This is a genomic window from Bradyrhizobium liaoningense, assembly GCF_018130955.1.
GTDB classification, from domain to species: domain Bacteria; phylum Pseudomonadota; class Alphaproteobacteria; order Rhizobiales; family Xanthobacteraceae; genus Bradyrhizobium; species Bradyrhizobium liaoningense_C.
In genome coordinates, this window is record NZ_JAFCJM010000014.1 from 110,943 (window position 1) to 166,800 (window position 55,858).

Genomic DNA, 55,858 nt, shown 5'->3' on the forward strand with positions numbered 1-55,858 from the left:
CCAGAAGCTTGTTTTCGCGAAACAGCGTCCCCTCTTCGGAGTCGGACTGATCGCTGTCGCGCACGACCGCTGGCGCGATCGGTGCTGCGACGGGTTGAAACGATACTCTTGAGGGAGGCGCCACGGCGCCGCGTCGGCCAAAGGTCGTCGCCATGAAAGCATGTCTCGCGTTTTTACAGCCCTGAGTTGACGCGAGAGGTATTTTCGACTGGTTAGCGCCCGCGCTGCGGGCGGCTGAAATCATTCGACCGGTAACTGCCCGGTTTCGCGGATCGGATGCATTCTAACGATCGGTGCTGGCGGGCCAACCACGGTCGTTCCGGGGCGCGCCACTTGACGCGAGCCCGGAATCCATTGGGCCTCAGCACGTATGGTGAAATGGATTCCGGGCTCGCCGCTTCGCGGCGCCCCGGAATGACAGAGGAAAAAATGTCCGGCGCCGCCGAATGACGACGCGACAGCCTACGCCTTGATCTCGACCGTCTTGAACTCCGCCGGCAAAATCACTTCCAGCAGTTCGACATCGTCGGAATAGTCCAAAATCATGTGCTTGATTTTCGGCGGCTGGGTCCAGGCGCTGCCTTCTTGCATCAGCGTCTCGCCCTGCCCGTCCATGTAGGTCTTCACCCAGCCCTTGAGGACGTAGACCATCTGGAATTCGACGTCGTGATAGTGAAGCTTCGACACCTCGGCCGGGTTGCAGGGGCCTTGCAGCCGGATCACGTGCGCTTGCGCGAGGCCGTGGGTTGCATCGGAAATGCCGAGGTCGCGATACTTTGCGTAGGCGCGCAGGCCGTCCGCCTTGAAATCCTCTTCGCGATGATGGCTGACCGCGATGCGCTGCTTGGGACGCGCGGGTTTCTTGGCGGAGGATTTGGCAGCGGTCGTGCGCGCCTTCGACGTCACCGCCTTGCGTGCCGATGGCCGGGCCGCGGCCTTGCTGCCGCTCCACTTCTTCTTCACCGCGGATTGCGCTGCGCTGCGCGACGTCGCTTTCTTGGTCTTCTTGGCCATGCTTTGCCTCCCGTTCTTGTTCTGGCGGAAGGCTAGCACAGATTTGAGGAATCGTAGGGTGAGCAAAGCCAACGGCGCGCGATGCGCGACCGTTGGCGTGCCCACCACTTACAATCGCAATCGTGGAGACGATGGTGGGCACGGCGCGCGAAGAGCGCGCCTTTGCCCACCCTACAGCACCGCGTGCGAGGTCAATGCAGCCTGAACACGCCGTCGACTGCGCGCAGCTCGGCCGGCTTGATCAGCTTGGAATGTGCCACCGTCACCGAGAACAGCGGACCGTCGAGCTTCTGCTGCCAGAAGGCGAGGAAATCGGTCAGCGCCGGGAATTTCGGGAAGAGATCGTAGTTCTGCCAGACATATGTCTGGAGCAGCGCCGGATGATCCGGCATCCGGTACAGGATCTGCGCCGTCGTCAGTCCGTAGCCCAGCATCTGTTTCCGGAAGTCCTCGGAAACGCCCCCAGCCCGCAAGCCCATGCCAACCTCCTTTGCAGGAGCGCATTCAGGGGGTGGCTTGATCGGTGCCCCGGGAGCCACCCGGAAAAGATGCGCTCACATGAGAGAAATGTGACGCAAACTGACAATCCATCTCAAGCCCAAAAGTTTAACAAGCTGTTGAAATTCAATGCGTTAGCAGCAGATGCGGCTCCGTGCTAATACGGTCCCCGGCGTCACGTTCCCGCCCATTAACGATGGTAAACAATTCTGGCAGGCAGCGCTTCAGAGTGCTGATTTTTCTGCTAGAAGCCCTTGCTCCCGCAAATTTCCTGTCCTATCTCAGCTCCGCCCGTGCTAGCACTCGCGGGCATCGATTGCTAACACCCCAAAAACTCCATCTCGTGCAAATGCTTAGGAGGACTGCATGAAATTCCGTCCGCTTCACGACCGCGTCGTGGTCAAGCGCATCGACGCAGAAGAGAAGACCGCTGGCGGCATCATCATTCCCGACACTGCCAAGGAAAAGCCCTCCCAGGGCGAAGTCGTCGCCGTCGGCCCCGGTGGCCGCGACGAGGCCGGCAAGCTGATCCCGATCGATCTGAAGGTCGGCGACCGCGTGCTGTTCGGCAAGTGGTCCGGCACCGAAGTCAAGATCGACGGCGTGGACCTGCTGATCATGAAGGAAAGCGACATCATGGGCGTGCTCGACGTCCCCGCTTCCAAGAAGAAAGCCGCCTAATCAACCGCTCGCACCGCTCACCCCTGAGGAGCGCCTGCCGGGCGCCCCGCCAAGGGTGAGACAGAACCAAACACTCAGGGAAACCCAGTATGTCAGCCAAAGAAGTCAAATTCGGCGTCGACGCGCGCGACCGTATGCTGCGCGGTGTCGAGATCCTCGCCAACGCCGTGAAGGTCACGCTCGGTCCGAAGGGCCGCAACGTCGTCCTCGACAAGTCGTTCGGCGCTCCCCGTATCACCAAGGACGGCGTCACCGTCGCCAAGGAGATCGAGCTCGACGACAAGTTCGAGAACATGGGCGCGCAGATGGTGCGCGAAGTCGCCTCCAAGTCCGCTGACGCGGCCGGCGACGGCACCACCACCGCCACCGTGCTGGCCGCCGCGATCGTTCGCGAAGGCGCCAAGGCGGTTGCCGCCGGCATGAACCCGATGGACCTCAAGCGCGGTATCGACCTCGCCGTCGACGCCGTCGTGGCCGACCTCGAGAAGAACACCAAGAAGGTCACGTCGAACGACGAAATCGCCCAGGTCGGCACCATCTCGGCCAATGGCGATGCGGAGATCGGCAAGTTCCTCGCCGACGCCATGAAGAAGGTCGGCAACGAGGGTGTCATCACCGTCGAGGAAGCCAAGTCGCTGGAGACCGAGCTCGACGTCGTCGAGGGCATGCAGTTCGACCGCGGCTACATCTCGCCCTACTTCGTCACCAACGCCGACAAGATGCGCGTTGAGATGGACGACGCCTACATCCTCATCAACGAGAAGAAGCTCTCCTCGCTGAACGAGCTGCTGCCGCTGCTCGAGGCCGTGGTGCAGACCGGCAAGCCGCTGGTGATCATCGCCGAGGACGTCGAAGGTGAAGCGCTCGCGACCCTGGTCGTGAACCGTCTCCGTGGCGGCCTCAAGGTCGCGGCCGTCAAGGCTCCGGGCTTCGGCGATCGCCGCAAGGCCATGCTGCAGGACATCGCGATCCTGACCGGCGGTCAGTGCATCTCGGAAGACCTCGGCATCAAGCTCGAGAACGTCACGCTCAACATGCTCGGTCGCTCCAAGAAGGTGATGATCGACAAGGAGAACACCACGATCGTCAACGGCGCCGGCAAGAAGGCCGACATCGAGGCGCGCGTGACCCAGATCAAGGCGCAGATCGAGGAGACCACCTCGGACTACGACCGCGAGAAGCTCCAGGAGCGTCTTGCCAAGCTCGCGGGCGGCGTCGCGGTGATCCGCGTCGGCGGCGCGACCGAGGTCGAGGTGAAGGAGCGCAAGGATCGCGTTGATGACGCGATGCACGCGACCCGCGCGGCTGTCGAGGAAGGCATTCTGCCGGGCGGCGGCGTCGCCCTGCTCCGCGCCTCCGAGAAGCTGAAGAGCGTCCGCACCGCCAACGACGACCAGAAGACCGGCGTCGAGATCGTGCGCAAGGCGCTGTCCGCGCCGGCCCGCCAGATCGCGATCAACGCGGGTGAAGACGGCTCGGTCATCGTCGGCAAGATCCTCGAGAAGGATCAGTACGCCTACGGCTTCGACTCCCAGAGCGGCGAGTACGTCAACCTCGTCTCCAAGGGCATCATCGATCCGACCAAGGTCGTGCGCACCGCGATCCAGAACGCCTCCTCCGTGGCGGCGCTGCTGATCACCACCGAAGCCATGGTCGCCGAGCTGCCGAAGAAGGCCGCTGCCGGTCCCGCCATGCCTCCGGGCGGCGGCATGGGCGGCATGGACTTCTAAGGTCCGACCGCTTAACGCGATCTACGAAATGCAGAACCCCGGCAGCGATGCCGGGGTTTTTGTTTGGCCGTTCGCCATTTCGGGCTCGGTGCTTCGCACCGCCCCGGAATGACGGAGAGAGGAACCGCCGCCGCACTCGTCATTCCGGGGCGCGCCTCTTGGCGCGAGCCCGGAATCCATAACCACGAACGCTAGTTGGATATCCCGCTGTAGAGATCGTCCCAATTCGGGTTCTGCTCCTCGATCAGCCGCGTCTTCCAATCCCGCCGCCACTTCTTCAGCTCTTTCTCGCGGGCAATGGCCGTCGCGGCGTCCTCGTAAATCTCGAACAGAACCAGCTTGTCGACGCCATACTTCGTCGTGAATCCGAGCACCGCCTTCGTCTTATGTTCGTAAACACGGCGCACCAGATCACTGGTTCACGCCGATGTAGAGCGTGCCGTGCTTTTTGCTGGCGAGGATGTAGACGTAGTAGGCCATTCCTGCCGCCTGTGGTTATGGATTCCGGGAGCGCCGCTTCGCGACGCCCCGGAATGACGGCGGAGAGGGACTCATTCACTTCACCTTCATCCAGATCCGCTCGGGCCGGACGTCGTCAGTGCCGATGGAGAGGTAGATCCGCGTCACCTTGCCGACGATGTTCTCCATCGGCACGTAGCCCACGGTCGACAGCACCCGGCTGTCGGTGGAGTTGTCCCTGTTGTCGCCGAGCACGAAGACATGGCCCGGCGGCACGGTGTAGACGTTGGTGTTGTCGTAATAGGCGTTGTCGATGCAATCGAGAATCTCGTAGCTCGCGCCGTTCGGCAGCGTCTCCCACCAGCGCTTTGCCTTGGTGCCCGGCTCGATGCCGCAGGCATAGTCCTCCACGCCATCTTTCAGGCGCCGCCGCGTCACGGGCTTGTCGTTGATGAAGAGCTGGCCCTCTTTCATCTGGATCCGATCGTTCGGCAACCCCACCACGCGCTTGACGTAATCGACCTTGGTGTCGCTGGGCAGGCGAAACACGATCACGTCGCCGCGCAGGGGCTCCGATCCGAAGATGCGCCCCGAAAACGGCGGCAGCCATCCCGGAAACGAGTAGCGGCTGTAGCCATAGGCATACTTTGCGGCGAACACGTCGTCGCCGATCAGCAGCGTCGGCACCATCGAGCTCGAGGGGATGCTGAAGGGCTGGTACAGAAAGAAGCGAACCAGGAACGGCGGCGACCACAGCACGGGGATCAGCAGGATCAGGATGACGACCGCCTTCCATTCCCCGGATTTGCGCGAGGGTTTTGCTGTGTCCTGAAGAGCGGTCATGCAGATGCCCTGCCCAAAGCTTGTCTCGGCGGCGAGACTACCGTTCAGCGGGTCGCGCGCAACCCCGGCCGCCTCACTATCTTGGTCGCGAGCCGCTCGGACTGCGTTCAAAGGGCGTTGCCGCGACATTCGTTGGGGGCCGCGCCGAACCGGCGGCGAAAGCTTCGGTTGAAGTAAGAAATGTCGTTGAAACCGCAGGCGAGCGCGATCTCGCCGATCCTGAGGCTGTCGTTGCTGCGATTGACCAGCATGCGGCGGGCCTTGCCAAGCCGCAGCGCGAGCACCCGCTCGGTGAAGCTTTGGCCCGTCTCGTGCAATATCTTCTGGATGTAGCTCGGCGACAGGCCCGTCGCGATCGCAACACGCTGCACCGAGAAGGCCGGGTTGCAAAATCCCTTGCCGATCACGCGGACGATCTCGGCATGCCGGGCGGCGCGCAAGCCACGCATGCTTGCAAGTTCCGCGACATCGCGTTGCGCCCCAAGCGCGAGCGCGGCGAGATCCAGAATCGTGGTTTCGACGTGATCGATGAGAGGCTGATCGTCGCTGATGCTGCCCGGCTCGTTCATCATGCAGAGATAGCGCCGCAGATGCCGCATCGCCGGCAAGCTGCCGTCGAGCGGCACCGACAACAGCGACTCGGGATCGGGGACCAGCGCCTGGAGCGCACGTCGCGGCATCGCCACGCTGAGGACGTCGGTTGCGCCGGCGGAGCGATAGGTCTCGGTCAAACTATAAAGGAACGGCTGCCCGCTCGCCCGGATCAGATCCCCCCGCTGGGAGAACCAGCTCGCCGAAGCGCCAAGGTTGAAGCCCAGGGCGAGCATATCAGGGCGGCATGACGGCGGTTGAGCGAGACGCGCCGCAGACCCGGCCGAACCTCACCTCGTTCAATTCGTTGAACGTCCATTCCATGGCAAAGGGTTCGTCGGACAGCCGCTTCATGTCACAGCGGACGACCCACTCGCAAAAGCTGTCGTGCCAAACTCTGAAGCGCGCCTTATCATCGAGCTGCGCGGGAAGCTCCGCCGTCGAAATCGTCAGTTTCCGCATCGTTGCAGCTCTCGCGGGGCGTCGCTCATTGGCTCATCCACAGCGGCATTCGTTCGGAGCTGCGCCAAAACGGCGACGGAAGCAGCGGTTGAAGTAGGAGATATCGCTGAAGCCGCAGGCGAGCGCAATCTCGCTCACCTTGAGGGCGTCATTGCGCGGATCCGCGAGCATGTCGCGTGCCTTTTTCAACCTGAGCTCCAGCACGCGCTCGGTAAAACTATGGCCGCCTTCCGAGAGCAGTTTCTGGATGTAGCTCGGCGATAGCCCGGCGGTCACGGCGACGCGCTGCACGGAAAAGCCCGGATCGGCAAAGCCTCGCGCGATCAGACCTCCGATCTCGGCGTAACGGGCAGCGCGCAATCCGCGCATCCGCGCCATGTCGGCCGCATCGCCCGAAGCGCCAAGCGACAGCACGATGAGATCCTCGACCGTATCGAGCATGTGATCGGCAAGCGCCTGGTCGGCGGTGGCCAGATCGGGTTCGTCCAGCAGGCACAGATAGCGGCGGAGATGCCGCAGCGCCGGCAGGTCGCCGTCAAGCGGCTGGCCGAGAAGCGCCTCGGCCCTGGAGCCGAACGCACCCAGCATGCGTTTTGGAAACGCCATCACGACATAGTCGCTGGCGCCGACATATTGGTACGCCTCGTCCGCGCGGTAGAAGAGCGGCCGGGTGTCCGGCACGGTATGCTCACGGCCGAGCTGGGAGAACCGATGCGCGGTTCGCGCCAGGTTGAATCCGATGCTGAGCTTCTCGTCGCCAGCAGCCGGAATCTGGTGAGCCTCGCGCTGGCCCGCGTGCGGCGTGCCGCGAAACCGGCACATGCCAAAATCGTTGATGCGGGCAAAACTCCATCGCCCGACAAAGGGGTCGTTCGTCAGCCGCTTGATGTCCTCGATCCGCCCGCAATAGGTCTCCTGCCAGAGCCGAAAGCGCGCTTCGTCATACAGGTGAGCCGAGGGCTTACCGGTCGAGATCGTGAATTTCTGTATCGCCAAGCCCCGCGCCCCAACCTCTCTCAGTCCCCAGCATTGGTCCGTCCAAGGTCAAGAGGGTTCAATCGCGGCGTGTGCGCCCGGCGTGGCAAAAAGGCGACAAGCCGGCCAAATCGGCGCGAGGAGCGTTTAGTCCAAATCCAGTCCGGCCCAGAACAAGACAGTTTCGGCTGTCCCATGCAGATTGGCCAAGTGATTTGATTCATTTGACAATTTTGGGTACGACGTGAAACTGCTGTCTGCGTATCGATCCCCGCGCAAGAGCGCGCTGCTGGCGTCCTCGGCCCTACTGACCGTCCCGTTCCTCGGCATGCCGCAGGCAATGGCGGCGTGCATCGCCAACGGCACGACCACGGTCACCATCGATTGTGCCGCCAACACCGTCACGACGAACACCACCAACACCACGAGCACCAACACCTCGACCAGCGACCGCATTCAGTCGTTCGATGCCGCGTTGGTTGGCACCGTTCACTCCGGAATCAGCATCAGTGGCGCGGGGCTCGAGCTGAAGGCGACGGGCGCGACGCCGCACAACATCGATGTGACCAACAGCGGCGCGGTCAGCATCAGCACCGCCGGCGTCACCACGGCGCCGTGCAACTGGACGGCAATGGCGGCGCGATCACCTATGGCGGCGCGGGGACGGTGTCCGGCGGCAGTAGCAATGCCGGCGCGTACATCACCAATGTCGGCGGCAACATCACCTTCAACGGCACCGGTGCGATCTCGTCCGGCTTCACGTCAGGTATCACGACGCAAACCACGCTCGGCGGCGTCACGACGCTGAACATCGCCAATGACGTGACGGCCGCCGGCGTCTTCTTCGGCGCCGTCACGGCGTTCGGCGTCAATGGCGCCACGACCGTCAACATGACCGCCGGGAGCGTGACCGGTAACGCCATCGGGATCGAAGCCGCCTCCTCCGGCACCGGCGGCGTGCGCGTCAACATGACCGGCGGCTCGATCGGCTCGGTGGCGGCTACCCCCAACGCCGCGATCTACGCCCAGAGTTCGGGGACCGCCGGCGACGTCACCGTCACCGCCGGAGCGCTCTATGCGAAGTACACCGGCGTCTATGCCCAGATCACCAACGCCGCGAGCACCGGCAACATCCGGGTCGATTCCAACGGCATGATCGTCGTGACCACGGCGCCCGTCTCGTTCGACCAGGGGCCGATCTACGCCAGCACCGCCGGCAGCGGCTCCGTCACCGTGAACGTCAACGCGTCCATCACGGCGCTGGCGACCAACATCATCGGCGTCGACGCAAGAAGCATGGGAAGCGGTGCGGTCACCATCAATGTCGCTGCCGACGTCAACGCCGGCACCGACACCAACAGCAGGGCCGTGACCGCAGGCGGGACCAACGGCACCACCACCATCAACATGACGGCGGGTACGATCCAGACCGGCGGCGACGGCCTGCGCGCGGCGTCCCTGGGCACGGGCAATGTCGTCGTCAACATGACCGGTGGTCAGATCGGCGGCCCGGGCGGGCCCGGAGGAGTTGGTGCCCCCGTCGGCGGAATCGGCATTGTGGCGTCGAATCCGACGGGCGCGTCCGGCGCCATCAACGTCACCGCCGGCAAAATCTACGCCGACACGATGGGCGTCATGACCACGATCGGCAACGCCGCAAACAATTCCAACACCGTCATCACGGCGAATGGCGCGATCCAGGCGGGCTCGGTCGGCATCTATGCCAGCACGGCTGGTGCTGGCAACATCACCGTCACCAACAACGCCAAGATCGTCGGCGCCCACGGCGTCGACTTCATCGGCGGCTCCAGCAACAGCCTGACCAACTCGGCGACCGGCAACATCACCACGACCACCGGCTTCAACGGCTACGCCGTGCTGGGCACCACCGGCAACGAGACCGTCAGCAATTTCGGAACGATGACGGGTTTGGTCGATCTCGGCGCCGGTACCAACAGCTTCACCAACCAGAGTTCGGGACTCTACGATTCCGGCCAGGTGATTTCGGTCGGCGCCGGCAACAGCTTTACCAACAAGGGTAGCTATGCCCCCGGCGGCGCCGGAGCGATCATGTTTTCGAACGTTACCGGAAATTTCGTGCAGACGAGCACGGGCAAGTATCTCGTCGACATCACGCCAACCCTATCGGACACGACGACCGTGAGCGGCACGGCAAGCCTCGCAGGCACCGTTCAAGCCACCTTTGGATCTGGCAGCTACATCGCAAAGTCCTACACCATCCTCTCGTCAAGCAGCCGCACCGGCACGTTCGCGAGCCTGAGCACCGTCGGCCTGCCCTCCGGCTTCAAAGCAAGCCTGTCCTACACCACGACCGATGCGAAGCTCGACCTCACCGCCGACCTTGGGGGCACCGGCGGAGGTGGTGGCGGCGGAGGCGGTGGTGGTGGCGGCGGAGGCAGCAGCACCGCCCTCGCCCCCAACCAGTCCTCCGTCGCGACGGCGCTCAACACTTATTTCAATGCCGGCAACGCGCTGCCCGCGCAATTCGTCACCCTGTTCGGCCTCAGCGGCGCGGCGCTGACGAACGGTCTCGACCAGATCTCCGGCGAAGTCGCAACCGGTGCCGCGGCAGCAGGCTTCAGGGCGACGGATTCGTTCCTCAATATGATGCTCGACCCGTTCCTGGACACCCAGCTCGGCAACGGACCGTCGCAGCCGCGCGCGATCGGCTATGCGTCGGAGCAGGCGCTTCCGCCCGCGGTCGCCGCAGCCAACAACGCCGCAGGCGCTGCGCCGGCATCAAGCCGCGACACGGTCGAACGGCGCTGGGGCACCTGGGCTGCAGCCTATGGCGCGCAGGCCAAGCGCAACGCCGACACGCTGGTCGGCAGCCACGCGCTCGATGCGCGCAATGGAGGCGGCGCAGCCGGCGTCGACTATCGCGTCTCCGCCAACACCGTCATCGGCGCGGCGATCGCGGGCGGTTTCACCAATTGGGGTGTGGATACGCTCGGCTCCGGCCGCGGCGAGACGTTCCAGGCCGGCCTTTATTCCTCGACCAGGCTCGGTAACGGTTATCTCTCGGCGGCCGTTGCCTATGGCTGGCACGACCTCAGCACAAATCGCACCGTGATGCTGCCGGGCGCGCTCGACCGGCTCGACGCCAGCTTCAAGGCGCAAAACTATGGCGGACGCATCGAGGCCGGCTATCGCATCGCGCTGATGAATTTTGGCATCACGCCCTATGCCGCCGGACAGGCCCAAAGCTTCCGCACGCCGGCCTACACCGAGACCGGCCTCGCCGGCGCCGGCGGTTTTGCGCTCGCCTACGCGGCACACACCTCGACACAGATCCGCAGCGAGCTCGGGTCGCGCTTCGACAATCGTTTCATGATGGACGGCGGGACGGAGCTGATCCTGCGCGGGCGCGCCGCATGGCTGCACGATTTCTCCGATCGCATCACTGCTGCGGCGTCGTTCCAGGTGCTGCCGGGAACGGAGCTCACCGTGATCGGCGCCCCCGCGGTTCGCGACGCGGCACTCCTATCGCTCGGCAGCGAATTGCGTTTCGCCCACGGCTTCTCACTCGCCTCCAAGGTCGATGCCGAGCTGTTCGGCCGCGGCAACGCCTATTCCGGAACGGCGACGCTGCGTTACGGCTGGTAGGATTGAAGGGCCGCCCGTGGGCGGCCCTTCTTAGGTCTCACGCGCTGTCGTTCACGCGCTCTCGGGCGCCTTCAGGCGCACGAGCCGGTTCAGCAGGGCGTCGAGGCCCTGGCCGTCGCCGGCATGGAGGTCGATGCGGCCGACCTTCTCGACCAGCCGCTCCAGCGACTCCAGCTCCTTGAGCCGCAGCAGCAGGGGGTTCTCCTCCATCAGGCGGGCAGTGTTCAGAAGCGAACGCGTTGCCGCGGTCTCTTCCTGCCGGCGGATCAGGTTCGCCTTGGCGACCCGCTCCGCCTCCACCACCTTGTTGACGAGCTCACGGATCTCGCCGGGCAGGATCACGTCCTTGACGCCGAGCTCCGTCACCTCGACGCCGGACTCCGCGACGCGTGCGCGCACATAGTCGCGCAGCTCCGCATCCAGCGCCGCCTTGGCGGACAGCACCTCGTCCAGCGTGCGGCCGGCCACCGCCTCGCGGATCGCGAACTGCACCAGGCGGTACAGCCACGCATCCACATCGGGCACGGTCGCAACCGTCCGCTCGGGATCAACCACTCGGCGGAACGCCGTCAGCGTCACCCGCAGCGCGATGCGATCCTTGGTCAGCATCTCCTGCGCGGTGATCTCGACCGCCTGGGGCCGCAGGTCGAGGCGCTTCACCTCGATCTTGCGGCCGACGGTCCAGAAGGCGTGCCGGCCGGGCGCCAGCCGCTCCACCAGCCGGCCCTCGACATAGAGCAGGCCCGCTTCGTGGCTCTCGACCACCGCTTCCATCACGACGGTCGCGCGGTTGCGCTCGATCATCGTCAGGTGTCGCGCGCCGACCCTGACATCGCTGGACACATCGATGCGCTCGACATCGATGCGGGTCGCGACCTTCCAGTAGACGCGGATCTGCCAGGGCGTGAGCAGGTGCACGGGCCGGCCGTCGAGGCTGACGATGGCAATCTCGTCGGCCCTGGTCTCCACCGCCTCGAACAGCTCGGCGGCGAGATCGGGCCGCGCAGCCTTCAGCACCGCGTAGCGATCCGCGGGGAATTCCGCGCGCACGACGTCAAACAGCTCGGCCTTGAGCTCGTGCAAGGGATCGAACAGGCGATGCCGACCAGGCGCGAGCACGCGCATGAGCTGCCCGTTGCGCGTCAGCAATGCACGCTCGCCATCCTTCACCGTCACGTTCAGCATCAGCAAATGCCAGCTCATGGCACGCCTCCATCGTTTGCGCCCGGCCGGATGCCGGACAACAGGTTTCGTTTACAAAGGACGTGAGGACGCGGACGACGCTTCCCATGAAATCGGCGGGCCGCGGCTTGAGCTTGCGCGATGACGGGCGCACGCGCGCGATCGCGCGACAAAAGTACGCGCGATCGTGCGGAGCCACCCGGCATCAACGCAAGCGGTATCCACCGCGGCGCGAAGCCGGTCTCACAGTGTCTAGGTTCGGACGGAAAGCCTTGCGGCAAAACGGCCGGACTGCGACTGAAGCGCGCGTCCGGTCCCCTCTTAGGGTATCAGCTTTTCAGGCTGAAACGGAGCGCTGGAGCGGGATTCGAACCCGCGTCACGATGATTCACGGTCACCTGCTCTACCACTGAGCTATCCTTTGGTTGGTACATGAGATCGGAATCGAACCGATGCCTTCGGATTTTACCCCGACGCTCTCCATGAGCTACATCCTGCAACTTCGTTCGGCGGAACACGACACCGGAAACCGGCACGCGCCAGTCGGGATCTCAGAGAGCCCGAACACATGGCCGAGGCGAAGGAGCGCGCTAATAGACGAAGCACGTTCGGGTTGCAAGAGGGTGGCGCAAGATTTTTCGTCGCGCATCTTGCGCTGTGACGCGATCGTCACACCGGGAGGTCGCCTCAACTGCGCGACATGTCCTGGAAACACGCCCTCACCCAGTCGATCGTCACGCGGGTCGCAGGATCGCGCTTGAGGTGATTTTGCACGAGCAGCCAGGCGTCGCGCCGCTTCGGTAGCAGCGTGGCGCGCAGGCGGCGATCGCCGAGCAAATCCGCGCAACTATACTCCGGCAGCACGCCGGCGGCCTGATGCGAGCGGATCAGGTTACGGATGACGCGCACGTTGTCGGTAACGCAGCGCGCGCGGGCTTGCTTCGTGCGCAGGTACTGCATCTCGGGAATGGCACCGAGTTCGTCCGGATAGGCACACAGCATCGGCTCGCCCTCGGTCGCGATGGGCTCGAAGTAGTAAATGCGGATGTCGCCGAGCTTGGAGATCGCGAAGTCGCCCTTGTCGGGCTTGCGCAGGCGGACGGCGAGATCGGCCTCCCAGCGCGAAAATTTGACGTTCTCGCTCGAGGTCAGGAATTGCAGCGTCAGGCCGGGATTGGCGCGCAGGAAGTCGCTCGCACGCGGCGACAGCACCTCCTCGGCGACCGTGTTGGTGGAGGCGATGCGCAGGCGTCCCACCGGACCTGCCAGGCTCTCGCCGACGCGACCGATCTCGGCGGCATGCGCGGCCATCGCCTCGACATGCGCCAGCACCGCCTCGCAACTCCGCGTCGGCCTGCGGACGCCGTCGGCGGCCTCGAACAGACGCAAACCGAGCGCACGCTCGATGCGCGACAGCCTGCGCCCGACCGTCGTCTCATCGATGCGCAGCCGCGCGCTGGCCCCGGCATAGGTGCCCTCGTCCCTGACGGCAGCGATGATGCGCAGATCGTCCCAGTTCATTGCTCGAGCTTATACCGGCCGGGAGCTGCCTGCAATATTGCAGCCATCCGCTGCAATATCCCTGCATATCGGCAGGCATTCCCGGGGCTATGTTTGTCGAGCCTTTTGTCCCGGAGATTTCCAGACCATGACGACCGCAAAGACCCTGCTGCAGCTCGCCGGTGCCGATCTCAACCCGCCGCGTCTTGGCGACGCCGCGCTGCTGCTGATCGATATCCAGAACGAATATCTCGCAGGTCCCCTCGCCTTGCCCGACGCCAGGCCCGCGATCGCACGGGCGGCTGCACTCCTGGCACGGGCACGCGAGAGCGGAGCCGCGATCATCCATATTGCCCATCGCGGCAAGGCCGGCAGCCTGTTCGATCGCGGCGCCGACCGCGGCGCCATCGTCGCCGAGCTAAGCCCCCGTGCCGGCGAGCTGGTGATCGAAAAGGAGTTGCCGAATGCGTTTGCCGGCACTGATTTGCAGGCGCGCCTTGCCGCAACCGACAGGAAGAACATCGTGCTGGCCGGCTTCATGACGCATATGTGCGTCAGCTCCACGGCGCGCGCCGCGCTCGACCTCGGCTTTCGCACGACTGTTGACGCCGACGCCTGCGCCACGCGCGACCTACCCGACGGCCGCGGCGGCACGCTGGACGCCCGGACCATCCACGAGGTTGCACTCGCCGAGCTATCCGACCGCTTCGCGATCATCGCGCGCGGTGATGCCCTGAAATAACGGAGCAACGCGATGCTGCAACTCTATTTCTCGCCGATGGCCTGCTCGCTTGCGAGCCGCATCGCATTGATGGAAGCCGGCGTGGACGCGCGCTATCATCAGGTGCATCTCTCGACCAAGACGGTCGTGGACGCCGACAGCGATTTTCGCGGCATTTCGTCGAAGGGCGCGGTGCCGGTCCTGGTGCTGGAAAACGGCGAGCGGCTGACGGAATGCGCGGCGGTGCTGCAATACATCGCCGACCTGAACCCTGAGCGCGGCCTTGCGCCGCGGCCGGGCGATGCGGATCGCTACCGGCTCCAGGAATGGCTGAGCTTCATCGGCGCCGAGATCCACAAGGCCTTCCTGTTTCCGACCTTCTGGTACAAGGACGACGGCTCGCTCGCCAAGCCGCGCGCGAGGATCGCTCAGACCTTGTCGGTGCCATCAGCGCATCTCGCGGACCGCGAATTCCTCATCGGTCACAGCTTCACCGTTGCGGATGCATATCTCACCTGGGCTTTGCTGCTGCTCCGTACCGCGGGCGTCGACATCGCACAATGGCCGTCATTGTCGGCCTTTTCCGAACGCATGCAGAAGCGGCCAGCTGTGCGGGAGGCGATTGCGACCGAAATGGCGTTACGAAAAATGGTTGCAACGGCCTGAGGCGCGGATTACTCGATCCGCGCCAGCACGGCGAGCTTGCGGATGCCCTTGTTGCGATAGGCATCGAGGAAGGCGTAGTAGTCCTTGAACGACACGCAGCCGTTGGAATCGCCGTTCGGCCCGAGCATGAAGGTGTGCGCGAGCAGGCCGTCGCGGCCGAAGATCGCGCTCTCGCCGCCGATCGGCGTCAGCCGCAGCGCCGGCACGCCGTGGAACAGCGCTTCGCGCGGCTTCAGTGTGTAGATGTGCGGCGGCGTCACGCCGCGCATGCGCTGATTGGACGAGCGCGGGTTGTCGAGATTGGAGCCCAGGCCGGAATGCGCCTCGAGCCTGGTGCCGTCAGGCAGATAAACAGTCTTCGCCGTGATGTCGTAGACCGCGGTCTCGCGATCATAGGGCGGTGCGCCGCCGAGCATCGGGTTCTGCTCCTTCGGCGCAATGCTCGCGGTGATGCTGGCATCCGCCGAGGCATAGGCGAGCAACCCGCCCGACGGCTCGCGCTTGCCCCAGAGTTTTTCGACCATCGACTGGCGCGGACCGGTGATGGACATCACCGCGGCCTTGGCGCGATCGGCAAAGGATTTCGATTTCGCCTCAGGCGCAGGCACGATCTCGGCCGGATCGGCCGAGGCGAGCCGCACCGACGCGTCAGCGCCGCGCTTGCCCTTCGCAACATCCGCGACCTTGTCAGCAACCTTCTCAGCCACCTTGGCCGGGTTGAGCGGTTTCAGCGCTTCCGCGACCTTCGCGATGACGGTCGGTTTCGGCGCAGCTTCGGCGATGTTCGTTGCCGGCGCGGCGCTGGCTGCGTTGGATTCGACGCCCTGCGCCGCGGCGGCCGCAAAGCGCTCGTTGAACATTTCGCGGCTGATGGGTGCGGCGACCTGCAGGCGGTCGGGCAGAAGTGCGAACGCCTCCTTCACGGCCGCGCCCGCCTCGCGCATCGCAATTTTGGGCGCGAGCTTGATCACGGGCCCGTCGTAAACAGCGGCTCCGAGCGTCGGATAGGGGCTCGATGCGATGATGTTGCTGTACACGGTCCAGCCGCAGCCCAACACGAGGGCGCCGATCGCGGCGGCGCCTACGATGTTTTGGGAGCTAGCTTTCCGGGAAGACTTCCGAGAATTCTTCTTGGACTTCCGTGCCGCGTTACTTTGCGCAGCGATACTCGTACTCATTCGCCTTGCGTCCAGGACGGTGTCACTCAGTCCCCTTTCAAGTGCCGCTGGTCACGTTCCAGTCTGCATCTCGCAGGAGGTCGGAGCGTCATTAAGGCGACTTTTAGTTAAATGCGGATTAAGTTCGGGCAGATCTTGGGCAACTCGTTAACGTTGTCCCAATTTGGGAAAAAGCCCGTAAAATCACGAGCTTAATCCTTGTTCCGCGGCACGATTTCAGTAGCCGAGCTTGGGGTACCAGTCCTTGCCGCGCCCTTCCGGTGTGGTGTCCAAAATTGTCCAAAGTGGGTCCATATCGGGCGCGCCGCGCGGGTCCTGGCCGGGATCGGCCGTGCCCATTCCCATCTCGCCGGACCAGAAGTGACGAATCCTGCCGTCGCGTTTTGTGAAGACGCTGTAGCCCGGCATGTCGGCGTCGACAGCGCTGACATAATCCCGCGTGTAATCGCCGCCCGTATCCGAATAGATCCTGTGGCGCGTCCAGCCGCGCGCCTTTTTCGCTGCAATCAGCCGCGCGATCGGCGAGCGCGCCACGAAGGCGAACGCAACGCGCTGCTCGATGTCGGGAAGCTTGGCCTCCCACGTGCTCATGAACGACGTGCACATCGGACAAGGCTGCTCGCGCTGCGGTCCGAACATGTAGCTGTAGACGACGAGCGTCTGCCTGTCGCCGAACAGCTCCGCAAACTTGACCTGTCCGTGCTCGCCTTCGAACACATAGGCCTTCGTCACCTCACCACCTGCAGGCAGCGCCCGTCGTAGTTCAGCAACGCGCTCGATCTGGCGCCGCAGCTCGATCTCCTCCACGAGCAGCGCCTGTCGCGCGCGACGATAGTCGGCGCTTTCGTTGGGATGCCGCGTGCGGTTGGTGTTGGCGAGCTCTGCAGCGGGCTTCAGATCCGGACGGCTCATGGGTCACCTCGTCTGTTTCACTGGATTCTCTACAAGACGATTCCGGGATGACCGTTCCGACACGGACGATGCACAAAGTTCGATTGCAGGTCGAATGCCTCCCAAGCTTCCAAAGGCCCGCCGAATGGCAGTGGTCCAGACATATTGCCGCCGAAGGTGCTTTTCACCCAGGGTTGCCCGTGATACGGTGCCGTATCACGATGATTTGAGTATGCCGAGCGCTGAATGGAGGTTTCCATGATCAAGGCCGCATGCGCGGGATTCGTCGTTTTGGCGTCGCTGTCTCTCAGCTTCGCGTCGGCTGTGGCGCAACCCCCCGATCTCGGCTGCACGTCGAGCCCGTCGTCCAACGCAACTCAGACATTACGTTGCGACAATGGGATCACAATCGTCGCCGAAAGCGGCGCCCGATTTGAACTTAAGGACAATAATCGCGACGGACATATCGACTCCATCGAATTGAGCAGCAAGGCCTTGTTCATTGAAGTTCCCAGGAAGCCAGGCGGCGCTCGTTTCAAGGTGCTGACGCCGCAGGCGATCGCAGCCGTACGCGGCACCAAATGGGCGGTCGATGCCTCCGACGGCAAGACAGCCGTATTCGTCGCCGACGGCCGCGTCGCCGTCAGCCGCCGCGGTGGCGGGAAGTCCGTCACGCTTGGTGTCGGCGAAGGCGTCGATGTCGAAGGCCCCGGTGCATTGGTCGTCAAGCGCTGGGGCGCGCCGCGCGTTGCGGCCTTGATGGCAAGGCTTGGACAATAGGTCCTGGATTTGAACGATAGAACGAGCGGATGAGTAAGCGTCGTTTCCATAGTCTGATCGCGCTCGCCCTGACAGCGCTGTGGGGTGTCGGCGTTTACGTCGGCCACACCACGGGCCATTTGCGTTTCCTCGACCGCCTCGAGGCGACGTTGACCGATCTGCGCACGCTGGTCCGCGGCGTGAAGGCGCCGCCCGATCTCGTTACCATCGTTGCCATCGACGACACCGTCGTGAAGCGCGGCGGCCACTTCCCCCTCGCCCGCAGCGATCTGGCGCGCGTCGTCGAGGCAATCGCAAGGTTCGAGCCAAAGCTCATCGCGGTCGATCTCCTGCTGGTGGATCGCGGCTCCGCCGCCGACGACGAGCTCCTGGCGAAATCACTCGCCGCAAGGCCGACGGTGCTCGCTGCCGCCGCAATCTTCCCGGAGGCGATCGAAGCCGTCGATACGGGCAATCAGGACGCGCTGGCGAGCCTGCCGCAGGCCGAGCGCTTCCTGCTGCCACTTCCTGCGTTTGCCGGTCACGCCGACGTCGGCATCGTCAACGTTGCGACCGGATCGCCGCTCTCGATCCCGATGCTGTTCCGCACCCGTGACAAGGTCGAGCTGTCGTTTCCGCTGCGGGTGGCGACGCGCGCACTCGACAAGCCGCTGACGGTCGCGCCGGATCATCTCTCGATCGGCGATCACTCGGTCGCGACCGATTCCGGCTATACGCTGCCGATCACCTATTACGGCCCTCGCCGCACGATCCGCACCGTCAGCGCCCAGACCGTGTTCGACGGCACGCTCGACGGCAAGGCGATACAGAACCGGATCGTCGTCATTGGCGCAGCGGTCGCCGGCGGCGGCGATTTCTTTCAGACGCCGTTCGATTCCCTGATGCCGGGCGTGGAGGTGATCTCGACCGCAATCACGCATCTGATCGCCGGTGACGGCATCTTGCATGACCGCACCGTTCGCATCGCCGAAGCGATCATGGTGATCCTGCTGCCGATGCTGCTGGTCGCCCTCCTGGCATGGCGGCGCAGCGCGGTCGGCCTGATCGCGGCCACCGCCGTGTTTCTGGCCTGGGCCGCATTGAACGTGTTTGCCTTCACGCACGGCGTCTGGCTGAACGCTGCGACCACGCTTGCAGCGACGGTGCCGCCGGTTGCGATCTTCTCCGCCGTGCAGCTCTGGGCCGGTGGACGCAGGACCCAGTATTTTGCCGCACGAAGCCGACTGCTCGCGCAATTCCAGGCACCCGCGGTCCAGGAGTGGCTGGCGCAAGACCCGGATTTCCTGCTGAAGCCGGTCCGGCAAAACGCCGCCATCGTCTTCATCGACCTCTCCGGATTCACCTCGCTCAGCGAGAACCTCGATCCGGACGAGCTTCGCGACCTCCTGAAGGAGTTGCACGCGCTGGTCGATCGGGAGGCCTCGGCTTGCGGCGGCACGATCACCGGCTTTCTCGGCGACGGCGCGATGATCCTGTTCGGCCTGCCACGCGAGGTACCCGACGACGCCGCGCGCGCCGTCGCATGCTGCACGGGACTCTACCGGATGGCCGAACGCTGGATCGCGTCGCTGCCGCGCGAGATCGGCAACCGGATCGGCTTCAAGATCGGCGCGCATTTCGGAACGATCGTGGCGTCACGCCTCGGCGGCCGCAGCCACGCCCATATCACCGCGACCGGCGACACCGTGAACGTGGCGAGCCGGCTGATGGAGGTCGCCGCCCAGCACGGCGCGAGCCTGGCCTTGAGCGATATATTGCTCAACGAGGCCGGCCGAGGCCGAGATCGGCTTGCCGAGGGACGCCTCACCGGCCCCCTGCAAACCCAGATCCGCGGCCGGACCGGCGAGCTGACCGTCTGGTTCTGGCGCAGCGCGCCCAACGTGGCACAGACCCCGTCCGTGCCCGACACCGTGAGCTGAAGCTTACTTCTGCAGTTCCGGCGGCGGCGAACGGTCCAGAACATCGCGCTTGGCACCCTCGAGCAGATCGATGCTGTAGGTCTCGACCACGAGCGGCCCGCGCTTGCGCGTCAATTCGGCGACGCGGCTCACCTGCCAGAAGATGTCGTTGAGGAACGGATGTCCTTCGGCGCGCAGCTCGTCGACATAGAGCGCCTTGCCCGCGAGCAGTTTTGGATCGGGCTCGGACATGTTGATCCAGCGGATACGCTGGGACTGCTGCTGCACGCAGGTGCCGCGCGGCAGGTAGAATGCAAGCCAGGATGTCGTGCCGTAATCCGACGCCAGGATGCAGGTCGCGCCGGTCCGCGCGCGCACCGCCTCGATCTGCTCGGCGAGCTCGCGCCAGCCGACGCCGACGCTGCGCACGGTAGCGTCGCGGCGATAGCCCGACAGCACACCGGTGTTGGCCTGCACGATCAGCGCTGCGAACATCACGATGCCGACCGGCGCAGCCCAGCGCAGGCAAAAATCGACGGTCCGCCGCTCGCGCGGCTTCCATTGCGCAATGTTGGCGGCCGCAGCGGCAGCGACCACGAAGGCCGGATAGATCGGCGCGAACCAGTTGGCTTCGACGCGGGCGTGCAGGGAGTGCCAGACGAAATAGCCGACGATGACCCAGACCGTCGCGTTGATCAGGACGCGCGAGGCCGACGCGCCCACCTTGCGCCACGCCAGCGCATGAAGTCCCATGGCGCCGAGGATGAAGACCAAGGGCGTTGCGAACGCCACCTGGGTCGGGATCAGTTCGGCGATGAAGACAGGTCGAAAGTCCTCGAGCCGGGCGCGGCCGAACTGTTTCAGGAACGAGACCCATTGATGGTCGGCATTCCACAGGATCACGGGGGAGAAGACCGCAAAGGCGACGATGCCGCCGAGATACGGCCAGGGCGAGAGAAACCAGCGCCGCAGCTTTGGCACGGCGATGAGCCAGATCAGGATCGCGACGCCGAAGAACAAAGCGGTGTATTTCGACAGCAGCGCGACGCCGACGGCGACGCCGACCGCGAGCCACCAGGCGCCGCGGCCGGTCTCCAGCACTTTTGCGAGGAAGAACAGCACAAAACTGGAGGCCACCAGCAGCGGCGCATCGGGCGTGACGATGAGCGTCCCGACCGCCGCCATCAGCGTGACGTTGAGCAGGATCGCGGCCGTGGCCGCGACACGCGCGCCGCCGAACAGGATCGCGGCCGTGCGGTAGACCGCATAGCTCATGGGAATCGCGAGCAGGATCGAGACCAGGCGAACACCGAGCTCGGTATCGCCTCCGATCAGGGTGCCGGCGCGGATGACGTAGGCCACCATCGGCGGGTGGTCGTAATAGCCCCCCGCGAGGTTCTTCGACCACATCCAGTAATAGGCTTCGTCGAAGGTGATGGGCGTGTAGGCGGCCGCGACCAGCCGCAAGCCAACCAGCGCGAGGATCGTGAGCGCGGTGTTGCGGACGATCCGCGCGTCAGCCCCACCCATGACGCACTATCGCTTGCGCCAGACGAACAGTCCGGACATCGCGTAGTTCCACACCACGCCCATCAACGCGCCGGCCATGCCGGCAAGCCACCAGATCGGCTCCTGGTCATAGACCGAGAAGGCGACGCCGACATTGGCGAACAGGCCGACGCTGCAGACGATGTAGAAGGCAATGAGGCCGCGCAGGATCGCAAAACCCTGCAGCCGCTGATCGCGATAGGTGAGGAAGTTGTTGAGGATGAAATTGCTGGTCATTGCGACCAGGGCACCTGCGGCCTGCGCCTCCGCGAACGGCTCCTTGAACAGCTCGAGCGCGATGAACAGCGTCGTGAGGTGCACCACGAGGCCGATCGAGCCGACCATCGCAAACAACAGGAAGCGCAGCGACACTGCGTCGTTGGTCAGCTTGGCGAGCACGAGGCCGAGGAAATCCAGCGCGACCATGGAATCGAGCTTGCTCTCGCCATGCTGGCGTTCGCCGAACGTGTAGGGAATCTCCACCGCGCGCAGGCCGCCATGGGCTGACGCGACGACGTCGAGGAGGATCTTGAAGCCGTGCACCGAGAGTTTTGGCGCGAGCTCCCCAAAACGGTCGGTGCGGATCATGAAGAAGCCGCTCATGGGATCGGCGATCTCGACCTGGAGCACCTTCTTGGCGACTTCGGTTGCTAGCTGGCTGGCGCCGGCGCGCTGCTTGTTGAAACCTTCGTTCTTGTAGCCTTCGATGTAGCGGCTGCCGACGACGAGATCCGCCTGGCCGCTCTGCAGCAGCGCGAACATCTTTGGCAGTTGCGCCTCGTCGTGCTGGAGGTCGGCGTCGATGACCGCCGCATAGGGCGCGCTGGAGGCCAAAATGCCCTCGATGCAGGCGCCGGAAAGTCCGCGCCGGCCGATGCGGCGGATGCAGCGCACCCGGCTGTCGCGTTGGGCCAGGCTCCGCACCACGTCCCAGGTGCCGTCGGGCGAGTTGTCGTCGACGAAAATGGCTTCCCAGGCAACGCCCTTCAGCGTCGCCTCCAACCGCCGGTATAGGACGGTGACGTTGTCGCGCTCGTTGAAGGTAGGCACGACGACCGAAAGCTCGGGCGAGCGCAAAACCGGCTGCGGGGCCTGCGGGTTTTCGGGGCCCGGTCTGATCGCTTCATTCATGACGGCAGCGTATATCCGCCGCGTCCTGCGATGCCAAGCCGGGGTTTCCGTGGGAAAGGCACCAAAAGGGGGGCCTAAAATGCCAACGACCCCGGAACAGGGGCGCGCGTACATCCGGCGCAGCCGAGCTATTCCAAGGTCGTCCCAGCGCCGGAGTTTTCGCTCGACGTCGCCGTTAGAAGGTAAATAGGGAGCCTCCGGGCCATCCGCAAGGGGGCGGCTCAAGCCTTATTGGTTCGGAACTTCCCGGATCACGGGCCCTCGCGGGGCCGGTGCGGCGGGCGCAGGCGCCGCGGCGGCCGCTGCGGGCTGCTCGGCCTTGGCGGGCTTGGCAGGCTTGCCGATCTGTCCGATCGGCCCAAAAACGATGGCAACCGCAAGCACGACCGCCGCGACGATCGCACCAAAAATGCCTCCGACCGACTCAGACGACATGCGGGGCTCGTTCCTGTTCCATGGGAGGGCAGTGATACCACGGAAGAATGCACAGCCGGAAGGGCTTGGGGCTGCGACGGTTAATCCAGGAAGGGTCTATCGCGTCGGCGGCCTGCGCTTCACGTAAGCCGTCACGACGTCCTTCTGCGCCGATTCGACCGCCCTGTTCGCGGTGGCGAGATGCGCGCTGGAATCGATGTTCGGATACTGCGTCGTCAGATAATCGAGCAGCGTCACCCGGTAGTTCTGCCGCTCCGAGGGACAGGCGCTGGCGACCGAGCGGGAAAAATCCTGTTCCGAGAGGCCCTGGTTGATGTCGCGCGAATATTCTCGCGCCAGGCATTTCCAATAGTAGTCCCTGCCCTGCATCGCCAGCTTCTGCGCTCCGGCGTCGTCGTCATCGGCGATGGCGGCAGATGTCATCATGACCATCACAGCCGCGATCAGCATCCGCACCTTGTTCTCCTTTTTTCGCGGGTCCCACCCGTTAGCTTAGACGGCATGCCGCAACTGGCCAATCACATCTCGTTTGACTAGGATGAAGCCCCTCCCCATCGCGCGAGATCCTCCCGTGGCCAAAGCAAAAACCGCGACCGCAAAATCCGGCAACATCTTCATCGGCGTCGGCGGCTGGACGTTTGAGCCATGGCGCGGCGTGTTCTATCCGGAAAAACTCGCGCAGGCGAAGGAGCTGTCCTACGCGGCTTCGAAGCTGACCTCGATCGAGATCAACGGCACCTATTATGGCTCGCAGAAGCCGGAGAGCTTTCGCAAATGGGCGAGCGAGGTGCCCGACGGATTCGTGTTCTCGGTCAAGGGACCGCGCTTTGCCACCAACCGCCGCGTGCTGGCGGAAGCCGGCGACTCCATCAAACGCTTTTACGATTCCGGCGTGCTGGAGCTGCGTGACCGGCTCGGGCCCGTGCTCTGGCAGTTCGCACCGACCAAGAAGTTCGACGGCGCCGATTTTGGCAAGTTCCTCGAACTGCTGCCGCGCAAGCTCGACGGCCGCGCACTGCGCCACGTCGTCGAGGTGCGCCACGACAGCTTTTGCACGCCTGATTTCGTGGCGCTGATACGGGAGTTCGAGACGCCTGTCGTGTTCGCCGAGCACGGCAAATATCCGGCGATATCAGACGTCGCCAGCGACTTCGTCTATGCGCGGCTGCAAAAGGGCAATGACGAGCTGAAGACCTGCTATCCGCCGAAGCAGCTCGACGCCTGGGCCGGGCGATTTCAGGCCTGGGCCACGGGAAGCGAACCCGACGACCTGCCAAAGGTTGATAAGGCGAAGCCGAAGAAAGAGCCGCGCGACGTGTTCGCCTACGTCATCCACGAGGGCAAGGTGCGCGCCCCCGCCGGCGCGATGGAGCTGATCGAGCGCGTGAAGTCATGACCTGATTGGGCCGGCTAGGGCGTTAAGGGCGCAAGCCCTGCAGACAAGCCTGTCGAGCAGCCGATTGGTTTCGAGGTTTGAAAACCGCTCGCGCGCTCAATCTGGAATTGCCACCGCCCCTTCTTGCTGGCGCCGTCCGGCGAATGCGGGCGGTGTCCGGCCGGGTATGTGAATGACTGAGGGCCACGGCCGACGGCCCGGACTTTCGGCACCACGCACTCTTCCTTCATCCGCCTTGACTGGTCATAGATCTAGCCGATGGCGATGGGGCGGGCTTGAAAAACGCTCCCAGCGGCGGCAATCTCGGCCTGATTGAGGCCTCGATCTTGAGAATCTCGGCTTGTGCCGATCGATGCAAGGATCGACGATGAAGCAGCGGCTTACAATGTGGCTTGCTGTTGTTGCGGGCGTCGCCCTGGTGCTCGCCGTCGCCTGGGCCGCCATCCTCTGGACCCGCCCGGAGCCTATTCGCATCGCATTCGCCAATTCGCTCTCTGGCCCGTCCGCCCCGGCCGGGACGGAAAGCCTCGTCGCGACGCAGCTTGCAATCGACGAGGTGAACACCAAGGGTGGCGTCAACGGACGGTCGATTGAACTCGTTCTGTTCGACGACGCAAGCAATCCAGCCGTGGCGCGCGCGAATGCGCAGGCGATCGCCGACAGCCCATGCGTCGCTGTGCTCGGCCATTATCTCAGCTCCGCATCGCTCGCGGCAGCGCCGGTATATAAGGATGCGCGGATCCCGGCACTCACGGGAGGCGCGGCTGCCGACGATCTGACATCCGGCAATGAATACTATTTTCGTGCGCTGTCGCCGATCTCCGCGCAGGCGCGCTCGATCGCGGAACATCTGCGCGCCGTGATGAAGGAGCCAAAAGTCCGCCTCGTTCACACGCGCGATTCCTATGGCAAGAGTTTTGCGCGCGGATTTACGGCGGCCTATCCGACTGAGCAGTTGCGCGTGTTCGGACTGGAAGCCGCCCCGGGTCGGATTGGATCGATGGACGAGGCGTTGAACGCCGCAGCGCAGGAGCCCGGTCCCGGCGTCATCGTCGTCGGTGCGGCAGCCGATTATATCGCAGACATCGTCAAGGCGCTGCGCCGCCGCGGCATGAAGGGAACGATCATCACAACCCAGGGCGCGGGCCGCGAAAGCTATTTGCAAAACTTCCTTAACGAGCCCGAGGAAAAAACGCGTCCAGGTTTCTTCAGCGAGAATCTGTATGCTGCATCGTCGCTGATCTTCGACAGCTCCGGCGTGGCAGCGCAAGTTTTTGCCGCGGATTACAAAGCGAAAGCGGGAACCTCGCCAAGTTGGGTAGGCGGCGGCGCGTATGATGCCGCTCGCCTGATGATCGATGCGCTGAAACGAGCTGCCGTACACCACCGGTTTATGGGACAGGGGATTCAGAAACGATCCGACAGCAAGATTGCAGATCGCGACCGTTTGCGCCTCGCACTGGCCGCGATCGACAGTCCGAAATCTGCGGTCGTCGGGCTAACGGGCCTGCTCTATTTCAACGCGAACCGCGACATTCCGCGCCCGATCCGAATGGGTTTCTTCCGATACGGTCGGTTCGTCACGGCGCCGCTCCAACTCGTACGCATCGATCAGCCGGATGGAATCGATCTCGACGCCGAACAGGAGAAGGGCCATGTCATCACGTTCGAGGGGCGGCGCAACTGGATTCAGCGTGTCGTTTACACCGGCATCGACATCATTCGCGTCAGCCGGATCGACGTGAAGCAGAATTCGTTCAACGTCGACTTCTATCTCTGGATGCGGTTCGCTGGCGACGATGAGGCGCAGACGCACGTCGAATTCCCGGCATTGCTGGATCGCGGGGCGTTCGATCCGGCTCGACCGATTCAGGCTGGAAAGGAAGACGGCCTGAGCTACCGGCTCTATCGCATCAGCGGGGATTTCAAGGCCCGTTTCGATCTCCATGACTATCCATTCGACACGCAGCAATTGCGTCTCCATTTCCAGAACACGGAACAGCGACGGGAGCTCATCACCTACGTCATCGATCGGTTCGGCCTGCGCCTCGCCGACGACGGAAGCTCGCGGGCCGAGGACGGGGCCTATTCCGGACTTCAACTCTGGCGATTTCTAGGACTGAACTACTTCGTCGAATCCCTGTCCAGCGGATCGACGCTCGGAAAGGCGTCTTTGTTTGATGCAGGAGCAATGACGGAATTCGCAGGCTTCGATGCGACCATCATGCTGCGCCGCAGCTCCTCCATCTACATGCTGAAGAACCTGCTGCCGATGTTTCTGCTCGTGCTCGTCGTATTCGCGACGCTGTTCTTTCCCGAAACCATGTTTCGCGAACGTGTGACGATTCCGGTGACCTCGATCCTGGCAAGCGCGGTGCTGCTCGTGGCGGTAAACAGTCAGATCGGCGATGTCGGATACACGGTGGTGGTCGAAGAGATGTTCTACATCTTCTTCGTACTATGCCTGATGGCGATATTGGCGGGCTACAAACATGAAACACTTCGGGAGGCCGGCCGAAAGCGCGCCGCTGTTGTTTTGGATCACGTAGCGCAGGTCACTTATGCCGGAACAGTGCTCGCTGTCATTGTCGTGCTCTACCGGCGCTATGCCATGTGAGGCAAGCGTGGATACCTGGTCGGGCAGCCACACCTTCTCCGGCCGAGTTTACGCAGGAAGGCTCTGCCTCAGCTTCCTAATCCAGCTTGATCCCGGCATCGCGAATGAGCTTGGTCCAGCTCGCGTGCTCCGCCGCGACAAAGGCCTCCAGCCCCTCCGGCTTGTCCCACACCTCGCCGCCGGTCTTCTCGAACCGTTCCGCCAGCTCCGGCAGCACGGCGCGGATGTCGCCGCGCAATTTGGCGACCACGGCGGGCGGCGTTTTCGCCGGCACGACGATGGCGAGCCAGGAATCGACGTCGAGTCCGGTCACGCCCGCCTCCGACATCGTGGGAACGTCGGGCGCAAGCCGGCTGCGCTTCGACGACAGCACGGCAATGCCCCGCGCCTGCTCCGATTGCACGTATGGCAGGCCGGCTGCGATGGAATCGAAGAACAGGTCGACGCGGCCGGCCAGGAGATCGGTGAAGGCTTGCGGCGAGCTCTTGTAGGGTACCTCCAGCAGCTTGACGCCGGCCGCCTTCATGAAGGCGGCCGCAACGAGCTGCTGCCCGGTGCCGACACCGGCCGTCGCGACGGTGATCGAGCCGGGCTTATCCTTCGCCGCCGCGACGATCGCCCTCACATCGGCCTGGGGCAGATCCTTGCGGCCGACCATCACATAGCCGAAGCGATAGACCATCGCGACCGGTATAAAATCGCGCAGCGGATCGTAAGCGAGATTGGCATAGAGCGCGGAGTTGAAGGCCATGTTCGAGAGCCCACCGACCATCAGCGTGTAACCGTCCGACGCGCTTTGCGCGGCCGCCTGCGTCCCCACGACCGTGCCCGCACCGGGCTTGTTCTCGACAAAGAAGGATTGGCCGGAGCGTTTCGACAGGACATCGGCCAGCGCGCGCCCAACCAGGTCGTAGCTGCCACCGGGGCCGATCGGAACGATGATCTTCACCGGGCGTTCCGGGTAGTTGGTCTGCGCCTGGATCGGCGCCAAGGTCGGCGCTATGCCCAGGGTGAACGCGACGGCGATTGCCGCCAAGTGTCGACCTGCCCCAATCATCATGCCCTCCCCAGCGCGGCCGGTTCGACCGGCTCTCGCGTGAACTATGCAATATGTGCCCTGTGGCAGCAACACATGGGACCCAACATTGGGACCCGCGGCAACATAACCTCCGCGGTTATGGCGAGCACGCCGGGGATGACGTAACCTTTCGGGACAGCAACTCACACGGAAGACCACATGGCGCGCAAGGCAAATCGCCTCTTCACCATCGGCTATGAGCAGACGCCGCCGAAAGCGGTGCTAGATGAGCTCGAACAGGCCGGCGTCAAGCTCCTGGTCGACGTGCGCGCCGTGACCTCGTCGCGCCGGCCGGGCTTTTCCAAGAAGCAGCTTGCCGCCGGCCTCGACGAGCGCGGCATCGCCTATGTGCATCTGGCCGCGCTCGGCACACCCAAGGAAGGCCGCCTCGCCGCGCGCAGCGGCCAGTATGACGTGCTCGAAAAAATCTATTCAAAGCACCTGAAGACACCGCAGGCCAAGGAAGAGATGGACGAGCTCTCGGCGCTGGTGAAGAAGGCCGGCCCCGTCTGCCTGCTCTGCTACGAGCGCGACCACACCCATTGCCATCGCCAGATGATCGCCGAGATCATCGAGGAGCGCGACGGGGTGACGGTGAAGAATTTGGCGGCGCCGCAGGCTTAGTCGTCATTCCGGGGCGCGCGAAGCGCGAACCCGGAATCCATTCATCGTCAGGATATGCGGTCCGATGGATTCCGGGCTCGATGCTTCGCATCGCCCCGGAATGACGGGCGGAGAGAGTGCTCAACCCTCTCCCGCCAGTTGGAACGTCCCTTCCATCATCTGGACGCACTGCCCGCCGACATGGGCGGAGAGAATACTGCCGCCCTCCTTGCGCACGCGCGTCAGCAACATGCTGGGGCGGCCCATGTCAAAGCCCTGCCCGATCGTGAGCTTCAGTTCGCCGTCGCGCGCGGGTTCGAGCTCGGCCAGCAGCGCCGCGGCGGCAACCGTGGCGCTGCCGGTGGCGGGATCTTCGATCAGGCCGCTCGACCCGGGGAAAAACATCCGCGCCTGAAGATCGCACAGCGCCTCCGCCGCGGGCACGTCACGCGTGTAGAAATAGATCGCGAAGGCGCCGTCACGGGGCAGCACACGGGAAAACGCCCCGGCATCAGGCTTGGCCCGCCGCACCGCATCGCGCGAGCGCAATTCCGCGACCACGAACGCCGTTCCGACGCCGACGACCTCAGGCGCGTGCCGATCGGCGGTGACGTCCTCCGCACTCAACGACAGGCAGGCCGCAACTTCCGCCGGCGAGAGCTTTGAGGCGCGCGTCAACGCCTGCGGCGCGGTAAGCTCGGTGCTGACAACGCGGCCCTGCTCTCGCCTGATGTCGACCGGCACCAGCCCCGCCTTCTCCTCGAACAGCAGGCGCGGCTTCGGCTCCTTAGCGAGCGTCGCCAGCACGTAGGCGGTGCCGACGTTCGGATGGCCCGCGAAGGGAAGCTCCCTGACCGGCGTGAAGATGCGCACTTCGGCATCGTTCATCTTGTCGCGCGGCGGCAGCACGAAGGTCGTCTCGGAATAGTTGAACTCGGTCGCGATCGACTGCATCTGCGCCGTGGTCAGACCGCCGGCGTCGAGCACGACGGCGAGCGGATTGCCGCCAAAGGCGCGATCGGTAAACACGTCGACAGTGATGTAACGCCGCTGCATCTGAATTCCCTTATGCAAAGTGTCGGGCGCACTCTACATGCGGACACAGTCAGCCGTCATGCCCCAAAATTCGGTGCATTCGGTGCAATCGTGCGCGAGGGATTTTTTGCCGGCGCTATCCCAGTTGATAGACCGCCACTGGCTGCTCATAGCCGCGCACTTCGACCTCGCCCAGTGCAACCGCATCGTTGCCGTCGTCGCCAAGCGCCTCGCGCACGGCGGACGAGATCAGGAGCTGCGAGCCAAATTCCTTGTTCAGCGCTTCGAGGCGCGAGGCGAAATTCACGGTGTCGCCGATCACGGTATATTCCTTGCGCCGGGGCGAGCCGATATTGCCGGCGACGACCTCACCGAAATGGATGCCGATCCCGATCCGCAGCGGCCAGCTCGATTCCGCGTTGATGTGCTCCATCGCACTGAGCATCTCGCGGCCCGCGGCAACGGCGCGATGCGCCGCGTCGGACGCCGCCAGCGGCGCGCCGAACAGGGCGAGAAAGCCGTCGCCGAGAAACTTGTTCACGATGCCCCCTTGCCGGTCGAGGATATCGACCAGCACGGCGAAGGCGCCGTCGAGCCGGTCGACGACCTCCTGCGGCGAACGCGTCTGCGCACCGGCCGTGAAACCGCGGAAATCGACGAACATTACGGCGACGCGGCGGACGTCGCCGCCGGCACTCGTGCCCTCCGTCATCAGCCGCTCCACGACCTGCGGCGAGACGTGCTGGCCGAACAGGTTGGTGACGCGGTCGCGCGCGGTGGCGGCCGCGATGCTGGCTGCGAACTGCCGGCGGAGCTGCGCGCCGACCGCACCTGCGAGCACGCCGCAGATCAGGATAATCACGCTGCGCACGGCATGGAAATAGGTCTCCGGCACACCCGTGGCGTCGACCGGGTGGTAGTACATGGCGACGGCGAACAGCTCGGCTGCGGCCACAAAGCCCGTGAATGTCGACAGCCAGAAATCGAGCCGCAGCGTCGAGAGAATGACGAAGATGAAGTAGATCAGCGGCACGACGAAGCCCAGCGCCTGGCTTGCGCCCATGCTGCGGATCTGCAGGATCAGGATGACGGTCGGGAACGAGGTTTCGATGAAGGCGCCAATATAGCGCCTGACCACCGGCAGGTCGCGGTCGAGCTTGAGGTTACGCCTGATCTGGGAATGGACCCAGACCTCGAACAGGATGAAGCCCACCAGGAGGCCATAGACCTGGCTCAGGCCGAGCGTGCCGCGCCAGACCCTTTCCACGACGCTGGGGTCGATGAGGTCGATGGCGGTGAAGAACACCATCATGACGGATCCCGTCACGATCAATGCCCTGACGCGCAACAGCTCGGTGCGCAGCACTTCGCGCGTCAGCTCGCGCTCGAAGTCATCCGACACCACGGCGTGTTGCCGGGCCTTCCTGCTTGCAAAACTGACCATCTCTCCCCCGGGGCTTCCCGGAGCATCTTGCCTCAATCGAGCGTGCGACGGAAGCGCATCACCGCGATCGTCATGGCGAACAGCATGAGGGTCGCCAGCGCGATCGTGTCATATTGCAAATTCTGCACGGTTGCGCCTTTGAGCATGATGGCGCGGACGATTCTCAGATAGTGCGTCAGCGGCAGGCCTTCGCCGAGATATTGCGCCCAGACCGGCATGCCCGCAAAGGGGAACATGAAGCCCGACAACAATATGCTCGGCAAGAAGAACATGAACGACATCTGGATCGCCTGGAGCTGGTTCTGCGCGATGGTCGAGAAGGTGTAACCGATCGACAGGTTGGCGGTGATGAACAGCATCGAGAGCGCCGCCAGCATGGCGAGGCTACCGAGGATCGGCACGCCGAACAGCAGGACGCCGATGGCGATGATCAGCGTGGCCTGGATGAAGCCGACCAGCACATAGGGGATGATCTTGCCGAACATCACCTCGACCGGCTTGATCGGCATCGACAACAGGCTTTCCATCGTGCCGCGCTCGACCTCGCGCGTCACCGACAGGGCGGTGAAGATCAGCATGGTCATGGTCAAGATGGTGCCGACCAGCCCCGGCACAATGTTCAGGCGCGAGGCCGCGGCCGGATTGTAGCGGGCATGCGCGCGGATCTCGAATGGCAGCAACGGCGGATCGCCGATATAGAGATCGTGCTGGAGGGCCGTCTGCACGATCGTTCCGAGCGAGCCGAGCGCGGCGCTTGCGGCAACGGGATCGGTCGCGTCGGCGGCCACCAGCAATGCCGGTTTGTCGCCGCGCCGGACTGCCCGCTCGAAGCCGCGCGGAATCTCGACGCCGAACAGCACCTTGCCGGACTTCAGCAAATTGTCGAACTCGTCGACATCATGCACTTCATGAACGAAGCGAAAATAGGAGGTATTCTCCAGCGCCTTGAGGATCGAGCGCGCGAGGTCGCTGTCCTCCTGCAGCAGCACCGCACTCGGCAGATTGCGCGGCGTGGTGTTGATGGCGAAGCCGAACAGCAGGAGCTGCATCACCGGGATCAACACGATCATCGCAAACGACACGCGGTCGCGCCGGAGCTGGATGAACTCCTTCGCCACCATCGCATAGGAGCGCCGCCAGAAGCCGAAGCGCTCCCGGATGTCGTGCGCACCACTGGACGTATCGACCGCGCTCATTGGAAATTGTCCTTCGAGCGGGTCATCAATTCGATGAAGACGTCTTCCAGCGAGGGCGACGATTTCACCCAGTGCAGGCCGCCTCTCGCACGCCAGGGCGCGATGCTGGCTTCCAGTGCCGCGACGTCGCGGCCCGAGACATGCAGGGAGGTGCCGAACGGCGCCACCATGTCGACGCCGGGCTTGTCGGCGAGCTCGCCGGCAAGCCCGTTCAGGTCGTCTCCGGTGACGGTGTAGGTGGTGAGCGCCGATTTTGCGATCACCTCCTCCACCGTGCCATGCGCGAGCAGATGGCCATAGGCGATGTAGGCGATCTCGTGACAGCGCTCGGCCTCGTCCATGTAGTGCGTCGAGACCAGCACGGTGAGACCTTCGGCCGCAAGTGCGTGGATCTCGTTCCAGAAATCGCGTCGCGCCTTGGGATCGACGCCTGCGGTCGGCTCGTCCAGCAGCAGAAGCTGCGGATTGGGCAGCGTGCAGGCCCCGAGCGCCAGCCGCTGCTTCCAGCCGCCCGACAGCTCACCTGCGAGCTGTTCCTCGCGGCCGGACAGCCCGAGCCGCTTGATCATCTCGCGCGCCGCACCGCGGGCGTCCCTCATGCCGTAGAGTCGCGCGACGAATTCGAGGTTCTCGCGCACCGAGAGGTCCTGATAGAGGCTGAAGCGCTGGGTCATGTAGCCGACCTGCCGCTTGATGCGCTCGGCGTCGCGGCGAATGTCGTAGCCGAGGCACGTGCCCTCGCCGCTGTCGGGTGTGAGCAGCCCGCAGAGGATGCGGATGGTAGTGGTCTTGCCGGAGCCGTTGGGGCCGAGGAAGCCGTAGATCGAGCCACGCTTCACCTGCATCGACAGATCATGCACGACCTCGCGGCCGCCAAAGGATTTAGTCAGCCCCTTGACGTCGATCGCGATGCCGTTGCTGGTTGCCGTCCCGTTCATCACTTGGCCGCCACGGGTGTCTTCGGGTTCAGGTAGACGCTGACGGGCTGGCCGACGCGCAGCACGTCGGGCCGTGAGGGGCGCGCCTGGATCAGGTAGACGAGCTTGTTCCGTTCATCGAGGCTGTAGATCACTGGCGGGGTGTATTCAGCCGTGGTCGCGATGAAGTAGATCTTGGCGGAGATATCCGCCGCACAATTGTCGCAGGTTACCCTCACCTCGTCGCCGATCGCGAGCTTGGGCAGCTCGGTCTCCGGCACGAAGAAGCGAATCTTCATGTTGCCGGGCGGCATGATCGAGAGCACCGGCCGTTGCGCCGCGACCATCTCGCCCTCGCGGAAGTAGATCTGCTGGACCTTGCCCGCGACCGGCGCAAAGCCCTTGCGCCTCGCCATCCGCGTCTCCGACGTCGCCACACGGGCTTCGGCGACCCGCAGGTTCGAAACGGCGGAGTCGAGATTGGCCTGCGTGCCCGAACCCGTCCTGCTCAAGGAGGCCGCACGGTCATAGGTCTGCTGCGCGTTCGCCAGCGTCGCCTTGTTCTGGTTGAGATCGGCGAGCTGGAGATCGTCATCCACGGAATACAGGTGATCGCCCACCTTCACCTCGTCGCCCTCGCGCACGTTCAGCTTGGTCACGCGTCCGGCTTCATCAGGGCTGACGAAGATCATGTCGGCCTCGACCCAGCCCTGGAAACCCGGATCGCGCGTCTCCTTGCAGCCGCCCAATCCGGCCGCGAGCAGAACGGCCAGCAACACACCAAATAACTTCCGCGACGACGTCATGTCGTCCTCCGTTCACCAAAAATCAAATCGAGATGCACACGCAGCATCGCTTGCGCGTCGAGCGGCGCATGTCGCTCGAACAGGCTCTGCCAGATCACCGAAATCAAAACCGGCGCGACCAGGATCTGCGGAAACTTCGCAAGGCCCTTTTCGCGGATCTCGCCCCGGGCGATGCCGAGCTCGATCAGCATGCGCATGCCGCCGATCCCGCGCTGCACGACCTCGCGGTAGTAGAAGTCGGCCACCGCCGGAAAGCGCGGGCCCTCCGCCACGATCAGCCGCACGAGGTCCCCGCGCCTGGTGTTTGCAACTTCGCGCAGGAAGGTGCTGGCAAAGGCTTCGACGAGGTCGCGCACCGAGCCGGCCGGCGGCGGCAGCTTGGTGAGCCGCTCCACCACTGGAACGATGACGAGGCGCACCAGCTCCTCGAACATCGATTCCTTGTCCTTGAAGTGCAGGTAGATCGTGCCCTTGGCGACGCCGGCGCGCTTGGCAATGTCGTCCAGCCGCGTCGCGGCAAAGCCGCGCGCGATGAACTCCTCCAGCGCCGCCTCGATGATGGCCGCGCGCCGCTCGGCCGCGCGCGCGGCACGGTTCGAGGCGGGCGCCTCGTCCTGCACGGAGCCTTTCGCCCCGCTCTTGCGCGCCACTGCGGCTTTGGTCGGCTTCGATGTCATGCAACTTTATGACTGACCGGTCAGTCATAGTCAAGCAGCGAGCCTGAGCGCAGCTTTCACATGCGCGCGAGCTAAATGAATTAGCATTGACTAATGAATTAGCGATTGCTAATTGATCGACATGACCGAAGCAGCCCTCAGCCCCGTGACGACCGTGATGCGCGCCCTCGCCGATCCGACGCGGCGCGCCGTGTTCGAGCGCGTCTTCCACAGCAACGAGATCACCGTCGCCGAGCTGACGCGCGGCAGCGGTGTCACCCAGGGCGCGATCTCGCAGCACCTGAAATCGCTGAAGCAGGCGGGCCTCGTCGCCGAGCGCGCCGAGGGCCGCAACGTCTACTACCGCGCCGCGCCGCAGGGCCTCGAACCGCTGGTCACCTGGATGGATCATTACGGCGTGTTCTGGCGCGAGCGTTTCCAAAACCTGCGTGACCTCTTGAAGGAGATCGATCCGTGAGTGCAGCCGAGTTGAAAGCCGAGCCCCAAGAAAACACACAGGACATCGTCATCGACGAGGTCTTCCCTCACGCAGCAGCGACGGTCTGGAAGGCGCTGACCAGCGCGCAGTTGATCGCGCGCTGGTTGATGCAGCCGACCGGCTTTGAAGCGACCGAAGGCAACACCTTCACGTTCCAGACCACGCCGGGTGGCTCCTGGGATGGCGTGATCCATTGCCGCGTTCTGGAGGTCGTGCCGAACCGTCGGCTCGTCTATGCCTGGAAGGGCGGCGACGAGCGCAACACCGGCTATGGCGCGCCGCTCGACACCGTCGTCACCTGGTCCCTCACCCCGGTCGAAGCCGGCACGCGGATCCGCCTCGTTCACGCGGGGTTCGTCATGCCCAGGAACGAGTCGGCCTACACGGTCATGAGCGGCGGCTGGAAGAAAGTCGTCCGCCAGCTCAACGAAATCAGCGGCGAAGAGTGAGTGGGAGATATTGCGATGAACAAGCCCTATACCGGCGGCTGCGCCTGCGGTGCGATCCGCTATTCGATTGCCGCCGAGCCCGTGTTCAGCAATCACTGCCAGTGCCGGGACTGCCAGCGTGAAAGCGGCACCGGCCACGGCTCCTACCTCACCTTCGCGCGTGCCGGCGTCACGCTGATGGGTGACGCCAGGCAATGGGACATGGTCGGTGACAGCGGCAACGTGAAGACGCGCGGCTTCTGCGCCGTGTGCGGCGTGCCGGTCTACCTGACCTTCGCAGCACAGCCTGACATCTTCACCATCCGCGCCGCGAGCCTCGACGAGCCCGTCCGCTACAAGCCGCAGGTGGTGACCTACGCCGCGCGCGGCCACGCCTGGGATCATCTCGATCCGGGCCTGACGAAGTTCGAGACCATGCCGCTGGCGTGAGGCGCCGGCTCTAGCCAAAATCCAGCACCATCCGTCCGTCGATCTTGCCGGCCTTCATCCGGTCGAAGACGTTGTTGATCTCCGTCAGCGGCACTTTGGTGATTTCCGACCGCACCTTGCCGTCGGCGGCGAAGGCTATCGCCTCGTTGAGATCGCGGCGGGTGCCCACGATCGAGCCGCGCACCGTGATGCGCTTCAGGACGACATCGAAAATGGGCGTTGGGAATTCACCCGGCGGGAGTCCGACGAGACTGACGGTGCCCTTCCGGCGCACCATCTTCAACGCCTGGGCAAAGGCCGCGGTGGACACAGCCGTCACCAAAACGCCGTGCGCTCCGCCTCCGGTTGCGGCCAAGACCTTGTCCACAGCATCGGTCTCCAGCGCGTTGACCGCGAGGTCGGCACCGGCCGTGCGTGCGAGTGCAAGCTTGTCCTCGGCGATATCGATCGCAGCGACCTTCAGCCCCATCGCTTTCGCGTACTGGATCGCGACATGGCCGAGCCCGCCGACGCCGGAGATAACGACCCACTCGCCGGGCCTCGCCTCGGTCTCCTTCAATCCCTTGTAGGTGGTGACGCCGGCGCACAGGATCGGCGCGACTGCGGCGAAATCCACGTTCGCCGGCAGTTTTGCCGCGAACGCGGCCGACGCGATGACGTATTCAGCGAAGCCCCCGTTCACGCTGTAGCCGGTGTTGTGCTGATGCTCGCACAGCGTCTCCCAACCGGTCTCGCAATATTCGCAGGCCATGCACGCATCGTGCAGCCAGGCAACGCCGACGGCGTCGCCGACCTTAAGATTGGTAACGCCCGGGCCGAGTTCCGCAACGATGCCGGCCGCCTCATGGCCGGGAATGAACGGCGGCACCGGTTTCACCGGCCAGTCGCCGGAGGCGGCGTGCAGATCGGTGTGGCAGACGCCGCAGGCCTTCACCTTGACCAGGACCTCGCCGGGCCCCGGTTGCGGCACCGGCACCGCCTCGATCACCAGCGGCTTGCCGAATTGCTTGACGATTGCGGCTTTCATGGTCGGCATGTTTCTGCTCCTCGCATTTCTGCAGGCAAGCTAGCGACCGCACGCTAACTCCCTTTGATCGGAGTCAAACAGCACAATGATTGCGCAGGGAATGCGTCACATATCTGTTACAGGTTGCGAAGCTCGCGGAACGCGTCAGCTATGGAACTTCAATCCATCGACAATTTTATCGATCACCTTGCGCTCGGCGCGCAAGGCGATGCCGACGAGATTGAGATCGGTGCGCGCGACCGCCCTCACCGCCTCGCGATTGGCGGCATCATGCGTGGTCTTGAACATGTCCTCGGTATAGACCGCGGGCGTGACGTTGCGTGTCAGCGCCCGGTCGAGCGCGCGCGTCAAGGCCGGACCATCGGCACCGTAGATCAGGATCGGCTGGCCGATCAGCGAAAGATATTTTGTGCCGGACGCGTCTTCGTAGGGGTCGCCGATGCAGGCCGGATGGGCCGCGGCAATGCCGCTGGTGAGGAAGGCTGCGACGTTGAGCTTCTGCCAGGCCTGGAGATCGGTGCGGATCACGACCGCGATCTTGGTGTCGAATTGCATGAATATCCTCAATCGTCATTCCGGGGCGCGCCGCTTGGCGCGAGCCCGGAATCCATCAGGCCGCAGAGTCGGTGGAGAAATGGATTCCGGGCTCGATGCTCCGGGCCGCGCTCCGCGCGGTACCGTCGCATCGCCCCGGAATGACGGCAATGAGAAATCAGCCCTTGGCGTCGCAGGCCCAGGCCCGGATCACGCATTCCTTGCCGCCGAATTTGTAGCATTCGCGCGTGGCGGCGTTGAGGGTGCTCGAGATCTTCGGCTTCACGGCATAGCCATAGGCACCGCAGGGGTTGGCGAGATCGACCGCCATCGCGGCACAGGCACGCTTCATGGTCACGGTCGTGCAGTCGCCCTTGCACTGCCTGGCAGCCGCGGCGCGCGCGGCGGCTTCTCCGGGGAAATCATAGGCCTGGCCATAGGCGCCGCATTTGCCGACGGCGAAGGCGCCGGCAGCGTGCGCGTCCGTGACGTGGCGGGCCCCGGTCACGACAATGGACAGCGCAAAGAAAAACATCGCGCAACGGCGCGCGACGACGGTCGAAGCCATGGAAATTCCCCTCCCCCGAGGCAGGCGGAGGCAACTCTAAGCGCCGGTCGTTTCCAGATGGTGAACGGGTGGTTGAAATCGAAGGTCCGGAGGCGCCGTAGGGTGGGCAAAGGCGCGAAGCGCTGTGCCCACCACTTATCAGCGCTCATGGCTGGAATTGGTGGGCACGCTTCGCTTTGCCCACCCTACCGCACCGTCATCCGCGTCTGGCCGCCTCCAGCGCCTGCGGCGTGTCAATGTCGAGGAATGCGCTCTCGCCGTCGACGGGCACTTCGGCCACGACCTCGGCGTGCTTGGCGATCAGGTGCCGCGCGCCGATGTCGCCGTCGAGCGTCATCAATTCGCTGAAGAAGCGGCGCGACCACAGCACGGGATTGCCGCGGCGGCCTTCGCTGACGGGCACAACGATGAGACCGCCGCGATCGGGCGCAAAGCTGTCGATCATGCGGTCGATCAGATTGGCGTCGATCAGCGGCATGTCGCCGAGACAAACGATGGCGCCGTCACAACTCGCGGGCACGGCGCCGATGCCGGTCTTGACCGAGCTCGCGATCCCGCCGGCAAAATCCGCATTGCGGACGAACTTGACCTTCAACCCTGCGAGCGCCTGCTCGACCAGCTCGGCCTGGTGGCCGGTGACGACGATCACCTCGGAGGCCTTTGACGCCAGCGCCTGCTCGGTCGCAAGCCGCACCAGCTTCTTGCCGTCGAGCTCGGCGAGCAGCTTGTTCGGCCCGCCCATCCGCGTCGAGCGGCCCGCCGCGAGCACGATGGCTGCGACCTGGCTGTTGCCTTCGGTCTCGGGCTTTGCGCGCGGCTGCGGCCGCGTCACGATTTCCATCAGGAGACCGCCGACGCCCATGCCCATCAGCTCGGCGCGCGTCACCTTGATGCCGGCAAGCAGCCGCATCAGCACCCAGTCAAAGCCGTTCTCGACCGGCGAGCGCGCGCAGCCCGGTGCGCCCAGCACCGGCACGCTGCCGGCCCGTCCGATCAGCAGCAGATTGCCGGGATCGACCGGCATGCCAAAATGCTCGATCGCGCCGCCGATCTCGGTGATCGCCGCCGGGATGACGTCGCGGCGATCCGCGATGGCGGAAGCACCGAACACGATGACGAGCTCGGCACCGAGCCCCAGCAATTCCTTGATCGCCGCCGAAAGCGCCCTCTCCTCATGCGCCACGCGCCGCTCGGCGATGATGCTGGCGCCGGCCGGCGCGAGCCGCTCCGCCGTGACGCGCAGCGTCTTGTCCAACACCTTTGACGACAGGCCCGGCAGCAGCGTCGAGACCACGCCGACGCGCTTGATCACATACGGTGCGATCTTCAGCACGTCGCGGCCCGCGGCCTTGACCGCGGCATCGCGCAACGCGCCCTCGACACCGAACGGGATGATCTTGACGGTGCCGACCATCTCGCCCTCGACCACCGGCTTGAACGCCGACAGCGTTGCAAAGGTGATGGCCTCGTCAACATTGTTGATGCGATCGACCGCGGCGCGGTCGATCACCAGCACGCCCGGGCACGCAGCGAACAGATTGGCGCGGCCGGTAAAGGCGCGCTCGACATGGATGCCCTCGCCGCCGACCGCTTCCGCGATGCTGGCAGCGGCCGCATCCTCGGAGACGTCGCCCTCCTCCAGGCGCACGACGACGACGTCCTTGATGCCGGCGCGCGTCAGCGCCTCGACCTCGTCGGGGCCGATCGTCGTGCCCTTCTTCAGCACCAGCGGTCCCTGGCGCAAGGTGTGGACGGTCACCCCGCCGATCGCATCCTTGGGGCTCGCCGGGCCGAACTTCATGCCGCTTCTTCTTTTTCTTTTGCCGGCAACCGAAGCACCGCCGTGATCTCGGCCATGATGGCGACCGCGATCTCCGACGGTGACACCGCGCCGATCGAAAGCCCAATGGGCGCGTGAATGCGCGCGATGTCGCTCTCCTTCGCGCCCAGCGCCCGCAGCCGGTCGCCGCGCTTGGCGTGCGTCTTCCGCGAACCGAGCGCGCCGATATAGAAGCAGTTGCGCTCGAAAGCGTGCAGCAGTGCCGGATCGTCGATCTTGGGATCGTGCGTCACCGCCACGAAGGCGGTGTAGGGATCGACGTTGAGCGGCGGCAGCGCGACGTCGGGCCAGTCCGCAACCAGGGGAATGTCGGGGAAGCGCTCGGGGCTTGCGAAGGCCGTGCGCGGATCGACCACGGTCACGTCATAGCCGAGCGAGCGCGCCAGCGGCGCTAAGGCCTGGCTGATATGGACCGCGCCGATGATGACGAGCTTTGCGGTCGGCGCGTAGACATTGAGGAACAGCTTCTTGCCGCCGGCCTCGACATTGGCGCTCTTGCCCATGCGAAGCTGCTTTTCCAGCTCGGCACGCAGCGGGTCTTTGGCAAAGTCCTGGGCCTTCACCAGACGCTGCTCACCGCTCTCGGTGTCGGTGACGAGAATGACCGGGCGGCGCGCGGCGCGCTCGGCATTGAGTTCGTGCAAGATTGCGAGCTTCACGGCTAGCCGACCTTCTCGACGAAGACGCGGATGGTGCCGCCGCAGGACAGCCCGACATTCCAGGCGGTCTCGTCGGCGACGCCGAACTCCAGCATCTTTGGCTTGCCGCTCTGGATGACATCCATGGCTTCGGTGACCACAGCGCCCTCGACGCAGCCGCCGGAGACCGAGCCCAAGAACGTGCCGTCGTCGTTGATGACGAGGCTCGAGCCTGCGGGTCGCGGCGCCGAGCCCCAAGTCTCAACCACCGTGGCGAGCGCGACGCCATGACCGGCCTTCTGCCAGTCCTCCGCCGCCTTCAAAATATCCTCGTCGCGATCGAGCATGGGGAGCCTCTCAAGCTGCGGAGCGGATCAGGCTGCGGTGATGCGGCGGCAGCGGCTGGGAGAGCGTGGTGATCAGCTCCTGGATCGAACTCAAATTATGCACCGGGCGGAATTCGTCAACGTGCGGCAGCATCATTTTGATGCCCTGCGCCTTGGCCTCGAAGCCCCCGAAACGCAACAGCGGGTTCAGCCAGATCAAGCGCCGGCAGGAGCGGTGCAGCCGGTCCATCTCGAAAGCGAGCTTGGAATCGGCCTCCCGCTCCAGCCCGTCGGAAATCAGGAGCACGATGGCGCCCTGGCTCAGCACCCGCCGCGCCCACAATTTGTTGAAGTTGTGCAGCGAGGTCGCAATGCGCGTTCCCCCTGCCCAGTCCTCGACCGCCGCCGAGCAGCTGGCCAGCGCCTCGTCCGGATCGCGCTGGCGCAGCGCCCGCGTGACGTTGGTGAGCCTTGTGCCGAACAGGAACACCGAGACGCGCTTCCTTGCATCCGTGATGGCGTGGAGGAAGTGCAGGAACAGGCGCGTATACTCGCTCATCGAGCCGGAGATATCGAGCAGCGCCACGATCGGCGCCGGCTTCTCGATGCGGCCGAGACGGTGGATGTCGATGATGTCGCCGCCGGTGTGCAGCGAGGCGCGCAGCGTGCGGCGCAGATCGAGCCTCAAGCCGCGCGCGTCGGGCCGCTGGCGGCGCGTCAAAAGCTCGGCCTGTGGCAGCTTCATCCGCTCGATGGCCCGCAGCGCTTCGCTGATCTCCGCGGCGCTCATCTGCGCAAAATCCTTCTTCTGAAGGATCTCCTTGTCGGAGACCGACAGGCGCAGATCCTGCTCCTGCTTTTGCGGCGTCTCGGTCATCTGCGGCTGTGACATTGCCTCCTGGACGCGGCGGGAGGCCGGCGGCGGCTTCTTCTTGGCATGGTCGGGCAGCGGCACCGAATCCAGCAGGTGCTTCCACTCTTCCGAGGCGCGGAAGAACAGGTTGAAAGCCTGCTTGAAGATCAGCGCATGCTCGTGGCGCTTGACGAAGATCGCCTCCAGCGTCGTGAAGACGTCGGCGCGGCTGCCGATGTCAATCACCTGGAGCGCGTTGACGGCATCGATGACGGCGCCGGGCCCGACCGGAAGCCCGGCGGCGCGAAGTGCGCGGGCGAAGCCGACGATGTTGTCGGCGAGCTGCTCGGTTTTTTCCGGCGCAAGGTGATTGATGGCCATGGTCTCGTATCCATCCCCTCGTCATTCCGGGGCGCGCCCTCTTTGGCGCGAGCCCGGAATCCATACTCCCGATCGTGATTATGGATTCCGGGCTCGACGCTTGCGCGTCGCCCGGAATGACGGGAGTAGTTATGACCCGCGAGCATCAATTCTCGCTCGTCGCGTCCTTCAGCACCTTTTGCAGGGCATCGCCCTGCATCCGCACGATATCGTCCTGGTATTTCAACAGCGCGCCCAACGTGTCGCCGACCACCTGCGGCGTCAGCGAACGGGCGTCGAGCTCGGAGAGCGCAGTCGCCCAGTCGATGGTCTCCGCGACACCCGGCGACTTGTAAAAATCCTGGTTGCGCAGCGCCTGCACGAAGCGCACGACCTGCTGCGACAGCTTTGCCGAGATGCCGGGCACGCGGGTCTTGACGATCGCGAGCTCGCGCTCGGCGGAGGGATAGTCGACCCAGTGATACAGGCAGCGGCGCTTCAGCGCGTCATGGATCTCACGGGTGCGGTTCGAGGTGATGATGACGATCGGTGGGCTCGGCGCCTTCACGGTGCCGAATTCGGGGATCGTCACCTGGAAGTCGCTGAGGATTTCCAACAGATACGCCTCGAACGCCTCATCGGCGCGATCGAGCTCGTCGATCAAGAGCACCGGGGGACCCGCAACATCAGGCTCCAGAGCCTGCAGCAACGGACGCTTGATCAGGAAGCGGTCGGCAAAGATGTCCGATGATAGCTGGTCGCGATCGGTGTCGCCGGCAGCTTCCGCCATGCGGATGGCGATCATCTGCGAGGCGCTGTTCCACTCGTAGACGGCCGAGGACACGTCGAGGCCCTCGTAGCATTGCAGGCGGATCAGCTTGCGCCCGAGTGCTGCCGACAGCACCTTTGCGATCTCGGTCTTGCCGACGCCGGCCTCGCCTTCGAGGAACAGCGGCCGGCCCATGCGCAGCGACAGATACGTCACCGTCGCCAGCGACCGCTCGGCGAGATAGCCGCGCGACGTCAGGAGTTCGAGCATCGCATCGACCGATGCCGGCAGTGCCGCTGCAGTCATGTAAGAGCCAGTCTCGCTACGCCCTCAAGGGGCCGTCATTGGGCCAAGCTAGTCCTTCAAGCTAGTCCTTGGCGTTGGCGGCGTCGAGGGCGCGCTTCGTCAGCACACCGATGAGGTGCGCGCGGTATTCGGCGCTGCCGTGGATGTCGCTGTTCAGGCCCTCCGCCGGCACGCTGATGCCGTCGAGCACCTTTGAGGAGAAGCGCTTCTTCAGGGCTTCCTCGAACGCGGTAACGCGGAACACGCCTTCCGAGCCCGCGCCGGTGACGGCCACGCGCACGTCGGACGGACGTCGCGCCACGAACACGCCGACCAGCGCGTAGCGCGAGGCCTGGTTGCGGAACTTGATGTAGGCCGCCTTCTTCGGCAGCGGGAACATCACCTTGGTGATGATCTCGTCGGCTTCAAGCGCGGTCGTGAACAGGCCCTGGAAATACTCTTCGGCCTTGAGGCGGCGCTTGTTGGTGACGATGGTCGCACCGAGCGCAAGCACGGCCGCCGGATAGTCCGCGGTCGGGTCGTTGTTGGCGAGCGAGCCGCCGATGGTGCCCTTGTGGCGGACGGCGGGATCGCCGATCTGGCTCGCAAGGCTCGCAAGTGCCGGGATAGCCTCACCGACGATGGCGGAGCTAGCGACTTCCGCATGCCTGGCGGTCGCGCCGATCACCAGCGAACGGCCCTTCATCTCGATCGCATCGAGGCCTTCGATGTGGGAGAGATCGACCAGATGCGGTGGGCTCGCCAAACGCTGCTTCATCACGGGGATGAGCGTGTGGCCGCCGGCGATCACCTTGGCGTCCTCGTTCTTCACCAGGAGATTGGCCGCCTGCCGCACGGTCGCAGGGCGATGATATTTGAATTCGTACATAATGGACTTCCTGATCGCGAGAGGCGCGAGAATGTCAGTTTACGCGAGATCGGATTTCGCCATCGCCTTCGCGCCGGCGGCGATCGAGGCGACGATGTTCTGATAGCCGGTGCAGCGGCAGAGATTGCCTTCCAGCTCCTCGCGGATGGTGTGGTCGTCGAGTTCGTGACCCTTGCGGTGCACGATGTCGATCGCGGTCATGATCATGCCCGGCGTGCAGAAGCCGCACTGCAGGCCGTGGTGCTCGCGGAAGGCTTCCTGCATCGGATGCAGCGGCGCGCCGTCGGCGGCCAGCCCCTCGATGGTCTTGACCTCGTGGCCGTCGGCCATGACGGCGAGCGTGGTGCAGGACTTCACGGCCTTGCCGTCCATGTGCACGACGCAGGCGCCGCACTGCGAGGTGTCGCAGCCGACATGGGTCCCGGTCAGCCGCAGCTGCTCGCGCAGGAACTGCACCAGCAGGGTACGGGGATCGATATTGGCGGTTACGGGATTGCCGTTCACGATAAGGGAGATTTTGGCCATCAGGACTCTCTGTCAGCACCCCGCCGTGTCAGGCGAAGCGGTTCTTATAATTATTCCAACCCATCATATGGGCCATTGTGCCAAGGGGCAACATTGCCCGGGAAGCAGGGCGCTATGACCTGGGGCGCAGGTCTGGCCTTCAAAGCCTAGCCTTGTACCGCCTTGGCAAAATTCGCAAAAAATTCGTCGGCGAGCTTCTTGGCGGCGCCGTTGATCAGGCGTTGGCCGAGCTGCGCCAACTTGCCGCCGATCTGAGCCTCGACGTCATAGCCGAGCAGCGTGCCGCCGTCCTTCTCCGAGAGCTTCACGGTTGCACCGCCCTTGGCGAAGCCCGCCACCCCGCCCTCGCCTTCGCCGGAGATCTTGTAGCCGTTCGGCGGATCGAGATCGCTGAGCATCACCTTGCCCTTGAAGCGCGCGGACACCGGGCCGACCTTCATCTTGGCAACGGCGCGGAAGCCGCCGTCGTCGGTCTTCTCCAATTCCTCGCAACCGGGGATGCAGGCCTTCAGCACTTCGGGATCGTTGAGCTTGGCCCACACCGCCTCGCGCGACGCCGCAAGCTGGACTTCGCCGTTCATTGTCATGGCCATGGGGTGCCTCCCGGGATCGTCTTTGGTCAGGCTGCTCAAGTAACGCACGCGCGCCGCAAAAGAAAGGGCGCGCGGGGATCACGTGCAATGCATATTCGCAGCCGCGAAATGCTTACAGCGGCGTCTGCGCATTTGGCAGGCAGCGGGACGTTGCCCGGCCAGCAGCGGCAATCCATGATCCGGACCGATTCGCAATCGCGAGCGCGAGAGGACATCCCATGCCCATGATCGATGCCGACGGCTGCCTGCTCAACGTCTCCGTCGAGGGCCGTGACGGCGGGCCGACGCTGATGCTCTCCAACTCGCTCGGCGCCACGCTCCAGATGTGGGAGCCGCAGATGAAGGCGCTGACGCAGGTCTTCCGCGTGATCCGGTACGACCGTCGCGGCCACGGCAAGTCGAGCGTCGCCCCCGGCCCCTATTCGATGGAGCGCTTCGGCCGCGACGTGCTCGCGATCCTCGACGACCTCAACATCGAGAAAGTGCATTGGTGCGGCCTGTCGATGGGCGGCATGGTCGGGCATTGGCTAGGTGCCAACGCGCCGGAGCGGTTCGGCAAGCTCGTCCTTGCCAACACCACCTGTCACTATCCCGACCCCACAAGATGGCAGGAGCGCATCAAGGCGGTGCAGGACGGCGGCCTGGCAGCCGTCGCGGACAGCGTGATCGCGGGCTGGCTGACGCAGGATTTTCGCGACCGCGAGCCGCAGATCGCCGCCAGGATGAAGGCGATGCTGCTGGCCTCGCCGGTGCAGGGCTATCTCGCCTGCTGCGAGGCGCTGTCGACGCTCGACCAGCGCGAGCTGCTGCCCAGGATCAAGAGCCCGACGCTGGTCATCACCGGGCGGCACGACATGTCGACGCCGATCTCGGCCGGCGAGTTCATCCGGTCGCGGATTCCGGGTGCGAGCATGACCATCCTGGACGCCGCACACATCTCGAATGTCGAGCAGCCGCACGCCTTCACCGACGCGGTGGTGGGCTTTTTGACGCAGCGCTAGCGCGCCCAGCCGACCAAAACATCGAAAACAACCCCATGCACAGTAGCCGGCGGCCGCCGGTGCAATGTTGCGAGTTTTCCGAATTCTATCGAGGCGTCAGGCAGTTGGGCGGCATAAGGCCGTCAATCGCAACGGGCCGGGCGCGACGCTTCAGGGAGTGGTCGGCGCGAACTGCGGCGTCGCCAGCGGCTCGACGGCTGCCGGCCGCTGAGCCGGCCGCTCGATCACCAGCACGACGGCCGCACCGAGCAGGAGCAAGAGCTCCGTCGCATGCAGCTTCAGCGCGGCCATTTCGCCGACCTTCGAGGCCATCACCATGCTGGCAAAGGAGATCAGGCTGCCGATGGCCAGCGCGATGCCGAGCGCCTCATTGCTGGCGCCGGACTTGCGGGTCCGGGGAATGGCGAACAGGGCGAGGGAAATGGCGAAGAACGCCACGACCGTCAGCCGTCCCAGCGCCAGAAGCCAGGCGGCGCGGACGGTGCTCATGCCGGACATCTGAAGGTGATCGCTGATGAATAGCGCCACTGCGACGCTCGGCCGCTCAAAAAGGCCGTGCACCGGGGCAACCATGATGTTGAAGGCGACGAGCGTCCAGGCCGGGATGAAGTAGGCGGCCAGCACCAGGCCGTTGAACGAACCGATCCGCCAGTGTCCAGACATTGCCGCTTCCCGCTGCTTCCCGCTTCCTGGCCGCGGTCCCCGAAGGACGGCGGCTTTGGCCGGCAGCTAACTCCGCTCCAGCTGGGGCGGCAATTTAAACTGTCTGTTTACCTTAACTGCTGTGGACAAGCCTTGGCGATGCCACGGAAAAAGCCCCGCCTTTCGGCGGGGCCTGCTCGCACTCCAGTGGAACTTCCAAGGACTGGAAAAGGGCTGGAACTTGCCGGATCAGCGGCGGTCCTGGTCGTGCTGGCCGCCATGCTGTTGTCCGGGCTTGTCGCCCTGGCGCATCGGGTCCTGCTGCTGCTGTCCGGGTTTCTGGCCGCCGCCCTGCTGCTGACCCGGCTTCTGGGCGGGGTTCTGATTCTGCTGGCCCGGATTCTGATTTTGCTGCTTCGTCATTACGGGAAACTCCCTGGTTGGACGTCAGAGCGGGACCAACGACCGGCCTCCGATTTGGTTGCGGGGGAACCGGGTTCCTCCGGCAGGCGGGAACCCGCCTTTGAAAAACTAGCTTTGCACAAGCCCTTATACTGAGACCTCGGCTGTTGCCGCGGCTGGTTCCCTCCTGTTAGAAAACATCCGGACAATGCGCCACGTCGGGCTGCCGGGGCCCAAGAGCTATCCTCAAGTCGTGTCAGGTTCGGTAACGGCAGCCCATGGACTATTTCGCCCAGCAGCTCATCAACGGCCTCGTGCTCGGTTCGATCTACGGCCTGATCGCCATCGGCTACACGATGGTCTACGGCATCGTCGGCATGATCAACTTCGCCCATGGCGACATCTTCATGATCGGCGGCTTCATCGCGCTGATCACCTTCCTGATCCTCATCTCGTTCGGCCTGACCGCGGTACCGCTGATCCTGCTGATCGTGCTCCTGGTCTCGATGGCGATCACCGCGCTCTATGGCTGGACCGTCGAGCGCATCGCCTACCGGCCGCTGCGCCACTCCTTCCGCCTCGCGCCGATGCTCTCGGCGATCGGCATGTCTTTCGTGCTGACGAACTACTCGCAGGTGGCGCAGGGCGCCCGCGTCAAGCCGATTCCGCCGCTCATTACCGGCGGCCATACGCTGCACGAGAGCGCCGACGGCTTCGTGATCCAGCTCTCCAACATCCAGATCGTGGTCGTCATCACGACAGTCGTGCTGCTCGCGATCTTCACCTGGCTGGTGTCGCGCACGCGGCTCGGGCGCGACATGCGCGCCTGCGAGCAGGACCAGACCATGGCGGCGCTGCTCGGCGTCGACGTCGACCGTACCATTTCCATGACCTTCGTGATCGGCGCTGCGCTCGCCGCCGTCGCGGGCCTGATGTACCTGCTCTATTACGGCCTGGTCGATTTCTTCATGGGCTTCGTCGCCGGCATCAAGGCCTTCACGGCAGCCGTGCTGGGCGGCATCGGCTCGCTGCCGGGCGCCATGCTCGGCGGGCTCGCCATCGGCCTGATCGAGACCTTCTGGTCGGCCTATTTCTCGGTCGAGTACAAGGACGTCGCCGCGTTCTCGATCCTGATCGTGGTGCTGATCTTCCTGCCGACCGGCCTGCTCGGCCGTCCCGAAGTCGAAAAAGTCTGACGGGCCCCGCGCGTGACAGCTCTCTCAACTGAAACTTCCCTCGCCAAGCGCGCAGCCGGCATCCCCTTCATCCTCAAGAAAGCCTCCCTCAGCGCGCTGGTCGCGCTCGTGCTGTTCTCGCTGATGATCGGCATCCGCACCGAGGCAGGCCCCGACGGCCAACTGACCTACTGGACGCGCTTCGGCGAGCTCGCCTCCCTGGTCGGCCTGGTGTTCGGCGGCTCGATCGTCATCGAACTGCTGCGGCAATGGATCGGGCCCACGGGTGCCGAGAATCTGGTGCCGGCCCCCGTGCAGAGGGGTCTGTCGTTCCTCGGCCGCTATCTCGCGCCGGTGCTGCTGATCTTCACCATCCTCCTGCCGGTCATCTTCTATGACCAGCGCTACATCCTCGACCTCGCCATCCTCGTGCTCACCTATGTGATGCTGGGCTGGGGCCTCAACGTGGTGGTCGGGCTCGCCGGCCTGCTCGACCTCGGCTATGTCGCCTTCTATGCAGTCGGCGCCTATTCCTACGCGCTGCTCGCAACCAATTTCGGCTGGTCGTTCTGGATCTGCCTGCCGCTCGCCGGCATCCTCGCCGCCTTCTGGGGCGTGCTGCTCGGCTTCCCCGTGCTGCGGCTGCGCGGCGACTACCTCGCCATCGTCACGCTCGCCTTCGGCGAGATCATCCGGCTCGTCATCATCAACTGGCAGAGCCTGACCGGCGGCCCGAACGGCGTCTCCGGCATTCCACGCCCGACCTTGTTCGGCATCCCGCTCGACAACAGCGACGACGGGCTCGCCGCCAAGCTCGGCATCGAGTACTCGCCGACCCACCGCATCGTCTTCCTGTTCTACCTGATCCTGGCGCTCGCGCTGCTCACCAACTGGGTGACGATCCGTCTGCGGCGGCTGCCGATCGGCCGCGCCTGGGAAGCCTTGCGCGAGGACGAGGTCGCCTGCCGCGCGCTCGGCATCAACACCACGACCACGAAGCTCACGGCGTTCGCGACGGGCGCGATGTTCGGCGGATTTGCCGGCGCGTTCTTCGCCACCCGCCAGGGCTTCATCAGTCCGGAATCCTTCACCTTCCAGGAATCGGCGCTGGTGCTCGCCATCGTCGTGCTCGGCGGCATGGGCTCGCAGCTCGGCGTCGCGCTCGCGGCGCTCGCCATGATCGGCGGCTTCGAGCTGTTCCGCGGGCTGGAGCACTACCGCATGCTGGTGTTCGGCATGGCGATGGTGCTGATCATGATCTGGCGGCCGCGCGGCCTGATCGGCCATCGCGCGCCGACCGTGTACCTGAGGAAGGCGCAGGCAATCTCCTCCGACCTCGTGAAGGAGGGACACGGATGAGCGGCGCAAAGATCCTCGACGTCAACCAGCTCACCATGCGCTTCGGCGGCATCGTCGCGGTGCAGGAGCTGTCGTTCTCGGCCGAGCGGCGCAAGATCACGGCGCTGATCGGCCCGAACGGCGCCGGCAAGACCACGGTCTTCAACTGCATCACCGGCTTCTACAAGCCGACCGGCGGCACGATCCGCCTCGCCCATGACGACGGCAAGGTGATCGCGCTCGAGCGGCTCAACGATTTTCGCATCGCCAAGCAGGCCAAGGTCGCCCGCACCTTCCAGAACATCCGCCTGTTTCCCGGCATGACCGTGCTGGAGAACCTGATGGTGGCCCAGCACAACATGCTGATGCGCGCCTCGGGTCTCACCTTTCTCGGGCTGATCGGGGCGCCCTCCTACCGCAGCGCCGAGCAGAGCGCGATCGATCTCGCCACCGACTGGCTGAAGCGGGTCGGCCTGCTCGACCGCGCCGACGACGCGGCCGGTAACCTCGCCTATGGCGACCAGCGCCGGCTCGAGATCGCACGCGCCATGTGCACCGAACCTGCATTATTGTGCCTCGACGAGCCCGCGGCCGGCCTCAATGCGCGCGAGAGCGCGGCGCTGAGCGAACTCCTGCTCTCGATCCGCGGCGACCAGGGCACCTCCATCCTGCTGATCGAGCACGACATGTCCGTCGTGATGGAGATTTCCGACCAGATCGTGGTGATGGACCACGGCGTCAAGATCGCCGAAGGCACGCCGCGCGAGGTCCGCGACGACCCGAAGGTGATCGCGGCCTATCTCGGCGCCGACGAAGAGGAAGCGATGGCCGTGATGGAGAGCGGATCGTGACGGCGGCAGCTGCTCCCCTGCTCGCGATCCGGGGCCTGCGCGCCGCCTATGGCAAGATCGAGGCGCTCAAGGGCGTCGACATCGAGATCAGCGCCGGCGAGATCGTGGCCCTGATCGGCGCCAACGGCGCCGGCAAGTCGACGCTGATGATGACCATCTTCGGCAAGCCGCGCGCCCGCGCCGGGCAGATCCTGTACGAGGGCAAGGACATCACCCATGTCCCCACCCACGCGATCGCGCATTTGCGTATCGCGCAGTCGCCGGAAGGCCGCCGCATCTTCCCGCGCATGAGCGTTGCGGAAAACCTCCAGATGGGCGCGGATGCCACCGGATGCACCGAAGCCGAGCGGGACAGTACGCTGGAACGGGTTTTCACGCTGTTTCCCCGGCTGAAGGAGCGCATGACCCAGCGCGGCGGAACCCTGTCCGGCGGCGAGCAGCAGATGCTGGCGATCGGACGCGCGCTGATGAGCCGGCCGCGCCTGTTGCTGCTGGACGAGCCGTCGCTAGGGCTCGCCCCCCTGATCGCGCGGCAGATCTTTGACGCGATCCGGACCCTCAACCGGCAGGACGGGATGACCGTCCTGATCGTCGAGCAGAATGCCAACCACGCCCTCAAGCTCGCCCATCGCGGCTACGTCATGGTCAACGGCCTGATCACGCTCGCCGGCAGCGGCGCCGAGTTGCTGCAGCGCGCCGAGATTCGAGCGGCCTATCTGGAAGGCGGCCGGAGGGCTTAAGCTCGCCGTTGGACTTAAGGCGTATCCGCGTGCGGCCGATTGTTGCGAGATATCTTCGCGAATGCCCGTATTTTGCCGGTGACTTCTCCGAAGATTCATTCAAGAATGGGACCGGTTTGGACCGGGCCTGGCCCGGCAACTTCCACAGGCGACCACCCGCGAGGTATCTCATGAAATCACTAAAGCTCATCGGTCTGGCATTCGGCGCGTCGATTGCGCTATCGAGCGCGGCATTTGCGCAGGATGTCACCATCGCAGTTGCAGGTCCGATGACCGGCGGCGAATCCGCCTTCGGCCGCCAGATGAAGAACGGCGCCGAGATGGCGGTGGCGGACCTCAACGCCGCCGGCGGCGTCGGCGGCAAGAAGCTCGCGCTCAGCGTCAACGACGACGCCTGCGATCCCAAGCAGGCCCGTTCGATCGCGGAGAAGATCGCCGGCGCCAAGATCCCGTTCGTCGCGGGCCATTTCTGCTCGTCGTCGTCTATTCCGGCTTCGGAAGCCTATGCCGACGGTAACGTCCTGCAGATCACGCCGGCCTCGACCAACCCGCTGTTCACCGAGCGCAAGCTCTGGAACGTGGCACGCGTCTGCGGCCGCGACGACCAGCAGGGCCTGATCGCCGCGCAGTACATCGGCAAGAACTTCAAGGGCAAGAACATCGCGATCCTCAACGACAAGACCACCTACGGCAAGGGTCTTGCGGACGAGACCAAGAAGGCCCTCAACAAGGCCGGCATCACCGAGAAGATGTACGAGTCCTACAACAAGGGCGACAAGGACTTTAACGCGATCGTGTCGCGCCTGAAGAAGGACAACATCGACCTCGTCTATGTCGGCGGCTACCACCAGGAAGCCGGCCTGATCCTGCGCCAGATGCGCGACCAGGGCCTGAAGACCGTGCTGATGTCGGGCGACGCGCTCGCCGACAAGGAGTACGCCTCGATCACCGGCCCGGCCGGCGAAGGCACGCTGTTCACCTTCGGCCCCGACCCGCGCAACAAGCCGACCGCCAAGAAGATCGTCGAGGCGTTCAAGGCCAAGGGCATCGACCCCGAGGGCTACACCCTCTACACCTACGCGGCGATGCAAGTCTGGTCGCAGGCCGTCAAGAAGGCCGGCACCACCGACGCCAAGAAGGTCATGGAGACCATGAAGGCCGGCAAGTGGGACACGGTCCTCGGCCCGATCGAGTATGACGCCAAGGGCGACATCAAGCAGATCGACTACGTCGTCTACAAGTGGGACGCCAAGGGCAACTACGCCGAGCTCGGTGCCAAGGGCTCCTAACGCCCCCAGCCCTAACCATATCGCTACAGACGCCCCGGTTCGCCGGGGCGTTTTTGCTTGGGATCAGACCGCGGCCTGGAACCTGGACGACTGGGCCGATTTCAACGCCTGGAGCAGGTCGTTCGGCCGAAACGGCTTTTGCAGGCAGACCACGTTCTCGAGGTCGGGCGACTCGTCCATGAAGTCGAGCGCGGTCATGCCGGAGACGGCAACGATCGGGAACCCCGGGCAACGTTCGCGGATCGCGGTAATGACCTCGACACCGCTGGTCTCGGCCAGGAAAATATCGACGATTGCCGCGTCGAACTCGCCCTCGCCGAAGGCCTTCAGCCCTGCGGCGGCACTGTCCGCCTCCACCACCTCGTAATGATTGACCCGGAGCACGATGGACACCATCGCTCGGACGTCCTTCTGGTCGTCGACAACGAGAATGCGGCGCATGGGAACAACTCCCGCCTCGTGAACTTAGTGTCCAGCCAAAAAACCAGCTTCCCAAACGGGTCCCGCGTCGGCGGGAGGGGATAGTATCGACCCGGCTAAGTAAAAGCCATCTTACCGGGTCCCCGCTCCTCGTTGCCAGAAAAGTTAAGTAAGCTGTAACCATCGGTTGAGTCGTGGTCGCACCCCCTTAAGTCGCGCGCCCAGAACGGGCTACCATGGGCAAGAGGGTCGGAGAGTCGAAACCAGAAGGGCGAGTGCCAATGCCGGTCCGCGAGAGGTAGCCGTGCACGCTGGTGGCGACCGAAGTACTTTCCTTTCCACCTTGCCGGCCTCACAGCGCGACCGCAGTGCGGCATTGGCCGTGGTCGGCGTGTCGTCGCTGCTGTTTGCGCTGGCCGTGCCGTTCGCCGGCGTCCCGCTGGTGCCGGTGCCCGCCTTCGTCGCGAGCTACCAGTCGGCGCTTGCGGTCAGCGACACCGTCACCGCGGTGCTCCTGCTCGCGCAATTCGCGGTCCTGCGGAGCCGGGCGCTGCTCGCGCTGGCGACGGGCTACCTGTTCACCGCGGCGGCGGCCATCGTCCACGCCCTCACCTTCCCCGGACTATTCGCACCAAACGGACTGCTCGGCGCCGGTCCGCAAACCACCGTCTGGCTCTACATGATCTGGCATGGCGGCTTTCCGCTGTTCGTGCTGACCTATGCCTGGCTCAAGGACATCGACGGCGGGCCCAAGATCTGGAAGCCGATGCGCGAGACCATCCTCGGCTGCGTGCTCGGCGTCGTGGCGCTGATGATCCTGTTCGCCTGGACCGTAACCGCCCACCACGACCTGCTGCCGGTGCTGCTGAGCGAAGGCCGCTACACGCCGGCCATGATCGGCGTGGTCTCCTTCGTCTGGTCCTTGAGCTTTGCCGCGCTGATCTCGCTCTGGTTCCGCAAGCCCTATTGCGTGATCGACGTCTGGCTGATGGTCGTGATGTGCGCGTGGCTGTTCGACATCGCGCTGTCGGCGATCGTCAACGTCGCCCGCTTCGATCTCGGCTTCTACACGGGACGCGTCTATGGCCTGCTCGCCGCGAATTTCGTGCTCGCGGTGCTTCTCGTCGAGAATGTCGGTCTCCAGGCGCAGATGGACAACCTGGTCGGCATGCTGCGGCGGCGGGCGGCCTCGGATCGCGACTACTACAGCGAACGCGAGCGGTTGTTCGCAGCCGTCGTGCAGTCCTCCAACGATGCCATCATCACCAAATCGCTCGACGGCACGGTCACGGCCTGGAACCGCGCCGCGGAACGCCTGTTCGGCTACTCCGCGGGCGAGGCCGTGGGCAGGCACATCGATCTGATCGTGCCACCGGATCGGCGCGATGAGCTCGGCGAGATCCTGGCGCGCATCCGCAACGGCGTGAGCGTCGAGCAGCAGGAGACCATCCGCCGCCACAAGGACGGCCGCGAACTCAACGTGGTCCTGAGCATTTCGCCGCTACACGCCGCCAATGGCGAGATCATCGGCGCCACCAAGATCGCCCGCGACATCACCGAGCGCAAACGCACGCAGAGCGCGCTGCAGCGCGAGATCGAGGAACGCCAGCGCATCTTCGAGACCTCCCAGGATCTCATCGTGGTCACCGACGGTTTCGGCACGTTCATCCAGGTCAGCCCGAGTGTGACTCATATCCTGGGCTTCAAGCCGGAGGAGATGATCGGACATAGCGCCGTCGAGTTCATTCATCCCGATGACCTGGAGAAGACCCGCGAGGAAATGCGCGCGGCGCGCCGCGGCCTTGTGAAGCGCAACTTCGAAGCGCGCTATCCGCACAGGGATGGACACGACGTGACCCTGAACTGGCTCGGCAGCTGGTCGGAGCCGGTGAAACGCCACTTCTTCATCGGCCGCGACTTGTCCGAAAAGCAGGCCGCGGAAGCCCAGTTCCGCCAGGTCCAGAAGATGGACGCGATCGGCCAGTTGACCGGCGGCGTCGCCCACGACTTCAACAACGTGCTCACGGTCATCACCGGCACGATCGGGATCCTGGCCGACGCCGTCGCCGACCGTCCCGATCTCGCCGCGATCACGCGCCTGATCGACGACGCCGCCGAGCGCGGCGCGCAGCTCACGAAACACCTGCTCGCCTTCGCCCGCAAGCAGCCGCTCCAGCCGCGCGAGATCGACGTCAACGCACTGGTGTTGGAAGCGGCCAAACTGCTGCATCCGACGCTCGGCGAGCAGATCCAGATCACCCCGCAGCTGACGGAGGAGGCCTGGCCCGCGCTGGTCGATCCGAACCAGCTCACCACCGCGATCCTCAATCTCGCGCTCAACGCGCGCGATGCCATGCCCGACGGCGGCAAGCTGGTGCTGGAAACCCGCAACGTCTTTCTCGACGAGGGCTACGCCGCCATGAACGCCGAGGTCACGGTCAGCAATTACGTGATGATCGCGGTCAGCGACACCGGCACCGGCATTCCTGCTCCGCTGCTGGAGCGTGTGTTCGACCCGTTCTTCACCACCAAGGAGGTCGGCAAGGGGACCGGGCTCGGCCTCTCCATGGTATTCGGCTTCGTCAAGCAGTCCGGCGGGCACATCAAGATCTACAGCGAGGAAGGCCACGGCACGAGCGTCAAGATCTACCTGCCGCGCTCGACCGGCGTGCAGGAGACCGACTACGAGCAGATGCAGGCCGGCGCTATCGAAGGCGGCGACGAGAAGATCCTGATCGTCGAGGACGACGCGCTGGTCCGCCAATATGTGGTGACCCAGATCAAGAGCCTCGGCTACGAGGCGCTCGAGGCCGCCAATGCTGCCGAAGCGCTGGCGATCATCGACGGCGATGATGGCA

The 55,858-nt window shown here is 64.6% G+C and carries 57 protein-coding genes, 2 tRNA genes and 1 pseudogene (2 of these 60 only partly in view); 20 read left to right on the top strand and 40 right to left on the bottom strand.

Going from position 1 to position 55,858, the window contains the following annotated elements:
* From JQ632_RS14530 to JQ632_RS14540, 3 genes are all read right to left on the bottom strand, one after another.
* Positions 1-154, bottom strand: partial view of a rhomboid family intramembrane serine protease gene (locus JQ632_RS14530; protein ID WP_212403040.1) — the start only. The gene continues 1,061 nt to the left of window position 1, outside the view; 154 of the gene's 1,215 nt are visible here — the first part of the coding sequence; the start codon lies at positions 152-154; the stop codon falls past the left edge of the window.
* Positions 155-462: 308 nt separating this feature from the next.
* Positions 463-1,014 (bottom strand): cupin domain-containing protein, encoded by a 552-nt coding sequence (locus JQ632_RS14535; protein ID WP_212403042.1) that lies wholly within the window; start codon positions 1,012-1,014, stop codon positions 463-465.
* Positions 1,015-1,205: 191 nt separating this feature from the next.
* Entirely contained in the window at positions 1,206-1,493 is a 288-nt protein-coding gene (locus tag JQ632_RS14540) for an usg protein (protein ID WP_212403044.1), read from the bottom strand.
* A 385-nt stretch (positions 1,494-1,878) separates the two neighbouring features.
* On the opposite strand from JQ632_RS14540, the gene JQ632_RS14545 reads away from it, so the two are divergent.
* A complete protein-coding gene (locus JQ632_RS14545; protein ID WP_014494241.1) occupies positions 1,879-2,193 on the top strand; it encodes a co-chaperone GroES in 315 nt (104 codons plus the stop codon).
* A gap of 89 nt (positions 2,194-2,282) precedes the next feature.
* A complete protein-coding gene (gene groL, locus JQ632_RS14550; RefSeq protein ID WP_212403046.1) occupies positions 2,283-3,923 on the top strand; it encodes a chaperonin GroEL in 1,641 nt (546 codons plus the stop codon).
* A 191-nt stretch (positions 3,924-4,114) separates the two neighbouring features.
* Here the strand turns inward: groL and JQ632_RS14555 are convergent.
* The 6 genes and pseudogenes from JQ632_RS14555 to JQ632_RS14580 form a co-directional block, all read right to left on the bottom strand.
* A pseudogene (locus JQ632_RS14555) lies at positions 4,115-4,403 on the bottom strand (GIY-YIG nuclease family protein).
* Positions 4,404-4,478: 75 nt separating this feature from the next.
* Entirely contained in the window at positions 4,479-5,225 is a 747-nt protein-coding gene (gene lepB / locus JQ632_RS14560) for a signal peptidase I (protein WP_212403048.1), read from the bottom strand.
* A 107-nt stretch (positions 5,226-5,332) separates the two neighbouring features.
* Positions 5,333-6,052 (bottom strand): AraC family transcriptional regulator, encoded by a 720-nt coding sequence (locus tag JQ632_RS14565; protein WP_212403050.1) that lies wholly within the window; start codon positions 6,050-6,052, stop codon positions 5,333-5,335.
* A 1-nt stretch (position 6,053) separates the two neighbouring features.
* The gene (locus JQ632_RS14570; RefSeq protein WP_212403052.1) at positions 6,054-6,278 is read right to left on the bottom strand and encodes a hypothetical protein; all 225 of its coding nucleotides are present in this window, start codon (positions 6,276-6,278) and stop codon (positions 6,054-6,056) included.
* A gap of 33 nt (positions 6,279-6,311) precedes the next feature.
* Positions 6,312-7,274 carry an AraC family transcriptional regulator gene (locus JQ632_RS14575; RefSeq protein WP_212403054.1) on the bottom strand — a complete coding sequence of 321 codons (963 nt, stop codon included), beginning with the start codon at positions 7,272-7,274 and terminating at the stop codon, positions 6,312-6,314.
* Positions 7,275-7,400: 126 nt separating this feature from the next.
* The gene (locus JQ632_RS14580) at positions 7,401-7,709 is read right to left on the bottom strand and encodes a hypothetical protein (RefSeq protein ID WP_212403056.1); all 309 of its coding nucleotides are present in this window, start codon (positions 7,707-7,709) and stop codon (positions 7,401-7,403) included.
* 159 nt (positions 7,710-7,868) lie between these two features.
* Here JQ632_RS14580 and JQ632_RS14585 point away from each other — a divergent pair, with 159 nt between their 5' ends.
* Positions 7,869-10,880 (top strand): autotransporter domain-containing protein, encoded by a 3,012-nt coding sequence (locus JQ632_RS14585; RefSeq protein ID WP_212403058.1) that lies wholly within the window; start codon positions 7,869-7,871, stop codon positions 10,878-10,880.
* 51 nt (positions 10,881-10,931) lie between these two features.
* Here JQ632_RS14585 and JQ632_RS14590 read toward each other — a convergent pair whose 3' ends face one another.
* The 4 genes from JQ632_RS14590 to JQ632_RS14605 form a co-directional block, all read right to left on the bottom strand.
* On the bottom strand, positions 10,932-12,083 hold the full coding sequence (locus JQ632_RS14590; protein WP_212403059.1) for a slipin family protein: 1,152 nt from the start codon (positions 12,081-12,083) through the stop codon (positions 10,932-10,934).
* A gap of 335 nt (positions 12,084-12,418) precedes the next feature.
* Positions 12,419-12,482 (bottom strand) — tRNA-His (locus JQ632_RS14595).
* Positions 12,483-12,488: 6 nt separating this feature from the next.
* Positions 12,489-12,560, bottom strand: a tRNA-Leu gene (locus JQ632_RS14600).
* A 189-nt stretch (positions 12,561-12,749) separates the two neighbouring features.
* Positions 12,750-13,583 (bottom strand): LysR family transcriptional regulator, encoded by an 834-nt coding sequence (locus JQ632_RS14605; protein WP_212403065.1) that lies wholly within the window; start codon positions 13,581-13,583, stop codon positions 12,750-12,752.
* A 127-nt stretch (positions 13,584-13,710) separates the two neighbouring features.
* Between JQ632_RS14605 and JQ632_RS14610 the strand changes: the two genes are divergently transcribed.
* Positions 13,711-14,304: a cysteine hydrolase family protein gene (locus tag JQ632_RS14610; protein ID WP_212403067.1), complete on the top strand. Its 594-nt coding sequence runs from the start codon at positions 13,711-13,713 to the stop codon at positions 14,302-14,304.
* A 12-nt stretch (positions 14,305-14,316) separates the two neighbouring features.
* The gene (locus JQ632_RS14615) at positions 14,317-14,949 is read left to right on the top strand and encodes a glutathione binding-like protein (protein ID WP_212403069.1); all 633 of its coding nucleotides are present in this window, start codon (positions 14,317-14,319) and stop codon (positions 14,947-14,949) included.
* A gap of 8 nt (positions 14,950-14,957) precedes the next feature.
* On the opposite strand, the gene JQ632_RS14620 is transcribed toward JQ632_RS14615, so the two are convergent.
* Complete coding sequence (locus JQ632_RS14620; protein ID WP_212403071.1) at positions 14,958-16,127, bottom strand: DUF2778 domain-containing protein; 1,170 nt, start codon at positions 16,125-16,127, stop codon at positions 14,958-14,960.
* A gap of 216 nt (positions 16,128-16,343) precedes the next feature.
* Positions 16,344-17,039: a DUF899 family protein gene (locus JQ632_RS14625; RefSeq protein ID WP_212403073.1), complete on the bottom strand. Its 696-nt coding sequence runs from the start codon at positions 17,037-17,039 to the stop codon at positions 16,344-16,346.
* Between the two features lie 237 nt (positions 17,040-17,276).
* Between JQ632_RS14625 and JQ632_RS14630 the strand changes: the two genes are divergently transcribed.
* A complete protein-coding gene (locus JQ632_RS14630) occupies positions 17,277-17,798 on the top strand; it encodes a FecR family protein (protein WP_212403074.1) in 522 nt (173 codons plus the stop codon).
* Positions 17,799-17,827: 29 nt separating this feature from the next.
* Positions 17,828-19,717 (top strand): CHASE2 domain-containing protein, encoded by a 1,890-nt coding sequence (locus JQ632_RS14635; RefSeq protein WP_212403076.1) that lies wholly within the window; start codon positions 17,828-17,830, stop codon positions 19,715-19,717.
* A 3-nt stretch (positions 19,718-19,720) separates the two neighbouring features.
* On the opposite strand, the gene JQ632_RS14640 is transcribed toward JQ632_RS14635, so the two are convergent.
* From JQ632_RS14640 to JQ632_RS14655, 4 genes are all read right to left on the bottom strand, one after another.
* Positions 19,721-21,226, bottom strand: a complete 1,506-nt coding sequence (locus tag JQ632_RS14640) for a glycosyltransferase family 39 protein (RefSeq protein WP_212403078.1) — start codon at positions 21,224-21,226, stop codon at positions 19,721-19,723.
* Between the two features lie 6 nt (positions 21,227-21,232).
* Positions 21,233-22,375, bottom strand: a complete 1,143-nt coding sequence (locus JQ632_RS14645) for a glycosyltransferase family 2 protein (protein WP_212403080.1) — start codon at positions 22,373-22,375, stop codon at positions 21,233-21,235.
* 228 nt (positions 22,376-22,603) lie between these two features.
* Positions 22,604-22,810, bottom strand: coding sequence for a hypothetical protein (locus JQ632_RS14650; protein ID WP_212403081.1), 207 nt, complete (start codon positions 22,808-22,810; stop codon positions 22,604-22,606).
* A gap of 96 nt (positions 22,811-22,906) precedes the next feature.
* Entirely contained in the window at positions 22,907-23,266 is a 360-nt protein-coding gene (locus tag JQ632_RS14655) for a hypothetical protein (RefSeq protein WP_212403083.1), read from the bottom strand.
* 115 nt (positions 23,267-23,381) lie between these two features.
* On the opposite strand from JQ632_RS14655, the gene JQ632_RS14660 reads away from it, so the two are divergent.
* Both JQ632_RS14660 and JQ632_RS14665 read left to right on the top strand, forming a co-directional pair.
* The gene (locus JQ632_RS14660) at positions 23,382-24,206 is read left to right on the top strand and encodes a DUF72 domain-containing protein (protein WP_212403085.1); all 825 of its coding nucleotides are present in this window, start codon (positions 23,382-23,384) and stop codon (positions 24,204-24,206) included.
* A gap of 367 nt (positions 24,207-24,573) precedes the next feature.
* Positions 24,574-26,823, top strand: coding sequence for an ABC transporter substrate-binding protein (locus JQ632_RS14665; protein ID WP_212403087.1), 2,250 nt, complete (start codon positions 24,574-24,576; stop codon positions 26,821-26,823).
* Between the two features lie 76 nt (positions 26,824-26,899).
* Here JQ632_RS14665 and JQ632_RS14670 read toward each other — a convergent pair whose 3' ends face one another.
* Entirely contained in the window at positions 26,900-27,859 is a 960-nt protein-coding gene (locus JQ632_RS14670; protein WP_212403089.1) for a tripartite tricarboxylate transporter substrate binding protein, read from the bottom strand.
* Positions 27,860-28,060: 201 nt separating this feature from the next.
* Between JQ632_RS14670 and JQ632_RS14675 the strand changes: the two genes are divergently transcribed.
* Entirely contained in the window at positions 28,061-28,525 is a 465-nt protein-coding gene (locus JQ632_RS14675; RefSeq protein ID WP_212403091.1) for a DUF488 family protein, read from the top strand.
* A gap of 120 nt (positions 28,526-28,645) precedes the next feature.
* Here the strand turns inward: JQ632_RS14675 and JQ632_RS14680 are convergent, their stop codons facing one another.
* The 6 genes from JQ632_RS14680 to JQ632_RS14705 all read right to left on the bottom strand — a co-directional run bounded on the left by JQ632_RS14680 (position 28,646) and on the right by JQ632_RS14705 (position 34,579).
* Positions 28,646-29,560: a PhzF family phenazine biosynthesis protein gene (locus JQ632_RS14680; RefSeq protein WP_212403093.1), complete on the bottom strand. Its 915-nt coding sequence runs from the start codon at positions 29,558-29,560 to the stop codon at positions 28,646-28,648.
* A gap of 115 nt (positions 29,561-29,675) precedes the next feature.
* Positions 29,676-30,983 (bottom strand): adenylate/guanylate cyclase domain-containing protein, encoded by a 1,308-nt coding sequence (locus JQ632_RS14685; protein ID WP_212403095.1) that lies wholly within the window; start codon positions 30,981-30,983, stop codon positions 29,676-29,678.
* Positions 30,984-31,015: 32 nt separating this feature from the next.
* On the bottom strand, positions 31,016-32,179 hold the full coding sequence (locus JQ632_RS14690; protein ID WP_212403097.1) for an ABC transporter permease: 1,164 nt from the start codon (positions 32,177-32,179) through the stop codon (positions 31,016-31,018).
* Positions 32,176-33,117 carry an ABC transporter ATP-binding protein gene (locus JQ632_RS14695; RefSeq protein WP_212403099.1) on the bottom strand — a complete coding sequence of 314 codons (942 nt, stop codon included), beginning with the start codon at positions 33,115-33,117 and terminating at the stop codon, positions 32,176-32,178. Before JQ632_RS14695 ends, JQ632_RS14690 begins: the two co-directional genes overlap by 4 nt.
* Positions 33,117-33,902, bottom strand: coding sequence for an HlyD family secretion protein (locus tag JQ632_RS14700; protein WP_212403101.1), 786 nt, complete (start codon positions 33,900-33,902; stop codon positions 33,117-33,119). Before JQ632_RS14700 ends, JQ632_RS14695 begins: the two co-directional genes overlap by 1 nt.
* The gene (locus tag JQ632_RS14705; protein ID WP_212403103.1) at positions 33,899-34,579 is read right to left on the bottom strand and encodes a TetR/AcrR family transcriptional regulator; all 681 of its coding nucleotides are present in this window, start codon (positions 34,577-34,579) and stop codon (positions 33,899-33,901) included. The genes JQ632_RS14700 and JQ632_RS14705 overlap by 4 nt, the downstream gene beginning before the upstream one ends.
* Positions 34,580-34,700: 121 nt before the next feature.
* Between JQ632_RS14705 and JQ632_RS14710 the strand changes: the two genes are divergently transcribed.
* The 3 genes from JQ632_RS14710 to JQ632_RS14720 are packed head-to-tail and all read left to right on the top strand — an operon-like array spanning position 34,701 to position 35,935.
* Positions 34,701-35,036, top strand: coding sequence for a helix-turn-helix transcriptional regulator (locus JQ632_RS14710; RefSeq protein WP_212403105.1), 336 nt, complete (start codon positions 34,701-34,703; stop codon positions 35,034-35,036).
* Positions 35,033-35,506: an SRPBCC domain-containing protein gene (locus JQ632_RS14715; RefSeq protein WP_212403107.1), complete on the top strand. Its 474-nt coding sequence runs from the start codon at positions 35,033-35,035 to the stop codon at positions 35,504-35,506. Before JQ632_RS14710 ends, JQ632_RS14715 begins: the two co-directional genes overlap by 4 nt.
* A 15-nt stretch (positions 35,507-35,521) precedes the next feature.
* Positions 35,522-35,935 carry a GFA family protein gene (locus JQ632_RS14720; protein ID WP_212403109.1) on the top strand — a complete coding sequence of 138 codons (414 nt, stop codon included), beginning with the start codon at positions 35,522-35,524 and terminating at the stop codon, positions 35,933-35,935.
* A gap of 10 nt (positions 35,936-35,945) precedes the next feature.
* Here the strand turns inward: JQ632_RS14720 and adhP are convergent, their stop codons facing one another.
* The 11 genes from adhP to JQ632_RS14775 all read right to left on the bottom strand — a co-directional run bounded on the left by adhP (position 35,946) and on the right by JQ632_RS14775 (position 45,142).
* Entirely contained in the window at positions 35,946-36,971 is a 1,026-nt protein-coding gene (gene adhP / locus JQ632_RS14725; protein WP_212403111.1) for an alcohol dehydrogenase AdhP, read from the bottom strand.
* Positions 36,972-37,106: 135 nt separating this feature from the next.
* Positions 37,107-37,517: a DUF2000 family protein gene (locus JQ632_RS14730; RefSeq protein WP_212403113.1), complete on the bottom strand. Its 411-nt coding sequence runs from the start codon at positions 37,515-37,517 to the stop codon at positions 37,107-37,109.
* Positions 37,518-37,674: 157 nt separating this feature from the next.
* Complete coding sequence (locus JQ632_RS14735) at positions 37,675-38,064, bottom strand: DUF4189 domain-containing protein (RefSeq protein WP_212403115.1); 390 nt, start codon at positions 38,062-38,064, stop codon at positions 37,675-37,677.
* A 196-nt stretch (positions 38,065-38,260) separates the two neighbouring features.
* The gene (locus tag JQ632_RS14740; RefSeq protein ID WP_212403117.1) at positions 38,261-39,865 is read right to left on the bottom strand and encodes an NTP transferase domain-containing protein; all 1,605 of its coding nucleotides are present in this window, start codon (positions 39,863-39,865) and stop codon (positions 38,261-38,263) included.
* The gene (locus JQ632_RS14745) at positions 39,862-40,563 is read right to left on the bottom strand and encodes an XdhC family protein (RefSeq protein WP_212403120.1); all 702 of its coding nucleotides are present in this window, start codon (positions 40,561-40,563) and stop codon (positions 39,862-39,864) included. Before JQ632_RS14745 ends, JQ632_RS14740 begins: the two co-directional genes overlap by 4 nt.
* Before the next feature lie 2 nt (positions 40,564-40,565).
* Positions 40,566-40,889, bottom strand: a complete 324-nt coding sequence (locus tag JQ632_RS14750; protein WP_140982126.1) for an XdhC family protein — start codon at positions 40,887-40,889, stop codon at positions 40,566-40,568.
* Positions 40,890-40,899: 10 nt separating this feature from the next.
* Positions 40,900-42,102, bottom strand: a complete 1,203-nt coding sequence (locus JQ632_RS14755; protein ID WP_212403122.1) for a VWA domain-containing protein — start codon at positions 42,100-42,102, stop codon at positions 40,900-40,902.
* A 145-nt stretch (positions 42,103-42,247) separates the two neighbouring features.
* Complete coding sequence (locus tag JQ632_RS14760; protein ID WP_212403124.1) at positions 42,248-43,156, bottom strand: MoxR family ATPase; 909 nt, start codon at positions 43,154-43,156, stop codon at positions 42,248-42,250.
* A gap of 61 nt (positions 43,157-43,217) precedes the next feature.
* The gene (locus JQ632_RS14765; RefSeq protein WP_212403126.1) at positions 43,218-44,024 is read right to left on the bottom strand and encodes a xanthine dehydrogenase family protein subunit M; all 807 of its coding nucleotides are present in this window, start codon (positions 44,022-44,024) and stop codon (positions 43,218-43,220) included.
* Positions 44,025-44,063: 39 nt separating this feature from the next.
* On the bottom strand, positions 44,064-44,549 hold the full coding sequence (locus tag JQ632_RS14770; protein ID WP_212403128.1) for a (2Fe-2S)-binding protein: 486 nt from the start codon (positions 44,547-44,549) through the stop codon (positions 44,064-44,066).
* 146 nt (positions 44,550-44,695) lie between these two features.
* Positions 44,696-45,142 (bottom strand): carbon monoxide dehydrogenase subunit G, encoded by a 447-nt coding sequence (locus JQ632_RS14775; RefSeq protein ID WP_212403130.1) that lies wholly within the window; start codon positions 45,140-45,142, stop codon positions 44,696-44,698.
* A gap of 218 nt (positions 45,143-45,360) precedes the next feature.
* Between JQ632_RS14775 and pcaD the strand changes: the two genes are divergently transcribed.
* On the top strand, positions 45,361-46,143 hold the full coding sequence (pcaD, locus tag JQ632_RS14780) for a 3-oxoadipate enol-lactonase (RefSeq protein ID WP_212403132.1): 783 nt from the start codon (positions 45,361-45,363) through the stop codon (positions 46,141-46,143).
* A gap of 150 nt (positions 46,144-46,293) precedes the next feature.
* Here the strand turns inward: pcaD and JQ632_RS14785 are convergent, their stop codons facing one another.
* The gene (locus tag JQ632_RS14785; RefSeq protein WP_212403134.1) at positions 46,294-46,806 is read right to left on the bottom strand and encodes a hypothetical protein; all 513 of its coding nucleotides are present in this window, start codon (positions 46,804-46,806) and stop codon (positions 46,294-46,296) included.
* A gap of 228 nt (positions 46,807-47,034) precedes the next feature.
* Positions 47,035-47,208 carry a hypothetical protein gene (locus JQ632_RS14790; RefSeq protein ID WP_212403136.1) on the bottom strand — a complete coding sequence of 58 codons (174 nt, stop codon included), beginning with the start codon at positions 47,206-47,208 and terminating at the stop codon, positions 47,035-47,037.
* Between the two features lie 257 nt (positions 47,209-47,465).
* On the opposite strand from JQ632_RS14790, the gene JQ632_RS14795 reads away from it, so the two are divergent.
* The 5 genes from JQ632_RS14795 (at position 47,466) to JQ632_RS14815 (ending at position 52,580) form a co-directional block, all read left to right on the top strand.
* Positions 47,466-48,383, top strand: coding sequence for an ABC transporter permease subunit (locus tag JQ632_RS14795; protein WP_212403138.1), 918 nt, complete (start codon positions 47,466-47,468; stop codon positions 48,381-48,383).
* A 12-nt stretch (positions 48,384-48,395) separates the two neighbouring features.
* Positions 48,396-49,721, top strand: a complete 1,326-nt coding sequence (livM, locus tag JQ632_RS14800; protein WP_212403140.1) for a high-affinity branched-chain amino acid ABC transporter permease LivM — start codon at positions 48,396-48,398, stop codon at positions 49,719-49,721.
* Positions 49,718-50,551, top strand: a complete 834-nt coding sequence (locus tag JQ632_RS14805) for an ABC transporter ATP-binding protein (protein ID WP_212403142.1) — start codon at positions 49,718-49,720, stop codon at positions 50,549-50,551. The genes livM and JQ632_RS14805 overlap by 4 nt, the downstream gene beginning before the upstream one ends.
* On the top strand, positions 50,548-51,291 hold the full coding sequence (locus JQ632_RS14810) for an ABC transporter ATP-binding protein (RefSeq protein WP_212403143.1): 744 nt from the start codon (positions 50,548-50,550) through the stop codon (positions 51,289-51,291). Before JQ632_RS14805 ends, JQ632_RS14810 begins: the two co-directional genes overlap by 4 nt.
* Before the next feature lie 170 nt (positions 51,292-51,461).
* On the top strand, positions 51,462-52,580 hold the full coding sequence (locus tag JQ632_RS14815; protein ID WP_212403145.1) for a branched-chain amino acid ABC transporter substrate-binding protein: 1,119 nt from the start codon (positions 51,462-51,464) through the stop codon (positions 52,578-52,580).
* A 63-nt stretch (positions 52,581-52,643) separates the two neighbouring features.
* Here JQ632_RS14815 and JQ632_RS14820 read toward each other — a convergent pair whose 3' ends face one another.
* A complete protein-coding gene (locus JQ632_RS14820; RefSeq protein WP_212403147.1) occupies positions 52,644-53,021 on the bottom strand; it encodes a response regulator in 378 nt (125 codons plus the stop codon).
* Between the two features lie 283 nt (positions 53,022-53,304).
* Between JQ632_RS14820 and JQ632_RS14825 the strand changes: the two genes are divergently transcribed.
* Positions 53,305-55,858 carry the 5' portion of a PAS domain S-box protein gene (locus tag JQ632_RS14825; RefSeq protein ID WP_212403149.1) on the top strand. It continues 227 nt past the right edge of the window, so the window shows 2,554 of its 2,781 coding nt (coding positions 1-2,554); it begins with the start codon at positions 53,305-53,307; its stop codon lies off the right edge, out of view.

Coding starts and splice junctions, on each gene's coding strand:
- JQ632_RS14535 (WP_212403042.1), bottom strand. CDS start 1,014: ATGGCCAAGAAGACCAAGAAAGCGACGTCGCGCAGCGCAGCGCAATCC.
- JQ632_RS14540 (WP_212403044.1), bottom strand. CDS start 1,493: ATGGGCTTGCGGGCTGGGGGCGTTTCCGAGGACTTCCGGAAACAGATG.
- JQ632_RS14545 (WP_014494241.1), top strand. CDS start 1,879: ATGAAATTCCGTCCGCTTCACGACCGCGTCGTGGTCAAGCGCATCGAC.
- groL (WP_212403046.1), top strand. CDS start 2,283: ATGTCAGCCAAAGAAGTCAAATTCGGCGTCGACGCGCGCGACCGTATG.
- lepB (WP_212403048.1), bottom strand. CDS start 5,225: ATGACCGCTCTTCAGGACACAGCAAAACCCTCGCGCAAATCCGGGGAA.
- JQ632_RS14565 (WP_212403050.1), bottom strand. CDS start 6,052: ATGCTCGCCCTGGGCTTCAACCTTGGCGCTTCGGCGAGCTGGTTCTCC.
- JQ632_RS14570 (WP_212403052.1), bottom strand. CDS start 6,278: ATGCGGAAACTGACGATTTCGACGGCGGAGCTTCCCGCGCAGCTCGAT.
- JQ632_RS14580 (WP_212403056.1), bottom strand. CDS start 7,709: ATGCGGTCGCTGGTCGAGGTGTTGGTGCTCGTGGTGTTGGTGGTGTTC.
- JQ632_RS14590 (WP_212403059.1), bottom strand. CDS start 12,083: ATGAGCTGGCATTTGCTGATGCTGAACGTGACGGTGAAGGATGGCGAG.
- JQ632_RS14605 (WP_212403065.1), bottom strand. CDS start 13,583: ATGAACTGGGACGATCTGCGCATCATCGCTGCCGTCAGGGACGAGGGC.
- JQ632_RS14610 (WP_212403067.1), top strand. CDS start 13,711: ATGACGACCGCAAAGACCCTGCTGCAGCTCGCCGGTGCCGATCTCAAC.
- JQ632_RS14615 (WP_212403069.1), top strand. CDS start 14,317: ATGCTGCAACTCTATTTCTCGCCGATGGCCTGCTCGCTTGCGAGCCGC.
- JQ632_RS14620 (WP_212403071.1), bottom strand. CDS start 16,127: ATGAGTACGAGTATCGCTGCGCAAAGTAACGCGGCACGGAAGTCCAAG.
- JQ632_RS14625 (WP_212403073.1), bottom strand. CDS start 17,039: ATGAGCCGTCCGGATCTGAAGCCCGCTGCAGAGCTCGCCAACACCAAC.
- JQ632_RS14630 (WP_212403074.1), top strand. CDS start 17,277: ATGATCAAGGCCGCATGCGCGGGATTCGTCGTTTTGGCGTCGCTGTCT.
- JQ632_RS14635 (WP_212403076.1), top strand. CDS start 17,828: ATGAGTAAGCGTCGTTTCCATAGTCTGATCGCGCTCGCCCTGACAGCG.
- JQ632_RS14640 (WP_212403078.1), bottom strand. CDS start 21,226: ATGGGTGGGGCTGACGCGCGGATCGTCCGCAACACCGCGCTCACGATC.
- JQ632_RS14645 (WP_212403080.1), bottom strand. CDS start 22,375: ATGAATGAAGCGATCAGACCGGGCCCCGAAAACCCGCAGGCCCCGCAG.
- JQ632_RS14650 (WP_212403081.1), bottom strand. CDS start 22,810: ATGTCGTCTGAGTCGGTCGGAGGCATTTTTGGTGCGATCGTCGCGGCG.
- JQ632_RS14665 (WP_212403087.1), top strand. CDS start 24,574: ATGAAGCAGCGGCTTACAATGTGGCTTGCTGTTGTTGCGGGCGTCGCC.
- JQ632_RS14675 (WP_212403091.1), top strand. CDS start 28,061: ATGGCGCGCAAGGCAAATCGCCTCTTCACCATCGGCTATGAGCAGACG.
- JQ632_RS14680 (WP_212403093.1), bottom strand. CDS start 29,560: ATGCAGCGGCGTTACATCACTGTCGACGTGTTTACCGATCGCGCCTTT.
- JQ632_RS14685 (WP_212403095.1), bottom strand. CDS start 30,983: ATGGTCAGTTTTGCAAGCAGGAAGGCCCGGCAACACGCCGTGGTGTCG.
- JQ632_RS14690 (WP_212403097.1), bottom strand. CDS start 32,179: ATGAGCGCGGTCGATACGTCCAGTGGTGCGCACGACATCCGGGAGCGC.
- JQ632_RS14695 (WP_212403099.1), bottom strand. CDS start 33,117: ATGAACGGGACGGCAACCAGCAACGGCATCGCGATCGACGTCAAGGGG.
- JQ632_RS14700 (WP_212403101.1), bottom strand. CDS start 33,902: ATGACGTCGTCGCGGAAGTTATTTGGTGTGTTGCTGGCCGTTCTGCTC.
- JQ632_RS14705 (WP_212403103.1), bottom strand. CDS start 34,579: ATGACATCGAAGCCGACCAAAGCCGCAGTGGCGCGCAAGAGCGGGGCG.
- JQ632_RS14710 (WP_212403105.1), top strand. CDS start 34,701: ATGACCGAAGCAGCCCTCAGCCCCGTGACGACCGTGATGCGCGCCCTC.
- JQ632_RS14720 (WP_212403109.1), top strand. CDS start 35,522: ATGAACAAGCCCTATACCGGCGGCTGCGCCTGCGGTGCGATCCGCTAT.
- adhP (WP_212403111.1), bottom strand. CDS start 36,971: ATGCCGACCATGAAAGCCGCAATCGTCAAGCAATTCGGCAAGCCGCTG.
- JQ632_RS14730 (WP_212403113.1), bottom strand. CDS start 37,517: ATGCAATTCGACACCAAGATCGCGGTCGTGATCCGCACCGATCTCCAG.
- JQ632_RS14735 (WP_212403115.1), bottom strand. CDS start 38,064: ATGGCTTCGACCGTCGTCGCGCGCCGTTGCGCGATGTTTTTCTTTGCG.
- JQ632_RS14740 (WP_212403117.1), bottom strand. CDS start 39,865: ATGAAGTTCGGCCCGGCGAGCCCCAAGGATGCGATCGGCGGGGTGACC.
- JQ632_RS14750 (WP_140982126.1), bottom strand. CDS start 40,889: ATGCTCGATCGCGACGAGGATATTTTGAAGGCGGCGGAGGACTGGCAG.
- JQ632_RS14755 (WP_212403122.1), bottom strand. CDS start 42,102: ATGGCCATCAATCACCTTGCGCCGGAAAAAACCGAGCAGCTCGCCGAC.
- JQ632_RS14760 (WP_212403124.1), bottom strand. CDS start 43,156: ATGACTGCAGCGGCACTGCCGGCATCGGTCGATGCGATGCTCGAACTC.
- JQ632_RS14765 (WP_212403126.1), bottom strand. CDS start 44,024: ATGTACGAATTCAAATATCATCGCCCTGCGACCGTGCGGCAGGCGGCC.
- JQ632_RS14770 (WP_212403128.1), bottom strand. CDS start 44,549: ATGGCCAAAATCTCCCTTATCGTGAACGGCAATCCCGTAACCGCCAAT.
- JQ632_RS14775 (WP_212403130.1), bottom strand. CDS start 45,142: ATGGCCATGACAATGAACGGCGAAGTCCAGCTTGCGGCGTCGCGCGAG.
- pcaD (WP_212403132.1), top strand. CDS start 45,361: ATGCCCATGATCGATGCCGACGGCTGCCTGCTCAACGTCTCCGTCGAG.
- JQ632_RS14785 (WP_212403134.1), bottom strand. CDS start 46,806: ATGTCTGGACACTGGCGGATCGGTTCGTTCAACGGCCTGGTGCTGGCC.
- JQ632_RS14790 (WP_212403136.1), bottom strand. CDS start 47,208: ATGACGAAGCAGCAAAATCAGAATCCGGGCCAGCAGAATCAGAACCCC.
- JQ632_RS14795 (WP_212403138.1), top strand. CDS start 47,466: ATGGACTATTTCGCCCAGCAGCTCATCAACGGCCTCGTGCTCGGTTCG.
- JQ632_RS14805 (WP_212403142.1), top strand. CDS start 49,718: ATGAGCGGCGCAAAGATCCTCGACGTCAACCAGCTCACCATGCGCTTC.
- JQ632_RS14815 (WP_212403145.1), top strand. CDS start 51,462: ATGAAATCACTAAAGCTCATCGGTCTGGCATTCGGCGCGTCGATTGCG.
- JQ632_RS14820 (WP_212403147.1), bottom strand. CDS start 53,021: ATGCGCCGCATTCTCGTTGTCGACGACCAGAAGGACGTCCGAGCGATG.